The 57020-nt window shown below is 57.5% G+C and carries 56 protein-coding genes (2 of these 56 only partly in view); 34 read left to right on the forward strand and 22 right to left on the reverse strand.

Annotated features, from left to right (window positions below; genetic code table 11):
- The 3 genes in view from PVA19_RS03270 to PVA19_RS03280 are tightly spaced (at most 53 nt apart) and all read right to left on the reverse strand, a layout consistent with a single transcriptional unit that may run on beyond the window.
- Positions 1-861, reverse strand: the 5' portion of a protein-coding gene (locus PVA19_RS03270; RefSeq protein WP_274101150.1) for an AMP-binding protein. The gene continues 636 nt to the left of window position 1, outside the view; only the first 861 of its 1497 coding nucleotides appear in the window; the start codon lies at positions 859-861; the stop codon falls past the left edge of the window.
- Between the two features lie 31 nt (positions 862-892).
- Positions 893-1732 carry a p-hydroxycinnamoyl CoA hydratase/lyase gene (locus tag PVA19_RS03275; RefSeq protein ID WP_274101152.1) on the reverse strand — a complete coding sequence of 280 codons (840 nt, stop codon included), beginning with the start codon at positions 1730-1732 and terminating at the stop codon, positions 893-895.
- 53 nt (positions 1733-1785) lie between these two features.
- Positions 1786-3198 (reverse strand): aldehyde dehydrogenase, encoded by a 1413-nt coding sequence (locus PVA19_RS03280; protein WP_274101153.1) that lies wholly within the window; start codon positions 3196-3198, stop codon positions 1786-1788.
- 179 nt (positions 3199-3377) lie between these two features.
- On the opposite strand from PVA19_RS03280, the gene PVA19_RS03285 reads away from it, so the two are divergent.
- Both PVA19_RS03285 and PVA19_RS03290 read left to right on the forward strand, forming a co-directional pair.
- The gene (locus PVA19_RS03285; protein WP_162741887.1) at positions 3378-3785 is read left to right on the forward strand and encodes a MarR family winged helix-turn-helix transcriptional regulator; all 408 of its coding nucleotides are present in this window, start codon (positions 3378-3380) and stop codon (positions 3783-3785) included.
- 192 nt (positions 3786-3977) lie between these two features.
- Positions 3978-5210 carry an MFS transporter gene (locus tag PVA19_RS03290; protein ID WP_274101155.1) on the forward strand — a complete coding sequence of 411 codons (1233 nt, stop codon included), beginning with the start codon at positions 3978-3980 and terminating at the stop codon, positions 5208-5210.
- 246 nt (positions 5211-5456) lie between these two features.
- Here the strand turns inward: PVA19_RS03290 and PVA19_RS03295 are convergent, their stop codons facing one another.
- A complete protein-coding gene (locus PVA19_RS03295; RefSeq protein WP_274101824.1) occupies positions 5457-7358 on the reverse strand; it encodes a bifunctional sugar phosphate isomerase/epimerase/4-hydroxyphenylpyruvate dioxygenase family protein in 1902 nt (633 codons plus the stop codon).
- A 118-nt stretch (positions 7359-7476) separates the two neighbouring features.
- On the opposite strand from PVA19_RS03295, the gene PVA19_RS03300 reads away from it, so the two are divergent.
- Positions 7477-8172, forward strand: coding sequence for a TetR family transcriptional regulator (locus tag PVA19_RS03300; protein WP_274101156.1), 696 nt, complete (start codon positions 7477-7479; stop codon positions 8170-8172).
- Here the strand turns inward: PVA19_RS03300 and aroQ are convergent.
- The 10 genes from aroQ to pcaDC form a co-directional block, all read right to left on the reverse strand.
- The gene (aroQ, locus tag PVA19_RS03305) at positions 8150-8587 is read right to left on the reverse strand and encodes a type II 3-dehydroquinate dehydratase (RefSeq protein ID WP_062424474.1); all 438 of its coding nucleotides are present in this window, start codon (positions 8585-8587) and stop codon (positions 8150-8152) included. The two genes, PVA19_RS03300 and aroQ, sit on opposite strands and share 23 nt — an antisense overlap.
- Positions 8584-9453, reverse strand: coding sequence for a shikimate dehydrogenase (locus PVA19_RS03310; protein WP_274101157.1), 870 nt, complete (start codon positions 9451-9453; stop codon positions 8584-8586). The genes aroQ and PVA19_RS03310 overlap by 4 nt, the downstream gene beginning before the upstream one ends.
- A 56-nt stretch (positions 9454-9509) precedes the next feature.
- Complete coding sequence (locus PVA19_RS03315; RefSeq protein WP_112358073.1) at positions 9510-10268, reverse strand: amino acid ABC transporter ATP-binding protein; 759 nt, start codon at positions 10266-10268, stop codon at positions 9510-9512.
- Between the two features lie 11 nt (positions 10269-10279).
- Positions 10280-11119, reverse strand: a complete 840-nt coding sequence (locus PVA19_RS03320; RefSeq protein ID WP_274101158.1) for a transporter substrate-binding domain-containing protein — start codon at positions 11117-11119, stop codon at positions 10280-10282.
- Positions 11120-11232: 113 nt separating this feature from the next.
- Entirely contained in the window at positions 11233-11883 is a 651-nt protein-coding gene (locus PVA19_RS03325) for an amino acid ABC transporter permease (RefSeq protein WP_062424471.1), read from the reverse strand.
- A gap of 10 nt (positions 11884-11893) precedes the next feature.
- A complete protein-coding gene (locus tag PVA19_RS03330) occupies positions 11894-12562 on the reverse strand; it encodes an amino acid ABC transporter permease (RefSeq protein ID WP_274101159.1) in 669 nt (222 codons plus the stop codon).
- A 325-nt stretch (positions 12563-12887) separates the two neighbouring features.
- A complete protein-coding gene (locus PVA19_RS03335) occupies positions 12888-13970 on the reverse strand; it encodes a 3-carboxy-cis,cis-muconate cycloisomerase (protein WP_274101160.1) in 1083 nt (360 codons plus the stop codon).
- 5 nt (positions 13971-13975) lie between these two features.
- On the reverse strand, positions 13976-14596 hold the full coding sequence (pcaG, locus tag PVA19_RS03340; RefSeq protein WP_062424469.1) for a protocatechuate 3,4-dioxygenase subunit alpha: 621 nt from the start codon (positions 14594-14596) through the stop codon (positions 13976-13978).
- Position 14597: 1 nt separating this feature from the next.
- On the reverse strand, positions 14598-15338 hold the full coding sequence (gene pcaH / locus PVA19_RS03345; RefSeq protein WP_116493336.1) for a protocatechuate 3,4-dioxygenase subunit beta: 741 nt from the start codon (positions 15336-15338) through the stop codon (positions 14598-14600).
- A complete protein-coding gene (gene pcaDC, locus PVA19_RS03350) occupies positions 15335-16546 on the reverse strand; it encodes a bifunctional 3-oxoadipate enol-lactonase/4-carboxymuconolactone decarboxylase PcaDC (protein WP_274101161.1) in 1212 nt (403 codons plus the stop codon). Before pcaDC ends, pcaH begins: the two co-directional genes overlap by 4 nt.
- Positions 16547-16630: 84 nt before the next feature.
- On the opposite strand from pcaDC, the gene pcaQ reads away from it, so the two are divergent.
- From pcaQ to PVA19_RS03390, 8 genes are all read left to right on the forward strand, one after another.
- Positions 16631-17563, forward strand: a complete 933-nt coding sequence (gene pcaQ, locus PVA19_RS03355) for a pca operon transcription factor PcaQ (RefSeq protein WP_144620603.1) — start codon at positions 16631-16633, stop codon at positions 17561-17563.
- 592 nt (positions 17564-18155) lie between these two features.
- The gene (locus PVA19_RS03360; RefSeq protein ID WP_274101162.1) at positions 18156-19250 is read left to right on the forward strand and encodes a GGDEF domain-containing protein; all 1095 of its coding nucleotides are present in this window, start codon (positions 18156-18158) and stop codon (positions 19248-19250) included.
- 401 nt (positions 19251-19651) lie between these two features.
- Entirely contained in the window at positions 19652-20113 is a 462-nt protein-coding gene (locus tag PVA19_RS03365; protein WP_274101164.1) for a helix-turn-helix domain-containing protein, read from the forward strand.
- Between the two features lie 51 nt (positions 20114-20164).
- Positions 20165-22120 carry a hypothetical protein gene (locus tag PVA19_RS03370; RefSeq protein WP_274101165.1) on the forward strand — a complete coding sequence of 652 codons (1956 nt, stop codon included), beginning with the start codon at positions 20165-20167 and terminating at the stop codon, positions 22118-22120.
- Between the two features lie 30 nt (positions 22121-22150).
- Positions 22151-22369, forward strand: coding sequence for a hypothetical protein (locus tag PVA19_RS03375; protein WP_274101166.1), 219 nt, complete (start codon positions 22151-22153; stop codon positions 22367-22369).
- Positions 22370-22402: 33 nt separating this feature from the next.
- Positions 22403-23626, forward strand: a complete 1224-nt coding sequence (locus PVA19_RS03380) for a YcaO-like family protein (protein ID WP_274101168.1) — start codon at positions 22403-22405, stop codon at positions 23624-23626.
- On the forward strand, positions 23623-24327 hold the full coding sequence (locus PVA19_RS03385; protein ID WP_274101169.1) for a TfuA-like protein: 705 nt from the start codon (positions 23623-23625) through the stop codon (positions 24325-24327). The genes PVA19_RS03380 and PVA19_RS03385 overlap by 4 nt, the downstream gene beginning before the upstream one ends.
- A gap of 122 nt (positions 24328-24449) precedes the next feature.
- The gene (locus PVA19_RS03390; RefSeq protein ID WP_443111617.1) at positions 24450-24704 is read left to right on the forward strand and encodes a hypothetical protein; all 255 of its coding nucleotides are present in this window, start codon (positions 24450-24452) and stop codon (positions 24702-24704) included.
- Positions 24705-25895: 1191 nt separating this feature from the next.
- Here the strand turns inward: PVA19_RS03390 and PVA19_RS03395 are convergent.
- Positions 25896-27092 (reverse strand): ROK family transcriptional regulator, encoded by a 1197-nt coding sequence (locus PVA19_RS03395; RefSeq protein ID WP_274101170.1) that lies wholly within the window; start codon positions 27090-27092, stop codon positions 25896-25898.
- Between the two features lie 221 nt (positions 27093-27313).
- On the opposite strand from PVA19_RS03395, the gene PVA19_RS03400 reads away from it, so the two are divergent.
- The 6 genes from PVA19_RS03400 to PVA19_RS03425 all read left to right on the forward strand — a co-directional run bounded on the left by PVA19_RS03400 (position 27314) and on the right by PVA19_RS03425 (position 33375).
- Positions 27314-28552 carry an extracellular solute-binding protein gene (locus tag PVA19_RS03400; protein ID WP_274101171.1) on the forward strand — a complete coding sequence of 413 codons (1239 nt, stop codon included), beginning with the start codon at positions 27314-27316 and terminating at the stop codon, positions 28550-28552.
- 77 nt (positions 28553-28629) lie between these two features.
- Positions 28630-29514, forward strand: coding sequence for a carbohydrate ABC transporter permease (locus PVA19_RS03405; RefSeq protein ID WP_274101172.1), 885 nt, complete (start codon positions 28630-28632; stop codon positions 29512-29514).
- Positions 29514-30359 (forward strand): carbohydrate ABC transporter permease, encoded by an 846-nt coding sequence (locus PVA19_RS03410; RefSeq protein WP_274101173.1) that lies wholly within the window; start codon positions 29514-29516, stop codon positions 30357-30359. The genes PVA19_RS03405 and PVA19_RS03410 overlap by 1 nt, the downstream gene beginning before the upstream one ends.
- Positions 30356-31378 (forward strand): SIS domain-containing protein, encoded by a 1023-nt coding sequence (locus tag PVA19_RS03415; protein WP_274101174.1) that lies wholly within the window; start codon positions 30356-30358, stop codon positions 31376-31378. Before PVA19_RS03410 ends, PVA19_RS03415 begins: the two co-directional genes overlap by 4 nt.
- Positions 31379-32308: a PfkB family carbohydrate kinase gene (locus PVA19_RS03420; protein WP_113180441.1), complete on the forward strand. Its 930-nt coding sequence runs from the start codon at positions 31379-31381 to the stop codon at positions 32306-32308.
- A complete protein-coding gene (locus tag PVA19_RS03425; protein ID WP_274101176.1) occupies positions 32305-33375 on the forward strand; it encodes an ABC transporter ATP-binding protein in 1071 nt (356 codons plus the stop codon). The genes PVA19_RS03420 and PVA19_RS03425 overlap by 4 nt, the downstream gene beginning before the upstream one ends.
- 553 nt (positions 33376-33928) lie before the next feature.
- On the opposite strand, the gene PVA19_RS03430 is transcribed toward PVA19_RS03425, so the two are convergent.
- The 5 genes from PVA19_RS03430 to PVA19_RS03450 all read right to left on the reverse strand — a co-directional run bounded on the left by PVA19_RS03430 (position 33929) and on the right by PVA19_RS03450 (position 37665).
- Positions 33929-35248, reverse strand: coding sequence for an alpha/beta hydrolase family protein (locus PVA19_RS03430; RefSeq protein ID WP_274101178.1), 1320 nt, complete (start codon positions 35246-35248; stop codon positions 33929-33931).
- Positions 35249-35469: 221 nt separating this feature from the next.
- On the reverse strand, positions 35470-35838 hold the full coding sequence (locus tag PVA19_RS03435) for a DUF1330 domain-containing protein (RefSeq protein ID WP_274101179.1): 369 nt from the start codon (positions 35836-35838) through the stop codon (positions 35470-35472).
- A gap of 47 nt (positions 35839-35885) precedes the next feature.
- Positions 35886-36299, reverse strand: a complete 414-nt coding sequence (locus tag PVA19_RS03440) for a helix-turn-helix transcriptional regulator (RefSeq protein ID WP_274101180.1) — start codon at positions 36297-36299, stop codon at positions 35886-35888.
- 53 nt (positions 36300-36352) lie between these two features.
- Entirely contained in the window at positions 36353-36604 is a 252-nt protein-coding gene (locus tag PVA19_RS03445; RefSeq protein WP_337993143.1) for a helix-turn-helix transcriptional regulator, read from the reverse strand.
- A 95-nt stretch (positions 36605-36699) separates the two neighbouring features.
- Positions 36700-37665 carry an NmrA/HSCARG family protein gene (locus PVA19_RS03450; RefSeq protein ID WP_274101181.1) on the reverse strand — a complete coding sequence of 322 codons (966 nt, stop codon included), beginning with the start codon at positions 37663-37665 and terminating at the stop codon, positions 36700-36702.
- A gap of 101 nt (positions 37666-37766) precedes the next feature.
- Here PVA19_RS03450 and PVA19_RS03455 point away from each other — a divergent pair, with 101 nt between their 5' ends.
- Positions 37767-38135 (forward strand): winged helix-turn-helix transcriptional regulator, encoded by a 369-nt coding sequence (locus PVA19_RS03455; RefSeq protein ID WP_112519766.1) that lies wholly within the window; start codon positions 37767-37769, stop codon positions 38133-38135.
- 322 nt (positions 38136-38457) lie between these two features.
- Here the strand turns inward: PVA19_RS03455 and PVA19_RS03460 are convergent, their stop codons facing one another.
- Entirely contained in the window at positions 38458-39261 is an 804-nt protein-coding gene (locus PVA19_RS03460; RefSeq protein WP_274101182.1) for an inositol monophosphatase family protein, read from the reverse strand.
- Positions 39262-39576: 315 nt separating this feature from the next.
- Between PVA19_RS03460 and PVA19_RS03465 the strand changes: the two genes are divergently transcribed.
- The 9 genes from PVA19_RS03465 to PVA19_RS03505 all read left to right on the forward strand — a co-directional run bounded on the left by PVA19_RS03465 (position 39577) and on the right by PVA19_RS03505 (position 48895).
- The gene (locus PVA19_RS03465) at positions 39577-40926 is read left to right on the forward strand and encodes an ABC transporter substrate-binding protein (protein ID WP_062424446.1); all 1350 of its coding nucleotides are present in this window, start codon (positions 39577-39579) and stop codon (positions 40924-40926) included.
- A gap of 96 nt (positions 40927-41022) precedes the next feature.
- Positions 41023-41574 (forward strand): SIS domain-containing protein, encoded by a 552-nt coding sequence (locus PVA19_RS03470; RefSeq protein WP_274101183.1) that lies wholly within the window; start codon positions 41023-41025, stop codon positions 41572-41574.
- A 61-nt stretch (positions 41575-41635) separates the two neighbouring features.
- Positions 41636-42538 (forward strand): carbohydrate ABC transporter permease, encoded by a 903-nt coding sequence (locus PVA19_RS03475; RefSeq protein WP_153310419.1) that lies wholly within the window; start codon positions 41636-41638, stop codon positions 42536-42538.
- On the forward strand, positions 42538-43356 hold the full coding sequence (locus PVA19_RS03480; protein ID WP_062424443.1) for a carbohydrate ABC transporter permease: 819 nt from the start codon (positions 42538-42540) through the stop codon (positions 43354-43356). The genes PVA19_RS03475 and PVA19_RS03480 overlap by 1 nt, the downstream gene beginning before the upstream one ends.
- On the forward strand, positions 43353-44258 hold the full coding sequence (locus tag PVA19_RS03485) for a sugar phosphate isomerase/epimerase family protein (protein WP_274101184.1): 906 nt from the start codon (positions 43353-43355) through the stop codon (positions 44256-44258). The genes PVA19_RS03480 and PVA19_RS03485 overlap by 4 nt, the downstream gene beginning before the upstream one ends.
- 16 nt (positions 44259-44274) lie before the next feature.
- Positions 44275-45270, forward strand: coding sequence for a sugar-binding transcriptional regulator (locus PVA19_RS03490; protein ID WP_274101185.1), 996 nt, complete (start codon positions 44275-44277; stop codon positions 45268-45270).
- A gap of 58 nt (positions 45271-45328) precedes the next feature.
- Complete coding sequence (locus PVA19_RS03495; RefSeq protein WP_274101186.1) at positions 45329-46411, forward strand: ABC transporter ATP-binding protein; 1083 nt, start codon at positions 45329-45331, stop codon at positions 46409-46411.
- Positions 46412-46516: 105 nt separating this feature from the next.
- Positions 46517-47245, forward strand: a complete 729-nt coding sequence (locus PVA19_RS03500) for an SDR family oxidoreductase (protein WP_274101188.1) — start codon at positions 46517-46519, stop codon at positions 47243-47245.
- Positions 47246-47284: 39 nt separating this feature from the next.
- The gene (locus PVA19_RS03505; protein ID WP_274101189.1) at positions 47285-48895 is read left to right on the forward strand and encodes an FGGY-family carbohydrate kinase; all 1611 of its coding nucleotides are present in this window, start codon (positions 47285-47287) and stop codon (positions 48893-48895) included.
- A gap of 64 nt (positions 48896-48959) precedes the next feature.
- Here PVA19_RS03505 and PVA19_RS03510 read toward each other — a convergent pair whose 3' ends face one another.
- Complete coding sequence (locus tag PVA19_RS03510; RefSeq protein WP_274101190.1) at positions 48960-50027, reverse strand: LacI family DNA-binding transcriptional regulator; 1068 nt, start codon at positions 50025-50027, stop codon at positions 48960-48962.
- Positions 50028-50269: 242 nt separating this feature from the next.
- On the opposite strand from PVA19_RS03510, the gene PVA19_RS03515 reads away from it, so the two are divergent.
- The 7 genes from PVA19_RS03515 to PVA19_RS03545 all read left to right on the forward strand — a co-directional run.
- Positions 50270-51247, forward strand: a complete 978-nt coding sequence (locus PVA19_RS03515; protein ID WP_113176035.1) for a substrate-binding domain-containing protein — start codon at positions 50270-50272, stop codon at positions 51245-51247.
- Positions 51248-51409: 162 nt separating this feature from the next.
- The gene (locus tag PVA19_RS03520; RefSeq protein ID WP_274101191.1) at positions 51410-52900 is read left to right on the forward strand and encodes a sugar ABC transporter ATP-binding protein; all 1491 of its coding nucleotides are present in this window, start codon (positions 51410-51412) and stop codon (positions 52898-52900) included.
- Positions 52893-53906: an ABC transporter permease gene (locus tag PVA19_RS03525; RefSeq protein ID WP_274101192.1), complete on the forward strand. Its 1014-nt coding sequence runs from the start codon at positions 52893-52895 to the stop codon at positions 53904-53906. Before PVA19_RS03520 ends, PVA19_RS03525 begins: the two co-directional genes overlap by 8 nt.
- Entirely contained in the window at positions 53903-54898 is a 996-nt protein-coding gene (locus PVA19_RS03530; RefSeq protein ID WP_274101193.1) for an ABC transporter permease, read from the forward strand. Before PVA19_RS03525 ends, PVA19_RS03530 begins: the two co-directional genes overlap by 4 nt.
- Position 54899: 1 nt before the next feature.
- On the forward strand, positions 54900-55757 hold the full coding sequence (locus PVA19_RS03535; protein WP_274101194.1) for a sugar phosphate isomerase/epimerase family protein: 858 nt from the start codon (positions 54900-54902) through the stop codon (positions 55755-55757).
- Positions 55758-55802: 45 nt separating this feature from the next.
- A complete protein-coding gene (locus tag PVA19_RS03540) occupies positions 55803-56459 on the forward strand; it encodes a nucleoside triphosphate hydrolase (RefSeq protein WP_274101195.1) in 657 nt (218 codons plus the stop codon).
- 80 nt (positions 56460-56539) lie between these two features.
- A protein-coding gene (locus PVA19_RS03545; RefSeq protein WP_274101196.1) for a D-psicose 3-epimerase crosses the window boundary here: on the forward strand, positions 56540-57020 show its 5' portion. It continues 386 nt past the right edge of the window; the window shows 481 of its 867 coding nt (coding positions 1-481); the start codon lies at positions 56540-56542; its stop codon lies off the right edge, out of view.

Consider the following 57020-nt stretch of genomic DNA (forward strand, 5'->3'; position numbering starts at 1 on the left):
CTCCAGCCACCAACGGATATTGGCAGGCGGGTTCGGAGCGCCGCCGGTGAAAAGCGCAGCGAGCGACCATTTTTCCGGCTGGAAACCATCGGCATCCTTCAACGCCGTCGCCATCTGCGGGACGCAGAAGTAATGGGTAATGCCGAGCGCGCGGTCCGCAAGCCGGGAATTGGTAACGACTGGATCGAAGCCGGATGAGACCAGCACCGTACCGCCCTGAACCAATGGCGGCCAGACGGAGGTTACCAGGCCGATGACATGGAAGAAGGGCGATTCCGCGAGAAAGACAGACTGAGATGTCACCTGCCCCAGCACGCCGAAATTGACGCCGGTGAAGAACAGTGTCTGGGGGGTTAGAATGACGCCCTTCGGCACGCCGGACGTTCCGGAGGTGTAGAGAAGGACGCAAGGCCGGTTGGCATCATGCGGAGAGCCTCGTTCGCCTGCCGCCGCATTTTCGCAACGTGCAGTAAACGCTGCGATATCGAGCAGTCTAGCGCCGTCCGGCACCGCGAAACCTGCCGACGATCCGTCGACCAGGATCAGTGCGGGGGTACAGTCGATGAGAATAGAATCGATCTCGGCAGCCGCGAGCCGCCAGTTCAGTGGCGTGAAGATAAGGCCGGACCGCAGACAGGCCTGCTGCGCAATCACAAGATCGGCGGAGTTGCGTGCAATCGACGCGAGCCTGTCACCCGGCCCAAGGCCGAGCGTGTCGATTGCCGCTCTTGCCTGCTCGATCGCCCGGTCGAGGCCCCGATAGGTCCAGCGCCTTCCGGACGCCAGATCGACAAGTGCGAGTTTTTCCGGGCGCGCCTGCGCATGCAGGCCCACCGGATCGGGGGCTAGCCAGTTGTGCATGATGTTGGTCCTCCTCCCAGTAAAACCTCTATCAGCTATGGATTTTACTCTTGTCGTAAGAGCCGAGACCCGGTTTGTAGGTCTTCTCGTCGATGAACTGGCGGATGCCCTCCTTGCGACCTTCACTGTCGTAGGAATTGGCGGCTTCCTGGGCGCGCACAAGATAATCCTCAGCCTCGTCGTAGGTCATGACGCCAACGCGGCGCACCGCATCCTTGGTCGCCTTAAGGGCTACGGGGTTCTTGGCCAGCAGAACCTTGGCAACCTCGGTCACCCGGTCCTTTAGCGAGGCAAGCGGCAGGCTTTCGTTGACGAGGCCCCAGGCAGCGGCCTTTTGACCGTCGATCGGCTCACCAAGCATGGCGTGATACATGGCCTGACGGAAGGGCATCAGCTCTACTGCTACCTTCGTTGCGCCACCACCTGGCAGAATACCCCAGTTGATCTCGGAGAGACCAAACTTAGCCTCATCCGCTGCAAAGGCCAGATCGCAGGCGAAGAGCGGACCGTAACCGCCACCGAAGCACCATCCATTGACCATCGCAATAGTCGGCTTCTGGTACCAGCGCAGACGACGCCACCAGCCATAGCTCTCGCGCTGGCTCTGGCGCACGCCAGCCAGACCCTTGGCCTCAGTTTCACGGAAATATTCCTTGAGATCCATTCCAGCCGTCCAGGCTGTGCCTTCGCCGCTAAGGACAAGAACGCCGACATCCTCGCGGAACTCCAGCTCGTCCAGCACGTCCAGCATCCGGCGGTTTAGCTCGGGGCTCATCGCATTGCGCTTTTCCGGACGGTTGAAACGGACCCAGGCGATGCCTTCGGCAATATCGACGGCGACGACGTCCGCCTTGCTGCTATTCTCGGTCATGAAATTGGTTTCCTTTTAAATGATTTGAAGGCGAGCACAGGCTCGACGTAAGATCAGATCGGGAAGCGTCCGGCTTCGGTCTCGACCGTGATCCAGCGAAGCTCGGTGAATTCCGCAATACCGGCCTTACCGCCAAAGCGCCCGTAGCCCGAAGCCCCGACGCCGCCGAAAGGCATCTGCGCTTCGTCATGCACCGTGGGGCCATTAACATGGCAAATCCCGGAGCGAATCTGTCGGGCGACCTTCAGGCCGCGGGCCGCATCTCCTGTGAAGACGGCAGCCGAAAGACCGTATTCGCTGTCATTGGCAATGCGGATGGCGTCGGCCTCGTCCTTCGCTCGGATCACCGCGACGACAGGCCCGAAGCTCTCCTCGGAATAGAGGCGCATTCCAGCGCTGACATCCGCGACGACATGGGCAGGAACGAGCACACCGTTCGGCTCGCCCGCCGCAATCACCTTTGCACCCTTGGCGACGGCGTCGTCGATCAGGCCCTTAAGCTTATCGGCGGTCTTGATATCCACAACAGCGCCAAGCGGCGCCGCACCCTGGCACGGATCTCCAGCGGTGAGCATCCGCACTTTGGCGGCAAATTTTTCAAGGAAGGCATCCGCCACAGCATCGACGACGATAATCCGTTCCGTCGACATGCAGATCTGGCCCTGGTTGAAAAAAGCGCCAAAGGCAGCTGCCTTCACTGTCTCGTCGAGATCCGCATCGTCCAACACTACAAGCGGCGCTTTGCCGCCAAGTTCCAGAACACAGGGCTTGAGGTTTTGTGCCGCACGCATGGCGACTATGCGCCCGACGGCCGTAGAACCGGTAAAATTGACACGTCGGATAGCCGGATGATCGATCAAGGCACCGACGACGTCTGCCGCATCCTGCGGCGCATTGGTGACAAGCTGGACGAGACCCTCGGGCAATCCGGCCTCCGCCAGGGCCTCGACGATAAGGCCATGGGTTTTCGGGCACAGTTCACTTGCTTTGAACACCACTGCATTGCCGCAAGCCAGAGGAGTGGCCAACGCACGCACACCTAGGATGACCGGCGCATTCCACGGCGCGATGCCAAGCACGACGCCCGCTGGTTCGCGAATGGCCATGGCAAGACAGCCCGGCTTGTCGGAAGGGATAACTTCGCCAGCAACTTGAGTGGTGAGTGACGCGGCCTCGCGCAGCATCGACGCTGCAAGCATGACGTTGAAGCGCGCCCAGGCTTCGGTCGCACCGATCTCGGCCATCATCGCAGTCACAAAGGCGTCGCCCTTTGAACTGACGGCATCAGCCGCTTTCAGAAGCGCGGCGCGGCGCGCATTCGGCCCTTGTGCGGCCCAGGCCGGCATGGCGCGAGCGGCCGCATCGACTGCAGCTATCGCCTCATCAGGCGTTTGCGCAGGCGCTTCGCTCGCCACCTCGCCGCTGATCGGATTCACGCGTCGAAACAGGTTCGATGTCGATGTCATGGTTTCTCCTCCCTAGAGCGTCCGAGGCTCCCGACCTCAAACATTGCTATGTGAAATAGCGATTGACTGCTATATCACATAGCGATACAAAACTGACAAGGGTCAATTTTTACTATTTTTGAGAAGGGCGACGCGTGAAGGCGAGAATGCGGGACATTGAAGGGTTAAGAGCGCCTGTCATGGACGATCTGCTCGGTTACCATCTGCGTCGGGCCTCGATCCTCGATCTGGCGGGTTTTGCCGAGGCGCTCGGCGACGAGATCAAGCCCATTCCTTTCACGGTTCTCTGCCTGATCGATGAGACGCCTGGCATCACGGCCGCCGAGATCGGTCGACAGGCGCGGCTGCAACGGGCCAATCTCGCGCCAATCCTTGCGCATTTCGACAGCCAGGGATGGATCGAACGCCTTGCCGATGATGAAGACCAGCGCATTCAACATCTGCACTTGAGTGAAACGGGTGCTGAGGCCGTAGCCAAATGGCACGCGCGGGTCATGGCGCAGGAGGAACGCACATTCAGTGCGCTAACGCCAAGAGAACGTGAAGTGCTGCGCCGATTGTTGTCGCGCATCTGGAATGGCGCGTGACACCAGCCATACGCGCTGATGGCACGGTCGCAATTTCATCCATCGCCTGCGGGCGGCGGCTTTGAAAAGAGGAAGCCCTTACTCGCAGAGGCGGGCTTGGGAGGACTGCGGGATACATTGCTGAGGCAGCGTGAGACGCAGGCCAAATGAAAGCATGATTGCCGCTGAGGCGGCCTTTGGGAGGAGAATATCATGACAAATGCCACGCATCTTCATGCGGGGACGGGAACGCGCGCGCTCGTGCTTGTTTTTCTCGCCGCGATTATCGAGGGTTTCGACCTTCAGGCGGCGGGTGTCGCCGTGCCAAAACTTGTTTCCGCTTTTGGACTTTCACCGTCACAGTTGGGCGTTTTCCTCTCATCCGCAACCTTCGGGCTGGTGCTTGGCGCGCTTTGCGGGGGCGTGATCGCCGACCGGTTCGGACGGCGCAACGGTCTCGCCCTATCGTTGGTCGTGTTCGGCCTGTTTTCGATCGGCACAGCTTTTTCCGACACGTTCGAACATCTCGTTGCGATGCGCTTTTTGACCGGCGTCGGCCTTGGGGGCGCGCTGCCTAATCTCATCGCAATTGCCGCTGAATCCGTTGCGCCTGAGCGGCGCGGCAGGGCAGTTGCGATCATGTATGCCGGCGTGCCGCTTGGTGGCGCACTCGCCAGCCTTATCGCCCTGCTTGGCCTGCATGACGACTGGGGCTCGATATTCCTGGTAGGCGGCATCTTGCCATTGCTGCTGGCCCTGCCGCTCCAACTCATGATGGGACCGTTCCGCGTGACACGCGATGCAAGGGCACCTGCCCGTCGCCGCGACGTGCTGATGGCGCCGGGTGCACTGCCACAGACGCTGCTGCTCTGGGCCGCCTTCTTCTTCGGCCTCATCGTCGTATATCTGCTTCTCAACTGGCTGCCGCAGATTCTCGTGTCACTGGGCTTTGCGCGTGAAACGGCGTCGACCGTGCAGATCGTTTTCAATATCGGCGGCGCAGCTGGCGCCATCCTTGGCGGGCGGCTGCTGGACGGCAACAGGCCTGCCTTTTCCGCAGCGCTCTGCTTTATCGGGCTGATGCTGGCAATCACATCTCTTGCCATGTTGCCCGCGGGCAATGTTGCGGCGGCGCTGGCGGCTGGCACTTTTGTCGGCGCGACGGTCATCGGCGTACAGGCGCTGCTCTATGGTATTGCCCCACAATGCTATCCAAGCGAGGTGCGCGGCACCGGCGTCGGCATTGCCGTTTCTGTCGGTCGGCTTGGTTCAATCGTCGGACCTCTCGTCGCTGGCTGGCTCCTGGCAAGCGGCATGGGTCCGCAGCAACTTCTCTACACGCTGCTGCCCATCGCGGCCATCTGCGGCACCACCACCGTGATCCTCATCCTGCACCGTAGCGGGAAGACACGGGAGGAAATGTCGAGACGCCTGGGCCAAGCTTGATCGGATCGCAAACCCTGCCGCGTAGAGGTGGGCGTCCTTAGGCAAACAAAAATATCTTGCCTTGATGAGGAGCGTGATCTCGCGAGAGATGTGCTCCTCATTGGCATTTGCCGCATAGCATGCTCGATAGCACTGCAACGTCCGGGCATTGTTCCAAGTTGCGATGCCGTTCTCTACCACCGGTGCCATACCCCCGTCTGAGCCACCGCTAGCAACACGGTGTCCGTGTGTTGCAACAAAGAACGACTATAGCTTCGGTAGGCCCTCCGGTCGCAGTAGGCGACGCTGGGCGGCAATGCGGAAGGGCGCGTTCATGGCGCCATAGCCGTTATAGGCGCCGCGTCGCTCGATGATTTCGAAGAAGAACCCTTCACCGAAAGTGCGGCTATAGATCTGGAAATATTCGCCGTGTTCGTCGCGGTCGTAAAGGATACTGGCAGCACGCAGCGCATCGGAGAAATCCGGTTCAAGACCGAAGCGCGCCTCGAGGTCATCATAATAGTTTCGCGAGATCGGCAGCGCCTGAAAGCCGGTGGCCTTCAACGCCTCGGCAGTCGCAAAGATGTCGTCGCTCGCAAATGCGATGTGCTGGATGCTGGTGCCGAAGCCTTCTGCCAGGAATTTGCCGGCAAAGGTCTTGCGATTTTCAGCACCGTTCATGGTGAGGCGGAAAAGCCGTTCCGGCTCGCTTTCGATGGCTTGGCTCCGGACCAGTCCGCCGGGATCAACGACATCGACCATCGGTGTGCGCCGGGTCGAGAAGATCGATGTGTAGAATAGAAGCCACGTCAGCATCTCGTCATAATGGGTTGTCTGGGCAAGATGGTCGATACGGGTAAGACGCGCTGTGGGCGACCCGCCCTCGTCGACCAAAGCCTCGAATTCGCTCTCCCAGATACTGCCAAGCGGCGCATTATCGTCGAGGAAGTAGATGACACCGTTGCCGACGCCCTGAATGCCGGGCACCGCGACTTCGCCGGGCTGCCGGGGCTCGGAAAAGACAGGCGCACCGAGTGCGCGCGCGCGGGCGAGCGCTTGCTCGGCATTATCGACCCTGAGGCCAAATGCATAGGCATTGGTGCCATGTACGGCATAGGAAGCGCCGGCAAAGCTATCGCCACTCTCATCCGTATTAATCAGGATACGGATATCGCCCTGGGTATAGAGATCGACGGCGCGGTTGCGGTGCCGGGCGGTGCGTCTAAAGCCCAGCGTTTGCAGAAGATCGATGAGGGTCTGTTGTTCGTCGGGTGCCGAGGTGAACTCGACGAACTCCACCCCTTTCGCCTCGATACGGTCCGGCATCTCCGGCATGGAAAGACGGATATCGGGCTCGTGGCGCCGGACGCGGTCCATCAGATTGACGAGCGAGCGATGTCCGTCCTCTGCCAAAGCCCTGGCTGATCCGCCACGGAACTGGTCGTTGAAGATTTCAAGGGAGAGCGGGCCGGTATAGCCGGTGGCTGCCACAGCACGCATGAAATCGACGACAGGCAGATCGCCCTCGCCCGGCATGTTGCGGAAATGGCGGCTCCAGTAGAGGAGGTCCATGTCGAAGAGTGGCGCATCGGCAAGCTGCACGATGAAGATCTTGTCGCCGGGAATGGAGCGGATCGAATTGGGATCGATCTTGCGGGACAAGGTGTGGAAACTGTCCAGGATGATGCCGACATTCGGGTGATCGGTCCGCCGCACGATTTCCCATGCATCGCGATGGTCGTTGATATGGCGTCCCCAGGCAAGAGCTTCATAACCGACACGCACGCCATGCCGGGCGGCCATCTCCCCGAGTTCGTGGAAATCAGCTGCCGCCCGGTCTATCCCGCCAAGAGAGATCGGCGATACGTTCGAGCAAATCAGCATGAGATCAGTGCCAAGCTCTTGCATGATTTCGAACTTGCGCTCCGCCCGCTCGAAGGCGCGGCTGCGGTGAGGCTCCGGCATGCCTTCGAAATCTCGAAACGGCTGGAAAAGCGTGATGTCCAGACCATGATCACGGACGATCTTTGCCACCTCGCGTGGTGAGGCATCGTAGGTTAGAAAGTCGTTCTCGAATATCTCGACGCCGTCAAAGCCAGCACGGGCAATCGCTGCCAGCTTTTCAGGAAACTCACCGCTGATCGACACTGTCGCCATCGACGTGCGCATCATCACGCTCTGCTTGTCTGTCTGGTACTGGGCCATATTGCCTTACCTTTTGTGTTTATGTACGAGTTGGTTAATATGGAACGTGGAAAAACGCGGATGCAAAGCATCCGGGGGAAACATGACGAGCACCGCGACGACTACTGAGGGTAAAAAGGCGCGTCCGGCAAAGCGCGATCCGGAAGGCGTGCGGCGCGACATACTGGCGGTCGCGATGGAGGAATTTTCCCAGAACGGTCTTTCTGGGGCGCGGATAGACGAAATCGCGGCACGGACGAAAACGTCCAAGCGCATGATCTATTATTATTTTGGCGACAAGGAAGGTCTGTACCAGCATGTTCTGGAAGAAGCCTACAGTAAGGTGCGCGGTGGCGAAAGCGATCTGGCACTGGACCATCTTGACCCGATGGCTGCGCTCGACACACTCTGTCGCTACACTTTCGAGCATCACCGCCGCAGTCCGGCCTTCATCCGCATGGTCATGATCGAAAATATCCATCACGGCCGGCATGTGCAGATGTCGAAGTCCATCCGAAGCCTCAACCGTCCCGCCATTGCCGCGCTCGAGGCGGTGCTGAAGCGCGGTCAGGATAGCGGTGTCTTTCGTGAAGGCATCGAGGCACTGGAGCTCCACTGGCAGATCAGTGCGCTCTCTTTCTTCAACGTCTCTAACGCTCCGACCTTCTCTTCCATCTTCGGCGAAGACCTTTTCACGCCGCAAGCGCAACAAACGCTGGCCCGCCACGTGGCTGTAATGGTCCTGCGCTATGTGGTGCGGCCCGAACATATCGACGCTATAGGGTCTGACGAGCGATAAGATGGCGAAGCGCCACGCAGTAGCCGTCGATACCGAGACCCGCGATAACGCCGTCGGCTCTCATCGATACATAGGAGTGGTGGCGAAAGACCTCCCGCTTGTGGATGTTGGAAATATGGACCTCGACCACTGGCGCCTCATATGCGTTCAACGCATCAAGGATGGCAATCGACGTGTGACTGAAAGCACCAGGATTGATGACGATGCCTGCGGCCTTGCCGCGTGCCTCGTGGATCCAGTCGATCAACTCGTATTCCCGATTGCTTTGGGCGAAGAAGAGCTCATGACCTGAGGCCATCGCTACCTCGCGACATGTTGCTTCGACATCGGCAAGAGTCTCGCGACCGTAGATTTCCGGCTGGCGCTGTCCGAGCAGGTTGAGGTTCGGTCCGTTCAGAACGAAAAATAGGCTCATGCGGCCGCCTCCGCTTGAAACATCTCCTCAAAGTGTGCGCTCATCCGCTCCGCATCCGGCTCACGTCCGCAGAATAGCCTGAATGCACCGACAGCCTGGAAAATCGCCATGCCGCCGCCCGGTAATGTCTGACAACCCTTCGCCGCAGCGGTCTCGATCAGCCTGGTGATGAGGGGCATGTAGACGATATCGGCAACCCAGTGGCGCGGACTAATCAGATCTGGAGCAACGGGAATACCGGGATGGGCGGGCATGCCAACGGGTGTTGCGTGGATGAGACCATCGACATCGCCCAGCACGGCTGCGGGCGTTTTGGCTGGCGTCGCCCGCCCCTCTCCAAAGCGGATGTTGAGTTCACGCGCAAGCCGTGCCGAACGGTCCGCGTCCTGGTCGAAAATATCCAGCCTGCCGATGCCGAGTTTCAATGCGGCATGGGCAACCGCGACACCGGCGCCACCTGCACCAATGAGAAGCGCCCGATCGCGCCAGGCATCGGGTAGACCGCGCTGAAAGCTTTCGTAAAAACCGTACCAGTCGGTATTGTGACCGATGCGCTTGCCATCTCGGAAGACGACCGTGTTGACGGCGCCCAGCATGCGGGCGTCCTCGGAAAGCTCGTCCAGATGGGAGATTACCGCCTGTTTGAATGGATGCGTAATATTGGTTCCGGCAAAGCCGCGGGCTTCCAATTCCGCGAGAAGGTCGGGCAGCGCGGTCTCCGGCACGTTGCGGACATTGATGTCCACGAGTTCGTAAGAATAGTCGAGTCCGTGTGCACGACCCTCGCGCATGTGGAGCGCCGGCGATTTCGAAAGCTGGATGTCGGCGCCAATAAGGCCGACCTGATAGGCGGTTCGTTCTGTCATGGATATGGACCGTTTATGCGGCGTGAAAGGCGCGGCGGGTCATCCCGCCGCTTGCTTCAGTGGTGCGCCAAGATTTCGCCGAGAAAGGTGCGCGTGCGCTGGTGTTTGGGATCGCGGAAGAATTCTTCCGGCGGCCCCTCCTCGATGATCTCGCCCGAGGCCATGAACACCACGCGATCCGCCACCTGACGAGCAAAGCCCATTTCGTGGGTCACGCAGATCATGGTCATCCCGTCGCGGGCAAGGCCGATCATCGTATCCAGCACTTCCTTGACCATTTCCGGGTCGAGTGCCGAGGTCGGCTCGTCGAAGAGCATCGCCTTCGGCTCCATGCACAGCGCCCTCGCGATTGCCGCACGCTGCTGTTGGCCGCCGGAGAGCTGGGCGGGATACTTGTCGGCCTGATCGAGGATGCGCACGCGAGCGAGATATTTGCGTGCGGTTTCCTCAGCATCCGCTTTGGACAGCCCTTTCACCCGCATCGGCGCAAGCGTACAGTTTTCCATGATGGTCTTGTGCGGGAAAAGGTTGAAGCTCTGAAACACCATGCCCACCTCCCGACGCACGGCATCGATGGCGCGGACGGAATCGGTGAGCTTGGTGCCTTCGACGGTGATCGTCCCCTCCTGGATTTCCTCCAGATGGTTGATGCAGCGGATCAGTGTCGATTTCCCAGAGCCGGACGGGCCGCAAAGAACGATCTTCTCGCCTTTGCGAACCGTCAGATTGATATCCCTAAGTGCATGGTAGGCTCCATACCACTTTCCGACGCCCTCGAGGGCAATCAGCGGAGCCTGGGCGGCGGATTGCGGCATGGAAACCTCCCTTACTTCACGGTGAAGGGGACGTCAGGCATGGATTCCGGGAACTTCGGAACCTCGCGCTTCATCCACTTGGTGTAAATCGCCTGCAACTCACCATCGGCCTTGATCTTTTCGAGGAAGGTGTTGATGGCCTGGTTCCAGTCCTTCTCTCCCGGACGGGTGCCCGCGCCATTGTAAAGGGTCGTCAGGTCGAACTTGGACTCATACTTGCCGGGGGCCGCAGCGTTCAGGCGATCACCATAAAACTGGTTGCCGCCTACGGCCTCGACCTGACCGGAGACGATCGCCTGAATATTGGCGGCATCGTCGTCGAAGCGCAGAATGCTTGCCTTGTCGCCTGCGCCCGCCGTGATGGCGGTGTCCATGGCACTCGACTTCGGTACCCCAACATTCAGTCCCTTCAGATCGTCAAAACCGGCAATCTTCTTGTCCTTGGGCCCATAGACCGACAGAACGTTGCCGGCATAGGGCTGCGAATACTGGATCGTCTTGGCGCGCTCCGGCGTCATGCCCATCGTTGCAAAAAGTACGTCCACCTTACCGGTCATGAGCGCCGGAATACGGTTGGCAACGGCGAGCGGTACGAACTCGGCTTCAAGACCGAGGCTTTTGGCGAAGGCTTTGCCAATATCCGCGTCGAGGCCGTCCTGGACCCCGCTAGAATTGACGAAGCCCCAAGGCGAGTTGTCGCCCTGAATGCCAATAATAACCTTGCCCTTGGCCTTCGCCTCCTCAAGCGTGCCGGCCGCGGCATCGACCGGGGCCATGAAGGGCAGAGCGGCAGCGGCAGCTATTAGCCCAAGTACGCTGCGGCGCCCGAAAGTCATGCTGGATTTCATCATATTATCCTCCTTGTAAACTGATGAATGCATGGTCACGAAAGTAGATCTCCTCCACCATCGTCCGGAAAATCGAAGCCGATTTTCGAAAAGCCGACGGGTCTTTCCACGACGCTCTATCGAGCGGCGGTCTGAAGGCGTTTCTCAACGCCGGCACCCCAAAGAGAGAGCGGCCAGCAGATCAGGAAATAGATGAGGCCAACGATGGCGAAAACGGTAAGCGGACGGAACGTCTGATTGGAGACGATCTGGCCGGCGCGCGACAATTCGACAAAGCCGACGATGGCAGCGAGCGACGTGCCTTTAATGAGCTGCACCAGGAAACCGATGGTGGCCGGCAACGAAATGCGCAATGCCTGCGGCAGGACAACATCCTTCATGATCGACCTGTAATGCAGGCCGAGCGCACGAGCCGCTTCCGTCTGCCCCTTCGGAACAGCCTGTATACCACCGCGCCAGATTTCACCAAGAAAGGCGCTGGCATGCAGTGTGAAAGCGATGGCGACAGCGATCCACGCATCTATGTTGAAGCCGAGCAGAGCCACGCCGTAATAAACCACGAAGAGCTGCATGAGGAGCGGTGTACCCTGAAAGACCGCGATATAGCCAGCCGTTGCGCGACGGATGGATGGGACTTCGGCAGTGCGGGCCAATGCCACGAGAAGGCCGAAGACACCACCACCAGCAAAGCCGATCAAGGTCAATGCGATGGTCCACTTCAGGCCTTGCATGAGGAAGAACAGTTCGTTGGGGCCTATGCTTGCCATGATCGTCTCCTCACTTGACCGGGTAGCTGAAAGAGATGCGCGAGATGAGACCAAAGACGCCCATCATCAGCGAGGAAATCACGAGGTAGAGCAGCGTGATGGAAAAATATACTTCGAAGGAGCGGAAGGTATCCGCCTCGATCTTCTGCGCCACCGAGGTGAGTTCGTAAGCGGCGATCGACGTGCAAACGGAGGTCGTCAGCGTCAGCATGATGAACTGGCTTGTGAGCGAGGGGTAGACTGCCCGCAGCGCAGGCTTGAGAATGATGTGGCGGAAGATTTGCGCGCGACCGAGGCCAAGCGCGAGCCCTGCTTCCACCTGCCCCTTTGGGACGGCATCCACACCCCCGCGAATGATTTCGATCGCATAGGCGCCACCATTAAGCGCCAGCGCGACGATAGCAGTCACTGTCGGATTAAGACGCAGACCGAGCTGCGGCAGCGCGAAGAAGATAAAAAATATCTGGACCAGAAAGGGCGTATTGCGGATCAGCTCTACGAAGCCGATGACAAAGCCGCGCAACGCCTTGAAGCGCGACCGACGTGCTACGACGCCCAGAATCCCGATGACGGTCGCCAGCGACATGCCGGCAAGCGCCAGGCCGATGGTGGCAAGACACGCGACGAGCAGCTCGGGAAGGCGATCAATGACCGCCGAGAAGTCGAGACTGTATGACATGGTTCCTCCGCAACCTTTCGGTTAAGGCATCAGCCCGCCGTTGGGTCGTCTCCCCGTTCTCCGCACTCAGGCTTCAAACGCTCCCTTGTTCTTGCCGGACTGTGTTCCAAGAAGAGCTCTCCTAAGCACCTCCATATCCGACCTCTGAATGTTTGTACCAGTTAGTTCATTTTAAAGTCAACGCTCAGGAGGGGTGAAAATGCAGCTTTTACGACTGATTTTCGGAGCGACTTTATTCCTATTTATCCAATTATTTCAACACATAAGGAAACATCACGCGGCAAGCAGCGATCATGTTTCAACACCCTCTCTCACAGGTCATTTCCTAAGTGTGATGACCGCCACATTCTTCAGGCTCTCGCCCGATCCGTCTGATGTCGCCTAGCAGTCGGCGCGCAGTCCGTAGTGCGGAGGCGGTCGCCAATACCGTGGGTGGCAGCGTCATCCACTCGAGCATCCAAGCGGCACCCGACCGTTCCTGCTCATGAACAAGCGACTGATGAAGCGCCGAAACCTGTGTTGCGTTGAAACGCGCCAGCGTGACCAGCAGTTCTGCTGCAACGGGGTTCTGCTTGTGCGGCATGGCGGAAGACCCGCCGCCACCTGCGAGGCTTATCTCGGCCCCTGCCTCGGCAAGTAAAGAGATGTCCTGGCCGATCTTTCCGAGGCTGCCGGTGACAAGCGAAAGCAGCCCCCCGAACTCCGTAATCATGTCACGCTGGCTGTGCCATTGGGCCTGATCGTGAAGACCGAGGCGACCGGCGAGTGCAGCCCGCAAAGCCGGACCATCATTTCCGAAGCGTTCGAGCGTTCCCGCCGCGCCACCGAACTGCAAGGCAAACCCGTCGACGGCAAAATGAGCGAGCCGGGACCGCGTCCGTTCCAGGGGTGATCGCCAGGCACCGATCCGGTCGGCAGCCTTGATCTCGATTGCAGCCTGCATCCGCGTATGCGCCATCAACAGCTTGTCGCCGTCGCGTTCCAGAAGTCCGTCGAGATCGCCGATCAGCGCATCCAACCGAGCCTGGATGATGTCGTTCGCTACTTTCAGTCTCAACACCAAGCTGGTATCTATTACATCCTGGCTAGTTGCGCCGAAATGCACCTTCTCCGCAGCCACCCCACCGACTGCCGCGCGCATCTGTCGAATGAACGCAGGAACGACGACGCCATCACGCGCCATTCCATCCGCAAGCCCGGCCATATCCGGCACGAAGGTGCCAAGCGCGGCGTCGATCGTTTCCGCAATATCGACGGCGAGTATACCGCAATCTGCCTCGGCCAGTGCCAGAGCCCTCTCGAAGCGGATCATAGCGGCAATATCGGCCTCTGCAGAAAACAGCGAGGCGATCTCGGCATCGCCGAAGAGCCCGGAGAGGAAAGGATGATCAAAGGGCGAGAGGGTCATCGCGGTCATATATCGAAGAAGACGGTTTCGCCATCGCCTTGCAGGCGGATGTCGAAGCGATAGGCATTCTCGCCATCCGGCTTTGCGATCAGCGTCGGAACGCGGTCCTTGTGTTCGATGCGGGCCAGCACCGGATCAGCCACGTTTGCCGCGTCCTCCTCCGGAAAATACATTCTCGTATGTAGACCGATATTGATGCCGCGCGCGACAATCCAGAAGGTGATGTGCGGCGCCATGAAGCGTCCATCCTTGAATGGAACGCGGCCGGGCTTGATCGTTTCGAAGAGGAACTCACCGGTATCCATATCGCCAGGCGACCGGCCCCAGCCGGCGAAATGGGGGTCGGGAGCGCCGGCCGTTTCGCTCGGGCTGTTATAGAGTCCTTGAGCATCGGCCTGCCAGATTTCCACCAGCGCATCCTTCAGCGCATAGCCGCCGCCGTCGAAGACGGTGCCACGAATGGTGATGCGGGTGCCGGTGGCCTGGTCGTCATAGAGTTTTCCCGCGCCGAGATCTTGCTTGAAGACGCCGTTGATGCCAACGAAGTTCGGTGTGCAGCCAATATGGACGTAGGGTCCCGCCGTCTGGGAGGCGCTTTCCTTCAGATAATCGAGCGGCTGTACCATGTCAGTTCCCCTCCGGGCGGTTCTCGAAGAAGGTGGAGCGGCGACCACGCAAAACGATGTCGAACTTGTAGGCGCGCATATCCATGGGAATGGTCGCATTCATGTCGAGCGGCGCGATCAATCGACGGATGGCTTCCTCGTCAGGGATCGTCTTGACGATCGGACACCGCCAGATGAGCGGATCGCCCTCGAAATACATCTGGGTAATCAACCGCTGCTGAAAACCATGACCGAAGACCGAGAAATGGATATGGGCCGGGCGCCAGTCATTCACGCCATTCGGCCATGGATAGGGACCGGGCTGAATGGTCTTGAACCAGTAATAGCCATTCTCGTCGGTGATGGTGCGACCGACACCGCCAAAATTTGGATCGACGGCGGCGAGATAGCTTTCCTTCTTGTGCCGATAGCGCCCGCCGGCATTGGCCTGCCAGAACTCTAAAAGCGCACCGGCGACACCCGCACCGCACTGATCGAGCACGCGGCCATGCACGAGAATGCGCGGCCCGATCGGCATTTCGCCGGGCTTGGCATAGTTGAGGATCAGGTCGTTATCGAGCGGGTTTAGCAACCCATGACCGAAAACCGGGCCGCTGATTTCGCTCTTGGTGCCCTCAAGCGAAATCAGCGCACGCTGTGGCGAGCGCAAAACGGAGGTCTTGTACCAGGGCGTGTAGGCCTGCGGCTGCATCTCCCGATCACGGGCAAAGAAGGGGCCGGTTTCCGGTGGATGATTGCTCACGTCGTTTGCTCCTCTAGCGGGGAGGATGCGTTTCGGTTTGCCAGCACCTGCTTGGCAATCTTGAAGCCATGATTGGCAGCAGGCACTCCGGCATAGATCGCCACATGCATCAGCGCCTCGCGAATATCGTCTTCACTGGAACCGGTATTGGCGGTCGCCCGGACATGCATCGCCATCTCCTCATATTGCCCAAGTGCTGCAAGAAGCGCGATGGTCACGTTTGAGCGCTCTCTCTTTGTCCAGCGATCGCTGGACCAGACCGTGCCCCAGGCACTTTCGGTGATCAATGTCTGAAACGGCTGATCGAAAGATGTCGCCTGCGCGCTCGCGCGGTCCACATGGGCATCGCCCAGCACCGCGCGGCGCGTGGCCATGCCGCGGCTGTGGCGGTCGACGGATAGTGGTTCGGCATCGCCTGGCGGAAGGGCCTTCAGGAAGTCCGCGACCGCAGCTGTGTAGGCGGTCGGCTGCTCCAGGGGCGGGATGTGTCCGTTGTTGCCGACCCTAACAAAGTAGCTGTTGGCAACGAGACCGGCCAGCGACTCTACGAGTTCAGGTGGAGTCGATCCATCCTGATCGCCAGCGACGCAAAGTGTTGGGACAACGAGCCGAGCAAGAGCATCGGTGTAATCGGCATCGCGGATCGCCGCGCAGGTGCCGCAGTAGCCCTCGGCCGACTGGCGAAGCAGCATGGCGCGAGCGCCCGCGTAAAGCGGATTGTCGTCGCGGCGAAATGCAGGGGTAAACCAACGCTCCATCACGGGATCGACAAGGCTCTCAAGCCCGTTTGCGCGGACGGCGTCGATACGCGCATTCCACATCTCGGCCGTGCCGATTTTCTGCGCTGTATTTGAAAGGACCAGGGCCGCAACGCGCTCGGGATGTGTTATCGCAACCGACTGCGCGATGAGGCCACCGACCGACAGCCCCCAGACGATGACCTCGCCGATCTTCAGATGATCGAGAAGGGCGATAAGATCGTCCGCATGAGTCTCTATCGTATAGGGCGGCGTTCCGACGCTGGAAAGGCCGTGGCCGCGCTTGTCGTGAAGCAGATAGGCATAAGCATCGCCAAGCTCGTCGATGACGGTATCCCATATACGGAAATCCGTGCCAAGCGAGTTGACGAACGCGATGACCGGTTTGCCAGCCGACAGACCCTTGGTCCGGTAGTGAATCGCGGCATCGCCGACCTGAAGAAAATTCATCTCTCACTCCTCTTGTGCGGAGATTGCAAGATCGCGCTGGTTAAGTAAAATGAGATTTTCGGCATTTCTCATAACTTGGTGGTTATGGCTTCTCTCATCGATCCACGTATCAAACTCCGGCATCTGCAAGCCTTTATCGAGGTGGCGCGACAAAAGAGCGTCATGCGAGCTGCCAACGTGCTGCATATCAGCCAGCCGGCAGTCACCAAAACGGTGCGAGAACTCGAGGATGTGTTAGGCGTCGCACTCTTCGAACGCGAAGGTCGCGGTATTCGTCCGACGCGCCTCGGCGATATCTTCCTGCGCCATGCGGGCGCCACGATGGCCGCCCTTCGCCAGGCGGTAGACGCTGTGTCACGGGAAGCGGCGCATACCGACCCGCCGGTGCGCATCGGCGCACTGCCGACGGTATCGGCGCGCATCATGCCCGAGGCCATGACGCACTTTCTCGCTGAAGCAGCGCAGGCTTCCATTAAGATTGTCACTGGAGAAAACGCCATCCTGCTTGAGCAATTGCGCCAGGGTGACCTTGATCTTGTAGTCGGCAGGCTTGCCACACCGGAGAAAATGACGGGCCTCAGCTTCGAGCACCTCTACTCGGAGCAGGTTGTCTTCGTCGTTCGTCCCGGCCATCGACTGCTGTCAGGCAAGGCCGATCTCTTCACCGAGCTTTCAAATTACCCAATTTTGATGCCGACCCGCAATTCGGTGATCCGCCCAATCGTCGAACAGTTTTTGATCGCACAAGGCGTGGCGATGCCGAAGACGCAGATCGAAACAGTCTCAGACTCGTTTGGACGCGCCTATGTCCGCATGAGCGAAGCCATCTGGATCATTTCAGAAGGTGTAGTCGTCGACGACGTCGCAGCGGGCGCACTTGCGATTCTGCCCTTTAACACCTCCGATACTAGCGGCCCCGTAGGGCTGACAATGCGGACGGATACTGCTGTGTTCACCTCGCTCGCCCTCATGATCGAGGCAATTCGCAGGGCTGCGACTATTGGGCGGATGGCGTGATCTGAACCAAGACCGCTTGCCTGGGATCAAACCGCTAAAGTGGGATTATTTATCGGATGAATAGTTGTTCACGGCACGTGCCGGCAACGATTGTTTAAGCACGTGTAAAGGTACCGCGAGCGCTTCGCGGGCAACGCCTTCCAGCTTCATGAAACATGCACAGATGGGGAGAACGTTCTCAACGTCTAGCTAAATCGACCCTATCGAGCGGCTTGGCATGGCAACCTAGCTACTTTGTTGGTGGAGCCGCGAAACATTGCGATATGGACCGTTGCGAGATCTGACTGACCATCTACTCTTGCCAGGCAGGCCCGTCGACGGCCGCATTCAATCAGCCGCCAAACCCTTCCGCCTGAACACATCCCTAGATTTAATTTTAGCACCCAGCACGCTTAACGTTACGCCAACCATATCCGCGATATAAGAGACGACGTAAGGAATCTTATAGAGACCACCCTGTAGGCTTTGACGTAAGGCAGGCAGAGCAATGCAGATCGATTTACAAACACTTTGGTACTTGACCGTCGGAACGCTGCTGGTGTCAGCCTCGCTTCTCCTTTGGGAAAGGCAGGCCCATCCAGGTCGCGCACGTGTGCTTGGTGTTCTGGCCGCGGCACTCTTCGCGTTCGTTCTCGGGTGCATGCTCGCCATGAACCGCAGCCACTTTCCAGTCGTGCTGGGTATGGCGGCGATCAACATCCTGATGATGTCAGGATACCTCTTGGTCCTTAACGCAGTCGCCGGGCTTGATGGTCAACGGCATTTCTGCTCGTCCGTCGCAGCGTTAAGCTTCCTAGCCATCGCTTGGGCAATCGCTGGCACGCACTTCCCGGCCGCATTCTGGAACCATGTCTCGTCTATCCCCATCGCTCTGACCTGCGGCCTAACAGCATGGTTGCTCCTGCGCAGCCGCACTGTGCAGCGATTGCGCTCCCGTCCGGTCGCAGCAACGATTTCGGCCTTCCATGCCCTGTTCTATTTTGCCCGAGCGTTCATTGCCCCTGTTCTCATTGAGCGCTACGGGCAAGATATGATCTCCATCATCGGGAAGGCGACGATGTACGAGGCTGTCTTGTACTCGGTGGCGATGCCAATGTCCTTTTTGATGATTATCCGAGAGGAGGAAAAGCTCAACCTGCTCCGTATGTCACAAACCGACCAACTGACTGGACTTGCGAACCGCCACGCCTTTTTCGAGCAGGCATCTCGGATGCTGCGGGAGCGGCATGGTGACCCCGTCTCACTGCTCGCCTTCGACCTCGACCACTTCAAGGCAATCAACGACCGTCATGGACATCCAACCGGAGATAAGGTTTTGCAACTGTTCGCCGACACTGCTCGCAAAGAAGCAGGCCCGGGCGCACTTCTTGTCCGTTTGGGCGGTGAGGAATTCGCTGCGCTTCTGCCATTGTGCGACCATTCCCAAGCTCTCAGTCGCGGCCAAGCAATCGCAAGCCGGTTCGCCGAAGAAGCCGCTCGGGCAGAGGGCTTGAAGACTCGCGCCACAGTCAGTATCGGCCTTGCGGCGCCGGACTGCAACGACCTCTCCGGGATGCTTGCAAGCGCCGATAGCGCGCTCTATCGCGCAAAAGCCCTTGGGCGGAACCGCGTTGAGACCGCAAGCCCAAACGAATTGCTGCTGCACCCCTCAGCCGATCCATTGCCTCATCAGTTGCGGGCAGTCTAGGACGAGAAGTCATTCCACAATGTAGCTCTTTGGGATGAGCACCTTGAACATGGACCAACTCCGTGCTCATCTTTAAGCGATCGCTTTCGAACCTGATCCCCAAGCTGAGTTACCGCCTCACAGAACTGCCACAACGGCGCCCGTTACCCTGAGTCTTCAATCCAAAAAATTTGGCGTGCACGCGGCCAACTACAGCAATCCATCACCTGCATTTTCATTCAGGGGCGTCAGAGCAGCGTTTGCTAGAGTTAAGTAATCTTGTTGAATTCTTAAATGTGTGCACACCAGAGATTGAAATTGTACTGAATTTCAATACAAGCTGTAGCATAAACGCGCGTTTCCCGAGCGACGCCGACGTCGTTTCTCGGAACTATAAAACTTTTCGTATTAGGAGTTCATCCATGGTCCACAAGAGAAGTCCCGATGCGATCGACGTGTTTGTGGGCGGTCGTATCCGCATGCGTCGTATGATGCTGAAGTTGAGCCAGACGCAGTTGGCGAATGAACTCGGAGTGACGTTTCAACAGGTCCAGAAATACGAGAAGGGCACGAACCGTGTTGGCGCAAGCCGTCTGCAAAAGATCGCAAATGTCCTCGGCGTCCCACCAAGCTTCTTCTTCTACCAAGAGAGTGAAGAACTGGTCACCACGGCAGGCATCGGAGATCTCACGACGATGAGCTACGTTTCGCAATTTCTTCAATCCCGCGAGGGCATGGCCCTAAACCAGTCGTTTTTAAAAATTCCCGATGCAAACGTCCGCCAAAAGATTGTGGCGCTCGTCAAGGCTATGGCCGAGATGGACGAGCTTCTTCCTATTGCCCCTGAAGGGCGTTCATCGGTGGAAGTTAGGTTGAACAGCTAGGTCGCAGATCTGGGCTTTTGGACAACCATGACGGAACTGTAGTGGGGATCAATGGCGTTCAGGTTGTTGACACTTGGGGAACTTCGGCTCGTTGATCCTTCGGGGAATGCTGTTGCCTTCTCCGAGAAGGGTTTGATCATCCTTGCCTACCTATTTGTCCACCCGCAACGTGCCCAATCGCGGACGGCGTTGTCGAAGCTGCTATGGGACGCGGTCGAGCCGGCGCAGGCATATACCAATATGCGCAAGTCATTGTCGAGGATCGACAGCCGCCAGCAGGAATTGGGTCATCAATTCGTTCAAATCACTGCTTCCGATGTAAAGCTCAACACTGAAGCTATCGACTGCGACATTGCGGGATTGGAAGCCCCGCCTGTTTCGGACGCACTGATTGATCTGCGCTCGTTAGTCGGACTTTTCAGTCATGCGTTTCTCGAAAACGTCGACAGCACAGGAGCCGCACTTTCAGCCTGGATTGGACAGCAAAGGGCACAACACCTATCCCGCCTACGGGAAGCCTTAATCACTGCGATACCGATCGCGAAATCTGCGCAAGATATCGCACTCGTCAAGGATGCGGCCCTGCGCATATTTCAGCACGACCCGGATGACGAGATGATCGTCAGCTTGCTTGCGGAGACCTATTCCACCGAGGGCAAGGTAGAGGCCTTCCGAAACATCTACGAAGGCCAAAAACAGAAGCTGTGGGGTAACCTGACGCTCGATCCCAATGTCCATGCCCTGAATGTCGTCAAAAAAGTCTTTGAGAAGCAGCGCACTCTCCTTGCCGTTTCGCAGCAAGGAATTGGGGACAAGTTGGGCGCTAAAGCAGACACAGGCCTCAAGCGCCCCATGCCGAGGCTTGTACTCCTGCCGCCAGTGGAGAGCATTGCCGGTCGCCAGCCTCTGCTCCCTTTTGCTGACGCACTTATTGAGGACGTCACCATCGCGCTATGTTCCTTGACCTCAGTGTCTGTGGTCGCTCCCTACACGGCCGCCCAGATCAGCCGGCAGTCGGATAAGGCCACCACAATCGCGCAGCATTCCATCTCCTACGTGCTCGATACCAGGCTTTCAGGCCAGGGTACTCAATGCAGCCTCTTCGTGCAGTTGGTTTACTTCGCAAACGATGAGGTCATCTGGGCGGACCGTTACGACATGGAAAAAGACAGTCTGGCCGTCCAGCGGCGTCAGATAGCTCGCCGAATTTCCATGGCGATCACCGGGGAAATAGAGCGCAACGAGCTGGCGCGGGAATATTTCGAGCAAAGCCCGACCGCATACCACCATTACCTCCTCGGACAGCGACATCTCAAGAACCTTGGTCTTCCAGATATTCGCCGTGCACGCAAAGAATTTCGAGCAGCGCTCAATCACTCTCCCTATTTCGCGCCAGCATTGAGCGGTATCGCTCGAACTTATTCAAGGGAATGGCTAATCACGGCACGTGGAGACGCTCAACTTCTGAAAGAAGCCGAGAAACATGCTAACAAAGCGATCGCGGCTGGCCAAGACATGGTCGGCGGCTACAGAGAACTCGGTGTTGCTAAGATGCTCTTAGGCGGCATTGATGAAAGCGTTGAGGCCTTGGAGTTGGCCGAGACGCTCAGCCCCCATTATGCCGATGTCACCGCGGACTACGCCGACACCCTTGTCCATGCATCGAAGCCCGGCCTAGCACTCGAGAAAATCGAAAAAGCCATCGAGCTCAACCCCTTGAGCCCCGATGTATACCTTTGGACAGCAGCCGGCGCGTCCTACTGCCTCGAAGAGTACGAGCAAGCCTTATCCTATATCGAGCGCATGGCCGACAGAGGGCTCGCTAACCGCCTCTCCGCCGCAAGCTGGGCGATGATTGGCGACCAAAAAAGGGCGAAGAGCTTCGTGCGCAAGGCTCGGGAAACCAATCCCGACTTCGATGTGGATACTTGGCTGACCGCCGTGCCGTTCAAGGAGCAATGGCAGAAAGATCACTACCGTGATGGCCTGCGAAGCGCAGGCTTTTGAAGCAAATGAGCCAAAAGAAGGATTTTTAGCATGGCAAGAATCGTCGTTATCGGAGCGCCAGGTGAGACTGGCCTATGGGTTGCAGATCTTGATGCAGGAACTGTTAAGCCCTTTCAGCCGCCGGCAGGAAGCGCGCTGGAGGCAGCGGGTAAACTCCGGGCTAGCGGAGCTACGATCATCAAAGGCGTGGATTTCTCTGTCTCCGTGAAATCGGCAGACGACGCCTTCTCCGGTCATCTCGACGGATAAGCTAGCCAACGATGCGGCCTCGGGAAGATAGTGATGTTGAACGATCAGATGCCGAACCTTCCTGAGGCCCGCTCTGCCACTTACTCGGCGCGTATCTGCACGCCAGAGGAGACGCTCAAGCGCGTCGCATCCTTCCTCCCACGCTACGGGATCACTCGCGTATCTCGATTGACTGGTCTCGACAATATCGGTGTTCCCGTCTGGAGCGCAGTTACTCCTAACGCTCGCTCGATCGTCATCCATCACGGCAAGGGTATCACTGATGCTGATGCTAAAGTGTCTGCAACGATGGAGGCGCTCGAGCGCGCCATCGCCGGCAGTCCATCGATCGACACAATCACTGCAACACAAGCGAGCCTCGAACTGGAAGGGCGGGTGGTCGATAGCCTCGTGGGTCTCATCGCCCAAGGTCAGAACGACATAGCCGACGACGAGATGCTAACATGGGTTCGGGCAAGAGATGTTTTATCCAAAGTTGAAACCTGGGTTCCCTATGAAGCTGTCATCCTGGATCGTACTCCAGAGGTGGTTAGGTTCTGGCAGTCTTCGGATGGCCTAGCATCTGGAAATACACTCTTGGAAGCGAGCTTCCATGGAGTCCTGGAACGTATCGAGCGCGATGCAGAAACTTTGTGGAATATAGCGAACGCAGATCAGCGCCTTAAGACCTGCCTCGACCCTCGCAGCCTTCTGGATCCAGTCATAGATGGGCTCGTCAGTAAAATTGAAACGGCAGGTCTAGAACTTCGGCTGTTCGATATTACGAGCGACATCGGCATCGCCTGTTTCGTAGCGTTTTTGGGGTCGGCCTCAATCACATCAGGAAGCAATTCGCGCTTCATCGACGTGACCAAGGGAAGCGGTGCGCATCTCGATCCCGCGCGAGCCGCAATCCGGGCAATTACGGAAGCGATTCAATCCCGCCTGACTTATATCGGCGGCGCAAGGGACGACATCTATCCAGAGACGTTCGAACGGCCCCTACCGCAGGAAGTTCGGAACTATTTCAACGCCGAGCCGAGACCCCTCCCTCCCCGTAAGACGGTAGGCCTTGGACCACTGGAAGACATGTTCGAAACCGTGCTCAAGCATCTTGAAACTGCATCTGTGGGCTCTGTCGTTGTCGCTCCGCTGACACCGCCGGATTTTCCATTCTCAGTCGCCAAAGTCTTGGTGCCTGACCTTGAAAATCCGCCAGGGGAGCGAAAAAGACGTTTTGGGGCCCGAGGTATATCGAAGGCGTTGTTTTCGCTATGAAGATTGTCTTCGTCGGCCCCACACTTCCGGAAGCAGAAGATCTGGTACCGCCGGATGTAGAAGTCCGCGGCCCGGCCAAGCACACAGATATCCTGGCTGCTGTCACTGACGGCGCGACGGTAATCGGCTTGATCGACGGGAATTTTGAAGATGTGGCCCCTATCTGGCACAAGGAAATCCTATTTTCTCTCTCACAGGGCGTTCGCGTCTATGGCTCAAGCAGTATGGGCGCTTTGAGGGCTGCTGAATGTGCCGCATTTGGAATGATCGGGATTGGCAAGATTTATAGCCGTTATGATAGTGGCGAACTCGTTGATGATTCCGATGTCGCGCAAATCCACGGCCCGAGGGAGATGAACTACGTGTCACTGTCCGAGCCCTTGGTGAACGTCTTGGCAACCCTCGACGACCTGTTGTTGCGGCGTGAACTTGACCACGCCGACTACGACAGCCTCCGGACAAGCGCCGAAATGATATTCTTTAAGGAGCGGACTTACCGGGCGATCGTCGCTAATGCCAATCTACCGGACCATTTATCGCGAGAAAGCCTGACAGTGTTGTTGCGGACAAATGCTATCAATCAGAAACGGCTTGACGCGCTGGAATTACTGAAAGCCATAGCGGCGGCTGACGACAGGCGAGTGCAAGTTCCTACGGACTGGACTTTCGCCTCGACAAGGCAGTGGCGAAAGATCCTCTAGTGACTCCGGTTGTAGCCCGACCCTGCACGGCACTCCAAGCTGTGTCACGCCTATGTCACGCGCAATTCCATAACTTCTAATTTATCCTTCGCCGTAGAAAACCGATTTGGAATGAAGGATTGATGATGGCACTAGACGCTCATGAGAAAGACACCGACCAGGACGGTGATATCGCACCCGAGCTGGTTTCGATTGCACGGCTTGTGACTTATGCGCGCAACAGCGCCAAGGATCTCGACCTCGAATTTTCGACATACTGCCTCGATTTGGCTTTAGGTTCGCTGGTGGAAGAGATCAGAAAACGCGGAGTGGATAAGACTGAAGCCAGCGATGAGGAGGAGTACACCGCAAGCGTCATCTCCGGGGCATCTCACTAACTACGCCGTCTAAATCGCCGATCAAGAATGGTCGCTACAGCAGCTCGTCGATGATGCACTCGAGTGGTACCCCGTCATCGACAATGCGGAAATGATTTCCCTCCCTTCGCGGCTCACCGATCGAGAAGGTACCTGCCGTATCGTGGCCGACGCGCAGCAGGGGACCAACGGCATTCTGAGGCGAGACCTCGAGCTGCTGGCCGATTCAGAGAGGTGGGTTTCCGACAGCAGGCTCGCGAGCCAAGGCATGACCCGGTCTGCCCCGGAGCCACCGGCGCGCATTGGCATCATCAGCGACTGGGGACGGCAGAGGCCCGCTTTTCCCACTCTGCGTCATACTAGCGGGTGACGCCACCCTGGTCCGATAAGCGCGACAGACCAACTTTTAGTAGATCGTCGTCAAGGTCGTATCCGACCAGTAAAAGTGCGGCAGGTAGTCGAGGTCATCGTCGTCCGTCAGAAGGGCGAATACGTTGCCGAATAAAGGTCGCCGCGGTTAAGTCCGACCGTTCGGGACGCGATCAGGGATTTCTCGAGCTGACAACTGGGTTTTCCATGCTCCAGATCGACGATGAAGCATTCCCCGGTACAGCAACGCTCGGCGAACTGAGTTTTCGTCTACCCCTACATTTTTTGGTATTCTCGGACATGCGCGCCAAAATCTGCCGTTAGCCAGATCGTGTTGAGCTCCCTTTAAATTCTTTCTTACCGTACAGGAAGAATCGGTGGGTAACGAAGCGCCGCTCATATTTAAGGCCAAGAGGAAGAAGCTCATCTCCCGCAGAATGAGCTGCGGCACATATCCCACCGACACCAGCGGTCATCCCTGGTTCGTCCAGTCTTCCACCCTTAAGCCGGGCACCCGTCGAACTCCCTGCGGTTCATCGTGACCATAATCGCCTCACCCGCGAGCGGGTGTGTCCCGCAAAGACTGCGTCATAGGATCCAATCGAAGTGCAGATACGAGCCAAATTTGCTAGCCACGCACCTGCATGCAGCAGTGATTGTGGGAAGCACCGAAAACGCCCTCCGCTTCCAATGCCACAAGCTCATGCATCCTTCGCCGCATACCGCAACACTGGTACCAGCCGAGGAAGGGGTTGAGCCTCAGCTTAGAGTGGCTAGCTTGGAGTCCTTGGGGGAATTGCGTCAGCACCGTTCGCTAATTAAGACATCCTGTCTCTAAATCGCTTACTTGAGAATGGCCGAAAACCTCGGGTCAAAGGCGCGACTGATCGGCTCGGCTGCAGCACCAAGCGCCACCGCCCACGGATCTGTTATCCCGAGTTGAAACCTCGGAACACGGCGCTCGGACCGCTGAGAAAGAGACGGAATGAGCGGTTCCATCGCCTCCATCAAGCGACGGGCAAGCACCTCCGGGGTGCCACCACAAAGGATCACAGTTTGTGGGTCGAAAATTGTTTCGATGAGGTGAATGCTCCAACGAAGATCTGTCACGGCTTCTTCTAACCAGAACTGGATCCTTCGGTCATCTGTCGCGGCGAGCTCATTCACCGCGGCGTAAACTCCGGGATCAGCCGGATCAATTTCGAGATGCTGATAAAGTGCAGCGAGCGAAGCACGATGTTCAAGAGGCGAAGCCCGACCGCCCGGCGACAACAGTGCCATACCGATTTCGCCTGCATTGCCATTTGCACCGCTGTAAAGCTCGCCACCAAGAATGAGACCGGCACCAATACCGTAGCCGAGATAGAGGCAGACAGCATGGTCGAGTCCGTGGGCGGCGCCCACCATTCGCTCCGCTTGAGCACAGGCTGCCGCGTCGTTCTGTAACCCGACTTCAAGCCCGGTGCCTGCCGCCAGCATTTCCAGCAGAGGAAAAGATTGCCATGCAGACATCATCCACGGATCGTCAACAGCGATTTCCAAACCGAAGGGTCCCGGCATTGCAGCGCCGAGACCAACTAAGCGACGCTCTGAATCACGGACCAGAAGGCGCAGATCTCGCCTCACGGTTTCAATAAGATCTAAGATAACCTTCACGCCGCCTTGAGGTCCATTAGCTGGAAGTGGCGCTTCTGCACGGGTGAGGATTGTACCCAACAGATCGACTGCGAGTGCGCGAGTAACGTGACGATCGATTTGAAGACCGATAGCGAAAGCACCTTCCGGCACCAGACTGTAGGGAGTCGACGGCTGCCCCCTGCCCCTTCGGATAACCCCCTGCGCACTCACCAGCCCATCTCGCTCAAGTTCGTCGACGATGTTGGATATCGTTTGCTTCGTCAACCTGGTGGCACGTGCAAGATCAGCGCGTGAAAGAGCGCCATTGAGGCGCAACGCGTCGACAATCACCCTTCGGTTGTGCGCACTTGTTCCTTCTTGGTTGGTCCCGCTTTTGGCACGGATCGGTCGTCTATCATGCATCTAGCAATTCCCCTTGACACCACTTGGATATTGAAGAAGATATAAAGTCAATGCAATTGACTTAATAAGGGACCGGAGAGTCCTTGGGGAATGCGAAGAGCCAAAAGCGGCTCCGCGGCGATCCGATATCGGTATCCAACAAAGGGTGCCTTAACGACTGGAGGCGACTTGAAGCCGCCCTCGGTAAACGCGTGAATGCAAAAAAACTGGAGGCTGGCTAAATGTCGAACTCATTGAAGAAGACCCTGCTTGGCGCTGCACTGCTCAGCGCATCTTTTGCACCGGGTGCCTTTGCCGAGACTAATATCAACGCACTTTTCATGGCGCAGGCCGCATACAGCGAAGCTGATGTTCGCGCGATGGCAGAGGCCTTCAGCAAGGCCAATCCTGACGTCAAGGTCAATCTGGAGTTTGTTCCTTATGAAGGCTTGCACGACAAGACAGTGCTGGCGCAGGGCTCTGGAAGCGGATACGACGTCGTTCTTTTTGACGTGATCTGGCCAGCTGAATATGCGTCCAACGACGTCCTCGTAGATGTCACTTCGCGCATCTCCGAAGACACGAAGAAGAGTGTGTTGCCGGGAGCTTGGACCACCGTTCAGAACGACGGAAAATATTACGGGATGCCATGGATCCTCGACACAAAGTACCTGTTTTACAATAAAGAGATTCTTGAAAAGGCTGGCATTAAAGCGCCGCCGAAGACCTGGGACGAGCTTAATGAGCAGGCCAAAATAATCAAAGACAAGGGCCTGCTGAATACCCCGATTGCATGGAGCTGGGCTCAGGCCGAAGCGGCTATCTGCGACTACACGACGCTGGTCAGCGCCTACAAAGGCGAGTTCCTAAAGGACGGGAAACCAGACTTCCAGACGGGCGGCGGTCTTGACGCCCTGAATTACATGGTTGCCAGCTACAAGTCCGGGCTAACTAATCCGAACTCAAAAGAATTTCTCGAAGAGGATGTCCGCAAGGTCTTTCAGAACGGCGATGCCGCGTTTGCGCTTAATTGGACCTACATGTACAACATGGCGAACGACCCCAAAGACAGCAAAGTTGCTGGCAAGGTCGGTGTCGTTGCAGCTCCGGGCGTTGCCGGGAAGAGTGAGGCGTCCGCAGTCAATGGCTCCATGGGCCTTGGCATCACTTCTGCCAGCAAGCATCCTGACGAAGCCTGGAAATTCATTACGTTCATGACCTCTCAGGCGACGCAGAACCAGTATTCCAAGCTCAGCCTGCCAATCTGGGCGTCCTCTTACGATGACCCTGCTGTCACCAAAGGCCAGGAAGAGCTGATCTCCGCCGCGAAAATTGGTCTCGCCGCAATGTATCCTCGGCCGACGACGCCGAAATATCAGGAGCTCTCGACCGCTCTTCAACAGGCGATCCAGGAGTCGCTTCTCGGACAGTCTTCCCCCGAGGACGCGCTGAAGACAGCAGCTGAAAACAGCGGCCTCTAAGCAATCTACAACTACCAGGCGGACGATACTGCCGCCTGGCTTGCCGTCGTCGTACCGATGAATGGAAAGGGCGCCCAATGTCCGGCACTTGGATGACCACCCGTGCGTGGCTTTTGATGCTGCCCCTGCTGATGATGATGATGGCCGTGATCGGATGGCCATTAATTGACACTGTTACCTTATCCTTCACTGATGCAAAGCTTGTCGGCACCGCAGGCAACTTTGTCGGTATCGACAATTACGTCAAAATGCTCTCCAGCTCGAATTTCCAGCGCACTCTCTCAACAACCGCGATTTTCGCTATCGTCTCGGTGACTGCGGAGATGGTGATCGGTGTCCTGGCTGCCCTGCTGCTGAACCAGGACTTTTACGGCCGCACGATACTACGTGCGCTGATGATCCTCCCTTGGGCGCTGCCCACGGTGGTTAATGCCACCCTTTGGCGGCTGATCTATAATCCCGAATATGGCGCTCTGAATGCGATGCTCACCCAGCTCGGATTGCTCGACACGTATCGCTCGTGGCTCGGCGAGCCCGGCTCTGCGCTTGCAGCCTTGATTGTCGCCGACTGCTGGAAGAATTTTCCACTCGTTGCGCTAATTGCTCTTGCCGCGCTGCAGGCCGTGCCGCGCGATATAACAGCTGCATCGTTAGTAGATGGTGCCGGACCGTTTTCGCGATTTCGGTTCGTGATCCTCCCGTACATTGCTGGCCCCTTGATCGTGGCTTTAGTCCTGCGCACGATCGAAGCTTTTAAAGTATTCGACATTATCTGGGTGATGACCCGTGGTGGTCCGGCGAATTCCACGCGCACGCTCTCAATCCTCGTCTACCAGGAGGCTTTCTCGTTTCAGCGAGCCGGGTCCGGTGCCTCTCTAGCACTGATCGTTACGCTGCTGGTGACTCTGCTCGCCGCCGCCTACGCAATGCTGGTTCGCAAGAGCGCAGGGAGCGCGAGCTGATGGAACGTCGCGGCCCTCTCTTCAATATCTTCATCTACATTTGCGCTCTGTTACTTGCAGCTGTTATTCTCGCGCCGGTCTTCTGGCTTTTTATCATGAGCATCTCGCCAGCTGCTGATCTCGCCGCAAAGCCGTTGCGGTGGTGGCCGCATACTCCAGACTTCTCCCGGTACCGTGTGTTGCTGTCAACGATCGAAAAAAGTGCTGGCGCGGCGTTCACGTCGTCGCTGATCAACAGTATTGAGGTCGCCGCAATGGCAACTATCGCCGCTATCGCGCTTGCCATTCCGGCCGGCTGGGCCGTCTCAAGAACGCCCACCGTAGCCTGGTCGCTGACAATGGTGATCGCCACCTACATGTTGCCGCCGGTCGCTCTGGCTGTGCCACTCTACATGGGGCTTGCCCGTCTCGGCATGCTCAACAACGTCTTCGGGCTTGCACTGGTCTACCTTACGATTCTCGCACCCTTCACAACTTGGCTGATGAAATCTGGGTTTGATTCCATCCCAAAGGAGATCGAGGCGGCGGCCATGATCGACGGTGCTGGCCTGTTTCAGACCCTGAAGATTATCACTCTACCTCTCGCTTTGCCCGTCGTGGCGACGTCTGCGCTATTTGCCTTCCTGCTGGCTTGGGACGAGTTCTTTTATGCGTTGCTGTTCACTTCCGACCAACGCGCCAAGACACTCACTGTTGCCATCGCCGATCTCGCGGGCGGCCGTGTCTCCGACTATGGACTGATTGCAACCGCTGGCGTGCTTGCTGCCCTGCCGCCAGTGCTAGTCGGTCTTGTCATGCAACGCGCCCTCATATCTGGGCTTACTAGCGGTGGCGTGAAAGGATGACAATGCCCAATCATATAAGCAGACCTACAGGACTTTTGGCTATCGATCGCGAAATGGCTCGACAGCATGCCGACACTCTGGCCTCATACGATGCCGCGAAGACCGGAGCCCGGACCATTGCCGCATCGCTGAGAAAGACAAAGAAACTGCTTTTGCTCGGCATGGGCGGATCGCACGCCGTCGGCCGTGCTGTCGAACCGCTTTATCGTGCACTCGGTATCGAAGCCATCGCGCTGCCCCTTTCAGAACAGCTGGGCCAGCCGCTTTCTCTCGAAGAGCGCACCGTTATTGTCGCCTCGCAGTCGGGCGAAAGCGCCGAGGTCGTTCGCTGGTTCAGGGAGACTGGCGGCAACACCGATACATTTGGGCTTACCTTGGAAGGGGCCTCGTTCCTAGCACGGACGGTGACATCGCTAATTGGAGTTGGTGGGACTGAACTCGCTTTTGCGGCAACCCGCAGTCTCATGGTCACCTTTGGCTTGCATCTCGCCATTTTGACGGCACTGGGTGCAGATCCAAGCGCTGCTCTCGCTGTGCTTGATGCTCCAGAGGCGCCTGATATCATCCCCGCGCTTGATGCTCTTACCACGGTGAACACCGTCGTTACTTCCGGCCGTCGCCTACAAGGTCTTGCCGAAGCGCTTGCACTCGGACTCACCGAACTGTCCCGTCTGCCGTGCTTCTCCCTTGAAGGCGGCCAGTTGCGGCACGGCCCCATGGAAATGCTAGGCCCCGATATTGGCGTTGTTCTTTTTCGTGGAAACGACAGCACTGCGCGCCTAGTCACAGCGATGGCCGTCTCTGCGGTCAATACGGGTGCTCCCGTCATCATATTTGACACGTCGGGCAATGAACCTGTCGCTGGCACCGTGTCCATCTCCTTTCGGCCCACCACAGGGCTAGCCGCCATATTCGCAATGCTTCCAACGGCACAGCGCTTTATGATCGATTTCGCCGAGGCACGTGTCGATGATGCCGGTACACCTGTACGCTCGAGCAAGATTACCAGGAGCGAATGAATGCGACCGCTTGCAGTCATCGGTAACGTCAACGTCGACCTCATTCTTGGTCCCGCGGCGCCGTGGCCAAAGGCCGGCACTGAAATCATCGTTGATCACGACGAACTTCGTGTCGGCGGCAGCGCTGGCAACAGTGCGTTGGCCTGGGCGGCAATGGGCGTGGAGTTTTCGATCGCTGCCAACGTCGGCAGTGACCAATACGGCAGTTGGTTGCGTGAAACCTTTGGGCATCGTGCTGCGAAATGGTCGGTACGCTCCGAGCGAACCACTCTATCTGTTGGTATCACTCATCCAGATGGCGAGCGGACCTTTTTTACAACACGCGGGCACCTGCCTCGGTTCGGCATCTCCGACGTAATGCAAACCATCGATGGTGGCGCGATGGCGGGCGGACTTGCATTGGTCTGCGGCTCGTTCCTGACAGACGACCTCGTTCGTGATTACTACACCCTCTTCGACTGGGCGGCGTCGCACGACATTACCATTGCACTCGACACGGGCTGGCCATTGGAAGGCTGGACCGAAGAGAACTGCACTGCCACTCTAGGCTGGCTGTCCCGCTGCGGGATTGCTTTGTTAAATGAAGTTGAAACGACGACGCTAGCTGGCCTTAATGATCCGATCGAGGCTGCTCGCAAGATCCGGTCGTCCATGCCCATTGATGGCATTGTCATCGTCAAGCGCGGCGCAGATGGTGCCATAGCTGTCGGCCCAGGAGGTTTGCTGACGACTATAGCAGCTCCGAGGGTTGAGGTCGTCGATACGATCGGCGCGGGAGATGTGTTCAACGCTGCATTTCTAGCCGCGCTTGCCAATTACAAATCGATTGAAGCCTGCTTAGTCACAGGTACCCAAGTCGCGTCCCGGGCGATTTCCACCCGTCCCCGCCACTATGGCGGCCCGCTTGCTTCCGAGGAGGCCGTTGCATGAGCTCGCTTCAAATCAACAATATCCGCAAGTCCTATGGAGAAATTGAGACCCTGAAAAGCGTAGATATCTCGCTTGAAAGCGGTGAGTTTCTCGTCCTTCTGGGTTCCTCTGGTTGCGGCAAGTCAACACTTCTAAACATCATTGCCGGCTTAGCCGAGGCGTCCAGTGGCGACATTCTGATTGGAGGATGCTCCGTTCTGGGCATGCATCCGAAAGATCGCGACATCGCAATGGTGTTCCAATCGTATGCGCTCTACCCAAATCTCACTGTGCGGCGGAATATTGGGTTTGGCCTCGAGATGCGTAAAGTTCCCGTCCACGAACGTGACAAGGCCGTCAACGAGGCTGCAAAATTGCTCCAAATCGAGCCTCTGCTAGATCGTAAACCAGCTCAGCTCTCCGGCGGCCAGCGTCAGCGCGTAGCAATCGGCCGTGCTCTGGTACGAAAGCCTGAGGTCTTTCTTTTCGACGAGCCACTATCCAACCTAGACGCCAAACTTCGCATGGAAATGCGCACCGAGCTGAAGCGCCTACATCAGGTTTTGAACACCACGGTGGTATACGTTACGCATGACCAGATCGAGGCGATGACGCTAGCCACGCGTATTGCTGTGATGAGAGATGGGCGCATCGAGCAACTAGGCACACCCGCAGAAATCTATAATCGGCCCGCCACCCTGTATGTTGCCACCTTCGTCGGCGTACCACCGATGAACCTACTACGGGTTACCGTCAAAAATGGGGCTCTGGCGGTGGATGGTGCAGACGCCCAAATGCCTCTGCCGATATCACTCAACAATGCATTTGGGGAGGGACAGAAGCTCATCCTTGGCATACGACCGGAGGCACTATCGCTTACCGGGAGCGGCAGCATGATTACCGCTCATTGTGATGTGTCCGAGTTAACCGGTCCTGAGCTAGTCGTCACCGCATCCGTTGGCACTCAAAATGTGACGGCGAGCCTGCCGCCAAGATCAGCTCTCGCCCGCGGAGACGAGGTCCGGCTGTTCTTCGATCAGGAGGCTGTTCACCTCTTCAATTCGGAAACCGGGTTGCGATATGGCTGAGCGTTCGCGTTGCTGCTCGATCCTGCCAGGGCGTCATCGCGGCAAGTGTTGCAGTTCGACAAGGACTCTGAACGCGTATCTTCTTCAAGCAGACGATAGTTACATGGATCAGAGCTGGTTCAATTTTAGCCCAGCGGCCATGAAGCAGCTTCCTTCGCGAGTCGCGAAATCGAGGTCGTTTGCTGCCGCGGTGGCTGCAATGTAACCATCTGCCGTGCCGATAGCTTTCTCTGACGCTCCAGTGCGTGCCGTCGGTTCTGAGTAGAAATTTGAAGAAGTCAAATCGAACGACAGGATACAAAAAGAGAAGAGGGTCAACACTCCGTCCAAGGTGGTCCCGGAGGATAACTGAACCATAAATTCGACGGCAGGAGCCTTGGACAGAGACGTTGGATGCGGATCCGCTGCATCGATTGAGCCGATTTGACTCCAGGCACGCTGTTAGCGGCGGTGTTGCCATCAAGCTTGCTTTGGCTGCCTCAGCCTTCGACCCGAAGATCACGCGGCAGCCGCTGACAGGCGACCGTCCGCGGTCCACACAGACAGGTAAAATTCACTCCGCGGGAAGTCTCGGCTCATAGTCCGGTAACAGCCTACATTCCTCATTATAGGTTTTGCGCTTTTCTTCGCACAGCGCAGCCACTGACTGCTTAGTCGGTTTTTTACCTTGTTCGATCCAAGTCAACATCGCGTTAAACAGCGCTGCGTACTGCGGAGTAGACAGTTTAGAGTGCTCAGCCTCGTCAGAGAAATTCTGGACCAGAAGGTCGCTGTTGCCTGCCGTCGCTACCGTCTGGCGATAGATTGCCTCATGATCGACGAACACCGTCGGATCGTTGACCGCGTGGAGCGTGATTGTTGGCAAAACGATCTGGCCGGTGAGATCGGCGTCGTAGGCCATGGCGCGACGCGCTTCTGGATCGGCTTCGAAACGTTCTACACCGCTGTTCAATGCGGTATCGTCGTCGGACCCCGCGTACGTGACCTTCGAGTTGTCGAAAGGATTTTTCCCATCCATCCGACGCCAGACGATGTCAGAAAAAAGTCCGGTCGCCCAAGAAAGATGAGACACAAGAGTTTTCTCCGGCACCTTGGTGACCGCAAGGATGTTTTTCAGGTTTCTAGACTGTTGTGCGGTGCGCTCATTCGCTGGAAGCCCCAAGCCTGTGCACTCATTGACGCGTTTTTCAAGTTCTTCGCGCTTCATCGTTGCCCCCTTTGGCAGGCCTTGCCAAACGCGATATTGCATTTCGTCTTCTCGCGGGTGGTTCTTACAATAATACTGGTAGACTGCGCGTAGATCGGCGCGGAAATCGTATCCACGGCTCCCTCCGGCTAGAAGTCCGCTGGTCAGAACGACGCCGTCGTAGTTTTTACGGCCCTGCCAGTCGAGCGCATAAAGCTCCGCGGTCTTCGCAGCAACATTGCCGCCCCATGACTGGCCGTGGAGCAGGACATGTTTCGGCTTGCCAAGCTGTTGAATGGCGATGCGCCTTACGCTGTCGGTATCCTCCACGGCCATGCGCACGCCGTAACCCTGCCGACGATAGTTAGATCCCGCCCAAGCGTAGCCTTCCTGAACCGTCACGGCAAAGCGCGTAAGATCTTCTACCGGGTCATCCGCTTGTGGCTTCGCAGTGCGCGGACCACCGTGGGCATGCACGACCAGAGTACCGTTCCAATTCTTTGGTTTTGCAATCCAATAATAGGCGCCATGCATATCCTGGCCTGCGAAACATTCTGTACCGGCTGGCAAGGCTGCAGGGCAGTCTGCCCTCTGTGGCTCTTCGCCGTCACCCTGTTGTGCAGTGGCGCTGCCGGTAGCGATCGCAATAAACGCAATCACCGGTAAAAGCGGTGTGCTGAAACGCATGAGATTTTCCTCCTCTCCCATCCCCACTGATATGCTACAGGAGTGGGGATGAGTGACAACGCTGAAGAAAAATCATTCGCTGCCTCAAGGGAATTCTTGTTCAGATTGGGTGGGATCATGCCCACTCGTAAAAAGGATGGGTGAGTTTTCACCCATGACGCGGTGGCAGCTTGCAACGCGTCCCACCGCGATGCATTGTCCGAGTCATCTCTGCGGCGCTTCTAGAAGTGTTCTGAGATCTTCAGCGGCTGCAGAACGATATCGGCAATGGCGGACTTCCCAACCTGAAAAGCGGCCTGATATTCCGTATCTTCCACCATCTCCTTGAAAGAAGTCCTTCGAGGATACTGAACCAGCAGGACCGCATCCCATCCCTGCACATCGCCTGTGGTCAGCACTTCGAGGCCATCGTCTCGGAACAGTATCCGGGCACCAAAACGACCCAGGATTGGTTCTGCCAGTCGCAAATACTCAAGATGTCGTTCGCGTCCTCCATCGGGCAAGAAGCGGATAAGATTCAACATCACGACGGGATCATCGTCTTCCTTGGCCAGGAACCTCGCGAAGACGTCAGGTGAAAAAGCAACCATATCATTATCCTTTCATCGAAGCGCTCTTAATGCGCGTGTTTGAAAGTCTAACCCGGTGCTCCGTCAGAAACTGTCAGGAACGAACGCCAGTCTCGATCCTGCTCCCGCCACCGCCTCATGAGTGAAGACCGCCTTTCTGGATACCGCTCATCGAGCACCTTCGCCATTCTAACGCGATCGACGCGGAAATGCCGAAAGGCTGATCGTCTCTCGCACCAGGCAGCAAGGACGCGAACCTCATCGAAATAGACAATTATGATCGGCCATACGACGCGCTCCGTAACAGAGCCATCACCGTCTTCATAGAAGATCGAGACCTTGCGTAGCAGGCGGATCGCCGCCCTCAGGGAGGCGACCTGCTCTGGGTCGGAGCGCTCGAAAATCGAAGCGGCTGCGAGGAGAGCAGGCGCGTCGGCGACGGCCGAAGATCGGTCCGTCCGGCTCGAAATAATCTTTGCCAATGCGCTTTCGCTGCTCTGGGCTAGAGAATGATCCGCTCTTTCCCGCACCCATCCTAGCCAGAGAACAAGGGCGTCCAGTTCTTCCGGCGAGAAGGCGAAATTTGGCAGGAAGAACCCCTCCTTAGGACGAACCCGACCCCAGCCTGGCCATCGAGAGGCGCTCCGAGCAGACGCAGCGTCTCGACGTCCCGGTAAACGCTTCTCTCCGAGACGCCGAGCTCTTCTGCCAGCTCGAGTGCCGTGACCGGTCTCCGACGCGCGCGCAGCATACCGAGCATTTCGAACAGGCGGCTTATTTTCGACATTCGGCAGTCTTCCAGTCATTGACCAAGCAGATATCTATGATCGAACAACACTGTGGCCAAGTAACAGGTAGCGCTTCATGTCGGATGCACAGAGTTTACCGCAGAGCGATTGCTGAGCTACTGGCGTTTTGTGCCGCTTCAAAAAGCGGTCTACCCGGGCCGTCAAGCCATTCATCGAAGCTCAGCAGGTGACCGAACTCTCTGCGGAGATCGCCGATATCTGCATGTCCCGCGAGCCGCCCGTCATCGAATAACGCAGTCAATCGCCGCAGAAACTCATTCTCGTTCAAGACAGCATCGGGAAACCTGCTGTATCCGATCGGTCGACCCGCAGCACGGCTGAGGCTTCGCTGCAGGCTTTCTCCCGTCAATTCATCCCCGGCAATCTCAATTGTTCGACCGGCGAAGCGGCCCGGGTTGGAGAAGATACCCGCAACGATCTTACCGATATCGCGTACCGCTATCACTTGCCCGATTTGCGTTGGTCGCAAAAAAGAGACATAGGCATCTTGATGCAGACCCAAACCCGGCAGCATAAGCAACTCCATAAAGCCCGCCGGACGGATGATGGTGCTGGAGATATCCAAAGACCTAATATGGGCCTCAATTTGCGACTTGCTGTCGAAGTGTCCCATGCCTGTCTTCTCCGGCCCCGCGGCATTTACCGAAGTGTAAACAAGATGACTGACGCCGACTTGTGCGGCGATATCAGCGATCATCGTGCCGTATCTGATCTCATCCTCGTCAGAAACGCCATAGGCCGCCCCCTGCCCCGAACTCGGCTGAACACTGAACACGCCGTAGACACCCGTCATCGCTGATCTGATCGAAGCTTCGTCGTTAAAGTCTCCCTGTACTACCTCTATATTAAGAGACGCTGTTTCCCGGGCCTTGGGAGCCTTCAGGTCGCGGACGAGAGCCCTGACGGACCAACCATCTGCCAGCAGAGCTGACGCGACGGCGCCGCCTTGCTGACCGGTTGCGCCGAATACGAGGATGACATTTTCCGAAGTCGTTTTGGATATTTCCGGACTGCTAGCGTGATCATTGCTGGATATCATTTGAGCCTCCTTGATGCGAGTAGGCAATATAGGTATACATATTATACGTGAGTACAATTACGCACCTGAATGCTACCACGTCTCCAGGAGTATCCCTGCCCATGGCCACCATGCCACCGGAAAGCCTCGAACTAAACAGGCTCGTACTTGAGGAAATCACGACGAAGTGGTCGTTGCTGGTGCTAGGATGCCTGTGCGGCGGGCCTATGCGTTTCAACGCGCTACGACGGGCCAATGATGGCATCACGCAGAAGGCTCTGACGCAATGTCTGCGCCGGCTTGAAGCCAACGGGTTCATAACCCGCTCGGTTGTCAGCACCGCGCCCGTTGCAGTCGTTTATGAAATATCTCGCTTGGGGCGTTCGCTCGAACCGCATCTGCAGGCAATCCTTAACTGGGCAGACCAACATCGCGATGAGGTTTTGGCCGCGCAACGACGGTTTTGGGGGACGCCTGAGCTTTCCCGCTGAGCTTAGATTGTAATCATTTAAAACAATATCTTGACTGAAGAAGAGGTAATACCGAGTAGCTGTCGTTGGCTACCATCACACTATTCAGTTATCTTGCCTCGCGAGAAAGAGTCCAACGATGGTACCGTCAACAAATGCCCCGGCATCGTCTCCGGAGCAATCAGTTTCGGCGAAGAGCGCGAGGGGACCACAATGCTTCATTGCATCTCTCTACCAGATCACTCCAGGATCATCACCGTCGCCTCGGCGCTGGAGAGCAGGACGCATAGACATGCGAGGACACTGCCGCGTCAATTCTCACAATTTTAGACTTTCTTTCCAGCTATTCCTCGCGAACTATGCTCAGCCGCTTAAGGTCAGCAAAAACGGTATGATTGCCTGCCCATATTGGCCCCGGGCTACTTAAATCGCCTGCGAACTCCGCTAGACCACCCGCTTCGCGTATGAGTGCCACTCCGGCGAGACAATCCCAGCAAAAGAGAGTTGGATCATAATAGCCCCCAAGGCGGTTGGCGGCGACATACGCCAGCATAAGCGCGCCCGAGCCTATGCGAAAAAGAACTCCACCTTCCTTGTAGAGCTGCGTCACAAAGGCACCAACTTCAACAGGATCGGCACGTTCGGTGCCCCCATAGCCTATGTTTGTTGATTGGACTGTCCAGTCGCTTCTCATGATCAATTTTCTCTCATTGAGTGTAGCGCCACAGGCAGCTTCGGCGACGTAGAGTTCGCGCATAACTGGTGCGTAAATGACGCCGATCACAGGTTCACAACTCCGAGTGACCGCGATTGACACCGACCAGTTCGGTTGCCCCACGAGGAAAGCCATTGTTCCGTCGATCGGATCAATCACCCAGGTGTAGCCTGAGTTTCCAAGCGTCGAACCCGCTTCTTCGCCAACGATGCCATCATCCGGGAAGTTTTTCTTGATCATTCTGCGCAGATAACTCTCGGTCACGCGGTCTGCGATGCTTACCAAATCTTGCGTGGATGATTTCAACTCTGCTTTCAGCCGTTCCGGTTTCGAAAGAAATCCTTTTGCTCTGGCTCCTGCGACTTTCGCAATGCGCTCTGCCAGCACCCTGCGGTGATGGATTTCGCCCTGTCCTGATCGAACGTCAGTCATTTTTTGCCTCTGCCCTAACCGACCTCAGTAAAATCATATTTCGCGAATGATTACTATTGCAAATTTAAATTTACATGTGTATCGATTGAGCATTCTCGCTGAGAGGACGGCGAGCCCAATCCATTGATATCGCTTCACGAAGGCGCGTCTTGCGCAGACTGCAAGCTGTGCCAAAAGCGAAGGTTCGAGGGGTAAGCGCATTTTTTGGAAGAGGCGGTGTCGAGCGACGAGCAGCGCTTTTCGGCAGACATTTTTTAAGTGACTAAAGACTGAAACAAGCTTGCGCGATCAGGCAGGCACCATAGGAGGAGTGGCATGAAACGTTTGTTGAGAGTGTGCGTCAGCGTTCTGGCGCTGGCTGCTGGAGCCGCTGGTGCGCCGATGTTGGCGCATGCCGATTGGCTGGAAGATGCGGCCAAGCCGCTAAAGGGTACGGAGATCAGCGGTATATTCCTCGATCGCCCAGGTTATCGGGCGATCATCAAGCTCCTTCCGGAGTTTGAAAAGAAGACCGGCATCAAGGTCAACTACGAAATTGTTCCTTATGAGAATACGCGCGAGAAGGAAGTGCTGAACTTCACCTCGCAAGGCGACCTCACGATGGCCCTGGTCGATCTCGTCTGGATCGGGGAATTTGCCGAAAACGGCTGGATCGACCCGATCGACAATTTCACCAAGGACAAGTCGATCACAGATCCAAACCTCAAGCTGGATGGGTTCTTCCCCCTTCTGCTCGATGCGTTCGGCTCCTGGGGTGGAAAAACATACGGCCTGCCCTTCGACAACTATTCGGGGCTGATGTTCTACAACTCCTGCAAGCTCAAGGATGCTGGCTTCGACAAGCCACCGGCAACCTGGGATGAATTGATGAAGGTCTACGCGCCAAAGCTGACCGACGCATCGAAGAACCAGTATGCATACGCCCTACAATCGCTGCGCGGAGAAACGCAGTCAGCCGACAGCTTCATGCGTATGCTTTGGCCCTTCGGTGGCTCGCTGCTCGACAAGCAGTTCAAGTCCAACCTGATGAGCAAGGAAAGCCAGGCTGGCCTCAACTTCCGTCAGGATCTGATGAAATATATGCCACCCGGCATCGTGTCCTTCGACCACGCAGAAGCTGTCAACTCCCTGGCCCAGGGTCAGGTCGCAATGATCACGGAATGGTCTGCCTTTTACGGCACGCTGGTCGATCCTGCGACCTCCAAGCTCGGGGACTGCCTCGCGGTAGCGCCAGAGCCCGCGGGCCCTGCTGGCCGTCTCCCTGCCCTTGGCGGCTTCTCTCTGGCGGTTGCCGCGCAGGCCACCGAAGAGCAGAAGAAGGCGACCTGGCTGTTCATTCAGTGGGCAACATCTGAGGACATCGCCAAGGCCTACGTGGAAGCTGGCGGCGTTTCCGGCCGGATGTCCGTCTACAACGACCCGGAGATCAAGGCGAAGTACAAGTTCGTCGAGCCGATGGTCGCCTCTTGGCAGAAGGGCGTTCCGGAATTCCGTCCACGTTTCCCGGCATGGCCAGCCATCTCCGAAGTCGTTGCCGAGTGGGGTTCCAAGATGATGCTCGGCGAGGTTTCGGTCGAAGCAGGATCGAAGGAAATCGGCACGCGCATGGAGGATATCCTGAAGAAGGAAGGCTACTACGACGGCAAGAAGCAGTTGTTGCAGTAACCCTCTAGCGTAAATCTCCAAGAGGTCATTGCACGGCAGGGGGTGGCGGCAACTGCTGTCACCACCCCCTGCCGATCCTTTAACCGGAACCGATCCATGCTGCATCTCTCAGACCAAGCCCTTGCCGAGATTGGCGTCTGCCTGCGCGACATCGCCACGGAGCAATTCGAAGCGACAGTTGCGGAAATCACAAAAGCCCGGCGGATCGCCCTTTATGGGGTCGGGCGCGAAGGTCTCCAGATCAAGGGACTGGCAATGCGCCTTTTCCATCTGGGACTGCATTGCGCCATGGTGGGCGACATGACCACGCCGCCCGTGGCTGAAGGCGATCTGTTGATCGTTTCAGCAGGTCCTGGCGATTTCTCAACCGTCTCGGCCCTGATCGGCGTTGCGCGCAACGCTGGTGCCCGCATTCTCGTCGTGACGGCACAACCTCAAGGCACGGCGGCAAGCCAGGCTGATTTTGTGTTGCATATACCGGCGCAAACCATGGCCGACGATCAGGGCGACACGCAATCGGTCCTGCCGATGGGATCGCTCTATGAGGGCGCGCTCTACGTTGCCTTCGAGCTTCTCGTTCTCGCCGTGCGTGACCGTCTGAACGTGACGCCCCAGGCGATGCGCGCCAATCACACGAACCTTGAATAAAGCCGAAAGCATTCCGGCGAAAGCAGTGCCGACGCCTGCTATGCATCGAGAGGAAAGACCGATGTCAGAACTCACCTCCAGACCGAACCGCGGCTATGGCCGGTGGACGCCGTTCTGGTTTCTGGCGCCCGCGGTATTGACGCTGTTCATCATCGGGATTTATCCGACGATATTTGCATTGGTGACATCGTTTCGTCGCTACAATATCGCGCGCCCGCGCGAAGGCTTCCCCTTTGTCGGGTTTGAAAATTACGCGTCCGTCCTGTCCGACAGCACATTTTGGGCGTCATTGTTCCTGACTGCCAAATTCTATGTCACCGTATTGCCGATCGAGATCGTGCTGGGTCTGATGATTGCGCTTCTGCTGCACAAGCCTGGCATGGGTTTTCTCAAATCGCTGGCACGAGTGACGCTCGTCGTGCCGCTTGCGACCACCTATGCCGTTGTGGGCCTTATCGGGCGATTGATCTTCAACGGTGATTTCGGCGTCGCCAACTGGTTTCTGGATGTCCTTGGAATCGGCGGGATCGACTGGCTTGGATCGCAAAGCGGCGCCTTCGCAGCCATCGCGATCATGGATATCTGGCAATGGACACCCTTCTGCGCCCTGATCTTCCTGGCCGGGCTTTCCATGGTGCCGGGTGAAATCGAGGAGGCTGCGCGGCTGGAAACCTCATCGAAGCTGTCCTTGTTGCGCTTTGTCCAACTTCCCTATCTGATGCCGGGACTGACCGCCCTTTTGATCCTGCGCTCGGCAGACGTTCTGAAGCTCTTCGACATGGTCTTCGTCATGACCCGTGGCGGCCCCGGATCGGCGACCGATCTCGTATCGATCTACATTCAACGTATCGGCTTTCGCGTGTTCGATCTTGGCACGGCGTCCGCCCAGGCGATCCTGCTGCTGATCATTACGATCCTTCTCAGCCGTCTCTATATCCGCGTTCTCTATAAGGAGGTGAACTGATGCGCCTGTCATCCGGCAAGGTTCTACACGCTCTAGGGCTCACCGCAGTCGTCCTCTTTACGCTGTTTCCCTTCTTCTGGATGGTTTCGGCAAGCTTTAAGTCGCAGTCTGACATTCTGGCCTCTCCGCCAGTCTGGCTCTTTACGCCGACGCTCGATCACTACCGTGAAATTTTCGCCGACTCCAAGGTGCTTGGAGGCGTCGGTAATTCTCTGATCATCGCCATTTGCACCACGGCACTCGCCGTTGCACTCGGGGCACCTGCGGCTTATGCCCTAGCCCGCTACGACTTTCGCGGCAAATCTGACCTGTGGTTCTGGTTCATCTCGAACCGCATGACGAGCCCGATCGTCCTCGCACTGCCCGTCTATATTCTAGCGTTGCAACTCAATATTCTCGACACGCATCTTGTCCTCATTCTGATCTACCTGACCTTCAACCTGCCGATCGTCGTGTGGATATGCACCGATCAGTTCAAGTCCATTCCGCCGGATCTGGAACAGGCGGCGCGACTGGATGGCGCGGATCAGTTCACGATCTTCCGCAAAATCTATCTGCCGCTTGGCGCCCCGGGAATTGCGGTGTCTGCAATCTTCTCGTTCATCTTCTCCTGGAACGAACTGCTTTACGCACTGGTATTGACGAGACGCAATGTCCAGACGGCGCCCGTCGCCGCCACCAGTTTCATGTCCGGCTATGAGCTGCCCTGGGGCAAGATCATGGCAACCGGCACAGTCATCGTTCTGCCGGTGACAATCTTCGCACTGATCGTTTCGCGACACATGGTTCGCGGCCTGACGATGGGAGCGACCAAATGAGCGCATCGAACCCACTTGGTATCAACCTTTCCTTCTGCGTGAAGCGGTGGATCACGCCGCAGCTTTGGGCACCTGTCGTGCGCGATACTCTTGGACTGGACAAGATCCAGTTTTCCTTCGATCTCGTCGACCCGATGTGGCCTTCGGCAGTCGTATCGCGGCATGCCAAAGATGTCCGCAATGCCGCCGCCGAATACGGTATCGTTATTCACAGTGCCTTCATCGGTTTGGCTCATTACACCTTCAACCAGTTGCTTCATCCGGACGAAGAGGTACGGGCCTACGCCGAACATTGGCTGGAGCGCGCCTATGATTTCGCCGCCGAAGCGGGCATTCCCGCAGTCGGCGGTCCTTTGGGCGCCGTTGCCTCAAGGCCGGATGGCACCGAGGCTGACGCCATCGACGAACGCGACTATGATAGCCTGCTCGAGAGAATGATGCGGCTCGGCCAAAAGGCAAAGGCCGCAGGCCTGTCTGCGCTTTATGTCGAGCCGACGCCCATGCGCCGGGAATGGCCGTGGACGATTGCGCAAGCGCGACGGATGATGACAGATGCGGCCGGCAGCGCCACACCCTGGACCTTCTGCGTCGACTGGGGCCACGGCACCATCTTACCGCTTTATGGCGAGCAGGCAGACACGATGGAGCCATGGCTTGCCGAGTTGCAGGACGTGATCTCCGCCGTTCATATCCAGCAGACAGACTTTATTCTTGACCGGCATTGGGACTTCACTGAAGCGGGACGTGTGAAGCCGCGCGAGGTCAAGGCTGAGCTCGCGCGGACAGGTCTTTCGGCCTGCCCCGTATTTCTTGAGGTCTTCTACCCGTTCGAACGCGACAGCGTCTCCATACTCGACGCATTGAAGAGCACCGTCAGCACCCTTAAGCAGGACTTTGCTTAAGCCAGGAGTGACAGTGATGGTGAACAAAGGAACGGATAATGGTGTGGCTGCGGATGATTTCAATGCGCAGCAGACCCGCGCCCGCGTAGCATGGCGCTATTTCATTGGAGGCATGACCCAACAGGAAATCGCCGATCAGTTGGGATTGACCCGGCTGCGGGTCAACAAGATCCTTGGACAGATCCGCACAGATGGCTCCGTCGTGGTCGATATTCGTCTGCCGATGGCCGATTGCATCGATCTTGAGCATAAGCTGAAAGAACGCTTTGGCCTGGAAGGCGCATGTGTGACCCCCACGCTGCCGGATGACGCCGAAAATCAACGCGTGATCGGCGAGGCCGCCGGTGCTTTGCTTGATGGAATGCTGCAGGACGGAATGGGGCTTGGCGTCGGCTGGGGGAAAACCCTGTCCGCCGGTCTCAAACGGCTGACGCCACGCGCCCTGCCCGAAAGCTGGGTCACGTCGATCATGGGCGGACTAACGCGCGGGTCAGGCTCGAGCACATTCGAGGTTGCGACAGGCTACGCTCGGGCGATCTCCGCCGAATGCTGGTATCTGACGGCGCCGCTTTATTTTCCAACAGCAGAAAGCCGGGAAGCGCTTCTGTCCCATCATGGCATTCGCGAGACGATGCGGCGCGCAACCTCGGTCGACATCGCGCTCGTTTCGTGCGGAGACATGACGCCCCGCTCGCTGCTGGTCCAGACGCCGACCGTATCGGAGAACATTACTTCGCTCCTGGACGCCGGGGCGATTGGAGACCTGCTCGGTGTCTTTCTCGACGAGGACGGCAACCCAATCGATCATCCGCTGGCAGAGCGCGTCCTTTCTCTGGCACTGAAGGATCTTAAAGCGGTGCGACATTCGATCCTGGCTTCGGGCGGCCTATACAAATTTAAAATTATCCGCGCGATCCTGCGTGCCGGTTACGTCAAACAACTGGTGACAGATCAGGCATCCGCGGAGGCGCTTCTGCGGGAAGCACCGCCGGACCGCAGCAAACGTCAATAGTCAAGCGGGCGTCGCACCGCTTGCGCGGTAACCGCTCACAGATTGGGAGTAACGAAGAATGACCTTCCTTCAGCTGGAAAACATCAAGAAACAGTTCGGCGAACTTGGCGTCATCAAGGGCGTCGATATATCAGCGTCCAAGGGGGAATTCGTCGTTTTCGTCGGCCCGTCTGGCTGCGGCAAGTCCACGCTGCTGCGCATGATTGCCGGATTGGAGGACGTGAGTTCGGGTAAGGTCCTGATCGATGAAAAGGATGTAACCTACGAAGAGCCCGCCAAGCGTGAAGTTTCGATGGTGTTCCAGTCTTATGCGCTCTATCCGCATATGAGCGTGTTCGACAACATGGCGTTCGGTCTGCGCATGGCGAAGCTGTCCGAAGAGGAGATCAAACGACGCGTCGGCGATGCCGCCCGCATCCTTCAGATCGAGCCGCTTCTCGAACGCAAACCACGCGCCTTGTCCGGTGGCCAGCGCCAACGCGTCGCCATTGGCCGCTCGATCGTACGCAATCCAAAAATCTTTCTATTCGACGAGCCGCTGTCCAACCTCGATGCGGAGTTGCGAAGCCAGATGCGCGTCGAAATTGCCAAGCTTCACCGCAATCTCGGTGCCACGATGGTCTATGTCACACACGACCAGGTAGAGGCGATGACTCTTGCAGACCGTATCGTTGTTCTGCGCGCCGGTCTGGTTGAGCAGATCGGTTCGCCGACAGAACTTTATGACCGTCCAGCCAATACCTTCGTCGCAGGCTTCATCGGCTCGCCGAAAATGAACTTCCTGGCCGCTAAAGTCGAGGGTGCGGATGCGACGAGCCTGCGTCTTTCGCATCCTGCATTTCAAGGGCAAAGCCTCGTGCTCAGCCATCCGCGAAGCAACACGCTCCGCCCCGGAGATATCGTCACGGTTGGCCTCAGGCCCGAGCATATCAGGATCGGCACCGGCCATTCCATGCTCAATCTCACTCTTGATTTCGCCGAAAATCTGGGGGGCTCTACCCAGGTCTACGCCCGTACGCCAGCAGAACAAGTCACCATTGTGGTGAACGGCCGGCCGGATGTGACGCAGGGCGAGACAATGAGCGCGGATATCGACCATGCGCACATTTATCTCTTCACTGCGGACGGCAAGGCGCTTTGAGACTGAGGCCGAAAAAGCGTCCATCACCGCTCAGGGACGCAAAACAAGAGATCGGACAGACGTTCGATTGACAAAGGCATAATGACTGTAGGGAGGAAGCCTCACATGACCGATAGCTTTGAAGGCAAGGTTGCAGCCATCACCGGTGCGGCATCCGGCATTGGCCTGGCTTGCGCACGCAAACTTCTCGATGAGGGTGCGACAGTTGTTCTGATCGATCGCGCCGGGGACCGTTTGCGGGCGCTCTGTTCAGAGCTTGGAGAGCGCTGCCGTATGCTTGTCGTCAACCTCCTGAACGGCCAAGGGGTTTCGGGGATGCTTCCGCGCATTCTGGCTGAAGCCGGACGGCTCGATATTTTCCATGCCAATGCGGGCGCCTATATCGGCGGTGCTGTCGCAGAAGGCGATCCCGACAGCTGGGACAGGATGCTCAATCTGAATATCAACGCTGCCTTCCGTAGCGTTCACGCCGTGCTTCCGCACATGATCGCTCAAAAGAGCGGCGACATTCTATTTACCAGCTCTGTCGCCGGTGTGGTTCCTGTCGTTTGGGAGCCGATTTACACCGCGTCCAAATTCGCCGTCCAGGCTTTCGTCCATTCCACTCGCCGCCAAGTTGCGCCCCATGGCGTGCGCGTCGGCGCAGTGTTGCCCGGCCCGGTTGTCACGGCTCTTCTGGATGACTGGCCGAAAGCAAAGATGGAGGAGGCGCTTGCCAATGGAAGCCTGATGCAGCCGCAAGAAGTCGCCGAAGCTGTCTATTTCATGCTGTCCCGCCCCCGCAATGTCGTGATACGAGATCTCGTGATCCTGCCCAACAGCGTCGATCTGTAGCCGGGATTGAGGTGGAGTTGTAATGCGGGAGAGTTTTCCATGAGCCGTTCCAGATATTTCATCGGCGTCGATGTCGGCACCGGCAGTGCGCGCGCCGGCATTTTTGATGAGGAAGGCGATTGCCTTGGAACGGCCAAGCACGACATCGACATCTATCGGGATGCCCACCACATGGTGGAGCAGTCGAGCGAGAATATCTGGCAGGCAGTCTCATATGCCGTGCGCACAGCGGTTTCACGCGCAGGCGTTTCGCCGGACGATATCGTGGGCATAGGCTTCGACGCCACCTGCTCGCTCGTGGTGCTGGGCGAAGGCGGGCGCTCTTTGCCGGTCGGCCCATCTGAAATCCCGGCCCGAGACATCATCGTCTGGATGGATCACCGTGCAGTAGAACAGGCAGAGCGCATCAATGCGCAAGGCCATGATGTTCTACGCTATGTCGGCGGACGCATATCACCTGAAATGCAGACGCCAAAGCTGTTATGGCTAAAGGAAAATCGGCCGGAGATCTTTGCACGGACATGGCAGTTCTTCGATCTCGCTGATTTTCTCACATGGAGAGCAACGGGAAGTCTCGCGCGTTCCACCTGCACGGTGGCATGCAAATGGACGTATATTGCCCATGAGCAGCGGTGGGACCCGAGCTATTTCCGCCAGATCGGTCTAGCGGAACTGGCTGACGAGAACTTTGCCCGTATTGGGCAGGAGATCGTCGAGCCCGGTACGCCGGTCGGTCAAGGGCTGACGGCCAAGTCTGCGGAAGATTTCGGCCTTTTACCGGGTACGCCTGTCGCTGCCGGCATGATCGATGCGCATGCAGGCGGCATCGGCACGGTCGGGATCGGTGGAACGCCCGAATCAAACCTCGCCTATGTCTTCGGCACGTCCTCCTGTACGCTGACCTCGACCGAGGAGCCGAAATTCGTTCCCGGTGTCTGGGGTCCTTACTACTCCGCCATGGTGCCTGGCCTGTGGTTGAATGAGGGCGGACAAAGTGCTGCCGGTGCGGCCATCGACCATCTGATCAGCCTTCATCCCGCATTTCCCGAGGCGCATGAAAAGGCGCGCGCTACCGGCGTTGCGCTTCCCGTCATGCTCGCCAACATGGCATCTGCCACAAGTACTTCCCCTTCTCAGGTCGTCACGCTGGCCCGAGGCCTTCATGTGGTCCCTGAATTCCTCGGAAACCGCGCACCGTTTGCCGATCCGGCTGCTCGCGCCGTCATTGCCGGGCTTGGGATGGAGCGCGATCTCGACAGCCTGGTCGCCCTCTATGTGGCCGGTTTGTGCGGGATCGGCTACGGGCTTCGACAGATCATCGAGGCACAGACGAAGGCTGGCGCAGAGATCGACCAGATCATTATCAGCGGCGGCGCCGGCCAGCATGATCTCATCCGCCAGCTTCTTGCCGATGCCAGCGGCAAGCCCGTTATCGCGCCGCAGACCGCAGAGCCTGTCCTCTTGGGAGCGGCCCTTCTTGGCGCAACCGCTGCGCAGGTCTTCACCGATCTCAAACAGGGAATGCAAAAGCTCAGCAAGCCCGGCAAGACATGCGTGCCCGCCTCTGGAACGCTCCAGCAACTGCATGATCGGCGTTACGACGCCTTTCGCACCCTTCAGGCAAGTATAAGATCGCTGCGGGATTTCTGATTATGGATTGGCCGAGGCCCGCCTTGCGAGTGACCTCGGCTTGATCATGCCTTCACGTTGTTCATTAAGTGCGCAGGGTTTCACTGACATCGTCGAGCGGGCCGGTCAGCGCAGTGCGCGGCGGTATCAGCTGTGGCTCGATAATGGTCACACACGGCTCGCCCGGCGACGAATCCAGAAGTTCGAAACCGACTTCCAGCATTTTCGAAATATCGGGTTTGATCATGTAGACCGGAAACGGCAGGAACGACGCGAAGGGATCGTAGTCGAAACAGCCGACCACGATGTTCGCGACCACCGCCGGATCATGCCGCCCCATAAAACGCAGAAGACCCTCGAAATTGATGGACGAATTGACGAAGAAGCAACGCGGCAAACGGCCGTGGCGCATGAAATAGTTTTCAAGGACAATATCCGTCATACGCGGTGAGTAGCCTGTCTTTTCCACCGCTACGCTGCTGCAGACCGTTCCGAAATAAGCATTCTTGGCTGCATCAAATCCTGCGATACGTTCCAGACTCGCATGGTCGTCATGTCCACCGAACAGCACCACGTCATCAGGCGAAAGCGCGCCGTCGCGTGACGCATGCTCCAATATCGCACGTGTCAGTATCTCCGCACCATGTCTGTTGTCGGAAATGACGGATGACGCAAGCTTGCCAGGAAGATCGAGATTGACGTGCGGCAAGGCTGCACCGGCACAAACCTGATGAACGCCATCGGGATTGGCGACACCCGCGATAAACAGCGCGTCGATCGAGTAAGCGATCAATGTCTCAACTGTCTTGCGCTCTGCCTCAGGATCACGCCGCCCGGAGACCACCATCGGCGAGAGACCCCGCTTGCGCGCTTCGGCCTCGAACGCCTGCGCCATGGAGGAAAAGAACCGGTTCTCATAAACCGGGACCAGCAATCCGACGAGACCCGATTTAGAGCTGCGCAACCCCCTCGCCTGAAGGTTGGCGGTATAGCGTTGGGCCTTTGCCAGCGAGAGAATTTTCCCGGCAGTTTCCTCCGAGATACGGCGCTTACGCCAGCTTCCATTCAGCACTGCGCTGACCGTCGAAGCCGAAGCCCCCGACAATACCGACAGATCGTAGATCGTGGCCTTCTTCGAGGTCAGGTCTGCCATTTCTCGTCCTCCTTGCGAAATCGATGTGTAGAGCAATCCGCCTCTTGACGGAAGTAAAAATCGCGCCTAACCTCCATGCACCATCGATTGTGCAACTTTGAAATATCGATTGTGCAAACGATGCGCGCTATGGGAGTAGCAGGAGGAAAATCTCGAATAGCCGAGATCGAAGTGATCGCACACAGAGTTTGAAAGCTGTGGCGAGACACCTGCTGTACACGTCTTTTGGAGGAGGAACATTCATGAAGAAAATCATTTCAGCCGCATTGGGTCTGTCTCTCGCCTTGCTCGCATCCACGGCTTTTGCTGAAGGACCCAAGGTGGGCGTCGTGGTCAAGATTGGCGGTATTCCGTGGTTCAATGCCATGGAGGCAGGCATCAAGGAGCAAAGCGCCAAGCTCGGCGTCAACGGCTTCATGGTCGGCCCAACCAGCGCCGACCCTGCCCTTCAGGTTCGCGCCATCGAAGACCTGATCGCACAGAAGGTCGATGTCATCGGCGTCGTTCCAAACGATGCGAAGGTGCTTGAGCCCGTGCTGAAAAAGGCACAGGAAGCCGGCATCAAGGTCATCACACATGAATCCCCGAAGCAGCAAGGCGCGGACTGGGATTTCGAACTGGCATCCGCCAAAGGCTTCGGCGAAGCGCATGGCAAGCTTCTCGGTGAAAAGATGGGCGGCAAGGGCTCCTATGCCGTCTTCGTCGGCTCGCTCACCGTTCCGCTGCACAACGCCTGGGCTGACGCAGCAATTGCCTACATCAAGGCGAATTATCCGGACATGAAGCTCGTTGGCGACCGTTATGGCGTTGCAGAAGATTTGGACAAGAGCCGTTCCACAGCGCTCGACCTCATGTCTGCAAACCAGGATCTCAAGGGCTTCCTGGCCTTCGGTTCGCAAGGCCCTATCGGCGCAGGACGCGCTGTGGAAGAACGCCGCAAGGATGGCAAGGTCTTTGTCATCGGTCCCTTTTCTCCCGGACAGGGCGCCAAGCTCATCAAGAGCGGCGCTCTGACCGGCGGCTTCATGTGGAACCCCAAGCAGGCCGGCGAAGTCTTCGTCACCCTGGCAGATCGTCTCTCCAAGGGTGAAACACCCAAGGCTGGCGACGATATCCCAGGTCTTGGGAAGATCAACCCCGAGGGTAACACGATCGTTGTTGATCAGCTGCTGAAGATCGACAAGGAAAGCATCGACAAGCTGGTCGGCATGGGTCTCTAAGCCGCTTCAGGCACAGCGATTGCACCCGTGACGCTTATGCATCACGGGTGGTCAATCGGATTATCGTCGCGTAGTCCAACCGTTTACGCGACGGTATCATCAACAAAAACAAGAAAATGAATAACGCCCTGCTCCAGCCGGGCGAAGGGAGATAATTGCGCCATGAGCGACAAACCGCTCTTGTCCTTGAAGAATATCAGCGTAACCTTCGGCGGCGTTAGAGCGCTCAAGAGCGTTGCTTTCGAGGTCAATCCTGGCGAGGTGCATTGTCTGGCCGGCGAAAACGGCTGCGGCAAGAGCACGCTCATCAAAGTCATCACCGGCGTCTACAAACCGGAAGCGGGCGCGGAACTGCTGTTCGACGGCAGGGCAGTCCCAGCCATGACGCCGGCGCTTGCTCAGTCTCTTGGCATTCAGGTGATCTGGCAGGATCTGGCGCTTTTCGATGAAATGACGGTCGCTGAGAATATTGGCTTCCAGCACGCCATGAAGGGCAAATTCGGGCTGGTCGATAAGACCGCAATCCGAAATGCCGCCGAACAGGCCTTGGCCCGGCTCGGGGTCGAGATCGATCTGGATCGTCCACTCAAGGAACTTCCCATTGCGCAGCGCCAGATCGTCGCCATCGCACGCGCTCTGGTCGGTGAGGCGCGTCTGGTGTTCATGGACGAGCCGACAGCCTCACTGACGCAATCTGAAACCGATTATCTGATCGACATCGTGCGCAATCTGTCAGCGTCGGGCGTGGCCGTCGTTTTCGTTTCCCATCGACTGGCCGAAGTGCTCGAAATATCGAACCGGATCACGGTGCTGCGCGACGGCTCGCTTGTCGGCGTCTATCCGGTCGATGGCATGACGCAGTCGCGCGTCACAGAACTCATGACTGGCCGCCTCTTCGATAGCGCCGTCATCGCTACCGACCATGACGATCAGCCTGTTGTACTCTCCGTTCGCGGACTGACGCGGCATGGCGAATTCGAAGATGTTTCCTTCGAACTGCGCCGGGGGGAAACGCTCGGCATTACTGGTCTGCTTGGCGCCGGCCGCACAGAACTCGCTTTGACGCTGTTTGGAATGCATCGTCCGCATGCCGGTGAAATTCGGCTCGAAGGCAAACCGGTGAAGTTCGGCTCGAACCGCGACGCCATTCGGGCAGGTATTGCCTATCTCTCCGAAGACCGTCTGTCACTCGGGCTCAACCAGCCGCAATCGATTGCCGACAATCTCATCATGGCTTCGCTCAATAAATTGCTTGTCGGCGGGCTGATTTCGCCGTCGAAAAAAGCCGCGGTCGTCAAGAACTGGATCGGCTCGCTCGGCGTCAAGATCGGCCAGCCGGAAGACCCGATCCGCACGCTGTCCGGCGGCAACCAGCAGCGTGTCGCCATTGCCAAATGGCTGGCGATCGGCCCGAAAATCCTCATACTCGATGCACCGACCGTTGGCGTCGATGTCGGCGCGCGCGCCGGTATTTTCGAGATCGTTCGCAAGCTTGCGGCTCAAGGCCTCTCCATCATCCTGATCTCCGATGAAGCACCGGAGGTCTATTTCAATTCAGACCGGATCGTTCACATGGTCGAAGGACGCTTCCACGCAACCTACGATCCACGTGCCATGTCTATGACCGAACTGGAGACTGCCATCTATGCGTAGGCTGATCCTGGGAAATACTACCGAATTCGCGCTGGTCGTCGTGACGATCCTGCTCTGCGCAGGCCTGTCGATCGGGACCGATCGCTTTTTGACCGTTTCGAACGCTTTCGACGTGCTGAATGTTTCCGCCGTCAACATCATCTTCGCAGTCGGCCTGCTGGTCGTTTTGATTTCAGGTGGCATCGACATCTCCTTCGCCGTCGCGGCGTCCGTCGTCCAATATGTGACTGTGCTTGCTCTTTCCGCGCTCGGCGGTGGCAACTGGGCAGAGGGCCTCATCATCGCCGGTGGTGTCGGTATCGGCCTTGGCGTCATCAATGCGTTTCTCGTCTGGCGGCTGAAGATCATCTCCATCGTCGCGACGATCTCCACCTTCAACATCTTCTTCGGTCTCTTGATGTTCTTCACCAAGGGGGTCTCGATCTACGATCTGCCGGAGTGGCTTTCCACCCGTGTCGTCTTCTACGAACACGAGATGAGCGACGGGTCCTGGATTGAATTGACGCTGCCGGTCGTCGTGATGATCCTCTGCTGCATCGCCACCTGGTTCATGATCTCGCGCACCACCATCGGTCGTCAGCTCTACGCATTCGGAGACAATCCGGAAGGCGCTCGACGCTTCGGCATCAACATCGGCGCGATGCATTATCTTTCGTTTGGCTGGCTCGGCCTCATGGCTGGAATTGCGGGACTGATGCAGGCGCATTATGCGCAGGAGGTTGTGCCAAACGCGCTTTATGGCCGCGAGCTCGATGTTCTCGCCGCAACCGTTCTCGGCGGTGCCCGGCTTGGCGGCGGCAAGGGGTCGGTCATCGGCTGCGTGCTTGGCGTTCTGCTTGTTTCAATAACTCAGAACGGTCTCAACCTGATGGGCGTATCGCCCTTCGCCTTCAAGATGGTCGTCGGCGCCATCATTCTCATCGCCATCACGCTCTCTTCGACCCGCTTCGATAAACTTCTGCCGTCCGCCATGAAGAGTTCAAAACAGGGAAGCGCGCGCCGATGACATCCTTCACACAAAAGTTCAACGCGACGTTCGGCGCGGACATGGCGGGACCCCTCGTTGCCTTTGTCGCAGTCATGGTCGTCTTCGGAACGCTGGCGGATAATTTTCTGTCGGCTGGGACCTTCGGTTCAGTGGCTTTCCAGCTTCCCGAACTCGGCCTTCTGACGCTCGCCATGCTGCTTCCGCTTTTGACCGGTGGGATTAACCTGTCGATCACATTCGCCGCCAACCTTTCGGGCCTTGCCGCAGCATGGGTGTTGCAGGCCCACGGCGGGGTAAACGCACCGCCGAGCGCCTTTCTTCTGGCGTGTCTTGCCGCGCTCCTCACCGGCGCAGCCGCTGGCGCGCTCACAGGTGCGGCCATTGCCTACACGCGGGCGCATCCCATCCTCGTCACCCTATCGATGATGATCTTCCTGCGCGGGCTTGGTGAATTCCTCACGCGCGGCGGCGATATTTCCGGCTTTCCTGATTACGTGTCCACAATCGGTCACGGTTCGGTTCTCGGCCTGCCCATCCCGCTCATCATTTTCATCGCTTGCGTCGGGCTATGGCATGTGTTGCTGACTAGGGCAAAGCTCGGCTTCGGGCTCTTGATGATCGGTTCCAATATCGAATCCGCCCGCTACTCAGGCCTTAATACCCGGCGTATCCTTATCCTTGTCTACACACTGTCGGGTGTAATGTGCGCGATTGCAGGTCTTATCATGCTGGCCCGCTTCAACTCCGTGCGTGTCGGACATGGTGAGTCCTACCTTCTGATCACGGTACTCGCCGCATTTCTGGGTGGCATCAATCCATTCGGCGGCTTCGGTCGTGTCTTGCCGGTCTTCGTTGCGCTGATCGTTCTCCAGCTTCTGTCCTCCGGTCTAAACCTCATGGGCGCGAACCAGCATCTTGCCACGGCGCTGTGGGGCGTGTTGATGATCGTCGTCATGGCGGCAAGGACGTTGGCGTCGAGATTCGCCACATCGCGCAGAAGGAAAGCATAAGATGCAAGGATTTGGTGTTCACGCAATGATGTGGACGAGCGTATGGGACCACGCAAGCGCCGAACGCGCCATTGCGGGAGCCGCGAACTACAATCAGGACTATATCGAAATACCGTTTTTCGACATTTCCTCGGTCGATGCAGCCCATAGCCGCGCGCTTCTCGAAAAGCATGAGCTGCGGGCAACATGTTCGCTGGTTTTGCCGGAACATGCCTGGGCCTCGGCTCGCCCTGACGCGGCAATCGATCACCTGACGGCTGCTCTCGACAAGGCTGCCGAGATCGGCGCCGAAGCACTCACCGGCGTCACCTTCGGTGGAACGACCGAACGTACGGGCTTTGCGCCAACGCAAGGCGAATATGACAATCTGACCCATGCCCTGGGTGCCGTCGCAAAACACGCAAAATCGCTCGGCCTGCAGTTTGGTATCGAAGCGGTCAATCGCTACGAAAACCATCTCCTCAATACCGCGCAACAAGTGGTTGATCTCGTCGAGCGCATCGGCATGGACAACGTCTTCGTCCATCTCGACACGTTCCACATGAACCTTGAGGAAAAGGGTTTGGCGAGCGGAATTGTCGCTGCGCGTGATCACCTGAAATACATGCACATGTCGGAAAGCGACCGCGGCACTCCCGGTTTTGGCAACATCGCCTGGGACGAACTTTTCGGTGCGCTTGCGGCCATTGATTTCGACGGACTTCTGGTTCTGGAAAGCTTCGGCGGATTGCCTGATTTCATGGCAGGCCCAACCTCGACCTGGCGAGCGGTCGCCCCCGGTGCAGAGGATGTACTGGACAAGGGAATTCCGTTCCTGCGCGACAAGGCCGCTCAATACGGCGTCTTTGCCAGCCGCTAACGGTCCGAGAAAGCCCTCTTAAAAATCATTATGCGAGCCAAAGCCTTGACTATCATTAAAGACAACGCCCGTGAAATCGCCAGCCTCGCCATGAAGCGTTTCTCCGACAATCAGCGGCAGAGGCTCATGATCGCGATTGCCGGTGCGCCCGGATCGGGCAAATCCACCATCGCCGAACGTGTCGTGGACCTTATTATCAGCGAAAGCGGTATCGCTGCAGCGCTATTTCCCATGGACGGCTATCACTACGACGACGCGGTTTTGGAGGCTATGGGTCGACGCGCCTTCAAGGGTGCGATCGATACCTTCGACGTTCATGGCCTGCGGCACATGCTGGAGCGTCTTAAGGCCAACGAAGACGACGTTATCGCCGTTCCTGTCTTCGATCGGTCCATCGAGATCGCGCGCGCCGGCGGCCGGCTCATTCCGCAATCGGTGGAAATCATCGTCTGCGAGGGCAATTATCTGCTGGCAAAGCAGTCTCCGTGGGACAGGCTGAAACCGATCTTTGATTTCACGGTCTTCGTCGACGTCGAGGAAGATGACCTTCGTGAGCGGCTACGAGCGCGTTGGCGCGGTTTCGGTCTCGATGCGGCCGAGATTGATCGCAAGGTCGAGGAAAACGATCTGCCAAACGGAATCTTCATCATGAAAACCGCCGCCGAGCCCGATCTCAGGCTGAAGAATCCAGGGAGCGAGTGAAACGCTGCCACATCCTGCTCGGCCCGAACACCACTTTTGCAATCAAGACAGACATCAAACGACAACAGCGAGAGCCTGCTATGAAACACGGAATCTATTACTCTTACTGGGAACATGAGTGGAGCGCCAAGTTCGGCCCCTATGTAGAGAAGGTCGCCAAGCTCGGCTTCGACGTGATCGAAGTTGCCGCTCATCATATCAATGACTATAGCGATGCCGAACTTGCGACCATCAAGCAAAGCGCCCGCGACAACGGCATCATTCTGACGGCTGGTATCGGTCCATCCAAGTCGAAGAACCTGTCCTCGCCCGATAAAGCTGTACGGGAGGCAGGCAAGGCGTTCTTCGAGAAGACGCTGAGTAATGTCGCCAAGCTCGATATTCACACGATCGGTGGCGCGCTGCATTCTTATTGGCCGATCGACTATTCGCAGCCGGTGGACAAGGAAGGCGACCGTGCACGTGGCGTGGAAGGTATTCACGGCATTGCGGATTTCGCCAACGATCTCGGAATCAATCTGTGTATCGAAGTCCTGAACCGCTTCGAGAACCACGTTCTCA

Origin of the sequence: Agrobacterium sp. CNPSo 3708 (genome assembly GCF_028674915.1) — a bacterium.
GTDB classification, from domain to species: Bacteria; Pseudomonadota; Alphaproteobacteria; order Rhizobiales; family Rhizobiaceae; genus Agrobacterium; species Agrobacterium cavarae.

Excerpts from the sequence above, each read along its gene's own strand:
- PVA19_RS03325 (WP_062424471.1), bottom strand. The coding sequence starts at position 11,883 with ATGGCAAGCATAGGCCCCAACGAACTGTTCTTCCTCATGCAAGGCCTG.
- PVA19_RS03310 (WP_274101157.1), bottom strand. The coding sequence starts at position 9,453 with ATGACAGAACGAACCGCCTATCAGGTCGGCCTTATTGGCGCCGACATC.
- PVA19_RS03480 (WP_062424443.1), top strand. The coding sequence starts at position 42,538 with ATGCGCCTGTCATCCGGCAAGGTTCTACACGCTCTAGGGCTCACCGCA.
- PVA19_RS03395 (WP_274101170.1), bottom strand. The coding sequence starts at position 27,092 with ATGCATGATAGACGACCGATCCGTGCCAAAAGCGGGACCAACCAAGAA.
- PVA19_RS03450 (WP_274101181.1), bottom strand. The coding sequence starts at position 37,665 with ATGATATCCAGCAATGATCACGCTAGCAGTCCGGAAATATCCAAAACG.
- PVA19_RS03280 (WP_274101153.1), bottom strand. The coding sequence starts at position 3,198 with ATGACATCGACATCGAACCTGTTTCGACGCGTGAATCCGATCAGCGGC.
- PVA19_RS03475 (WP_153310419.1), top strand. The coding sequence starts at position 41,636 with ATGTCAGAACTCACCTCCAGACCGAACCGCGGCTATGGCCGGTGGACG.
- PVA19_RS03500 (WP_274101188.1), top strand. The coding sequence starts at position 46,517 with ATGACCGATAGCTTTGAAGGCAAGGTTGCAGCCATCACCGGTGCGGCA.
- PVA19_RS03490 (WP_274101185.1), top strand. The coding sequence starts at position 44,275 with ATGGTGAACAAAGGAACGGATAATGGTGTGGCTGCGGATGATTTCAAT.
- PVA19_RS03320 (WP_274101158.1), bottom strand. The coding sequence starts at position 11,119 with ATGATGAAATCCAGCATGACTTTCGGGCGCCGCAGCGTACTTGGGCTA.
- PVA19_RS03335 (WP_274101160.1), bottom strand. The coding sequence starts at position 13,970 with ATGACCCTCTCGCCCTTTGATCATCCTTTCCTCTCCGGGCTCTTCGGC.
- PVA19_RS03485 (WP_274101184.1), top strand. The coding sequence starts at position 43,353 with ATGAGCGCATCGAACCCACTTGGTATCAACCTTTCCTTCTGCGTGAAG.
- PVA19_RS03505 (WP_274101189.1), top strand. The coding sequence starts at position 47,285 with ATGAGCCGTTCCAGATATTTCATCGGCGTCGATGTCGGCACCGGCAGT.
- PVA19_RS03290 (WP_274101155.1), top strand. The coding sequence starts at position 3,978 with ATGACAAATGCCACGCATCTTCATGCGGGGACGGGAACGCGCGCGCTC.
- PVA19_RS03390 (WP_443111617.1), top strand. The coding sequence starts at position 24,450 with ATGATGGCACTAGACGCTCATGAGAAAGACACCGACCAGGACGGTGAT.
- PVA19_RS03445 (WP_337993143.1), bottom strand. The coding sequence starts at position 36,604 with ATGTCGAAAATAAGCCGCCTGTTCGAAATGCTCGGTATGCTGCGCGCG.
- PVA19_RS03330 (WP_274101159.1), bottom strand. The coding sequence starts at position 12,562 with ATGTCATACAGTCTCGACTTCTCGGCGGTCATTGATCGCCTTCCCGAG.
- pcaG (WP_062424469.1), bottom strand. The coding sequence starts at position 14,596 with ATGGTACAGCCGCTCGATTATCTGAAGGAAAGCGCCTCCCAGACGGCG.
- PVA19_RS03535 (WP_274101194.1), top strand. The coding sequence starts at position 54,900 with ATGCAAGGATTTGGTGTTCACGCAATGATGTGGACGAGCGTATGGGAC.
- PVA19_RS03495 (WP_274101186.1), top strand. The coding sequence starts at position 45,329 with ATGACCTTCCTTCAGCTGGAAAACATCAAGAAACAGTTCGGCGAACTT.
- pcaDC (WP_274101161.1), bottom strand. The coding sequence starts at position 16,546 with ATGAATTTTCTTCAGGTCGGCGATGCCGCGATTCACTACCGGACCAAG.
- PVA19_RS03460 (WP_274101182.1), bottom strand. The coding sequence starts at position 39,261 with ATGACTGACGTTCGATCAGGACAGGGCGAAATCCATCACCGCAGGGTG.
- PVA19_RS03465 (WP_062424446.1), top strand. The coding sequence starts at position 39,577 with ATGAAACGTTTGTTGAGAGTGTGCGTCAGCGTTCTGGCGCTGGCTGCT.
- PVA19_RS03435 (WP_274101179.1), bottom strand. The coding sequence starts at position 35,838 with ATGGTTGCTTTTTCACCTGACGTCTTCGCGAGGTTCCTGGCCAAGGAA.
- PVA19_RS03410 (WP_274101173.1), top strand. The coding sequence starts at position 29,514 with ATGGAACGTCGCGGCCCTCTCTTCAATATCTTCATCTACATTTGCGCT.
- pcaQ (WP_144620603.1), top strand. The coding sequence starts at position 16,631 with ATGGCTTCTCTCATCGATCCACGTATCAAACTCCGGCATCTGCAAGCC.
- PVA19_RS03530 (WP_274101193.1), top strand. The coding sequence starts at position 53,903 with ATGACATCCTTCACACAAAAGTTCAACGCGACGTTCGGCGCGGACATG.
- PVA19_RS03285 (WP_162741887.1), top strand. The coding sequence starts at position 3,378 with ATGGACGATCTGCTCGGTTACCATCTGCGTCGGGCCTCGATCCTCGAT.
- PVA19_RS03380 (WP_274101168.1), top strand. The coding sequence starts at position 22,403 with ATGTTGAACGATCAGATGCCGAACCTTCCTGAGGCCCGCTCTGCCACT.
- PVA19_RS03515 (WP_113176035.1), top strand. The coding sequence starts at position 50,270 with ATGAAGAAAATCATTTCAGCCGCATTGGGTCTGTCTCTCGCCTTGCTC.
- PVA19_RS03375 (WP_274101166.1), top strand. The coding sequence starts at position 22,151 with ATGGCAAGAATCGTCGTTATCGGAGCGCCAGGTGAGACTGGCCTATGG.
- PVA19_RS03405 (WP_274101172.1), top strand. The coding sequence starts at position 28,630 with ATGTCCGGCACTTGGATGACCACCCGTGCGTGGCTTTTGATGCTGCCC.
- PVA19_RS03385 (WP_274101169.1), top strand. The coding sequence starts at position 23,623 with ATGAAGATTGTCTTCGTCGGCCCCACACTTCCGGAAGCAGAAGATCTG.
- PVA19_RS03275 (WP_274101152.1), bottom strand. The coding sequence starts at position 1,732 with ATGACCGAGAATAGCAGCAAGGCGGACGTCGTCGCCGTCGATATTGCC.
- PVA19_RS03420 (WP_113180441.1), top strand. The coding sequence starts at position 31,379 with ATGCGACCGCTTGCAGTCATCGGTAACGTCAACGTCGACCTCATTCTT.
- PVA19_RS03415 (WP_274101174.1), top strand. The coding sequence starts at position 30,356 with ATGACAATGCCCAATCATATAAGCAGACCTACAGGACTTTTGGCTATC.
- PVA19_RS03425 (WP_274101176.1), top strand. The coding sequence starts at position 32,305 with ATGAGCTCGCTTCAAATCAACAATATCCGCAAGTCCTATGGAGAAATT.
- PVA19_RS03455 (WP_112519766.1), top strand. The coding sequence starts at position 37,767 with ATGGCCACCATGCCACCGGAAAGCCTCGAACTAAACAGGCTCGTACTT.
- PVA19_RS03470 (WP_274101183.1), top strand. The coding sequence starts at position 41,023 with ATGCTGCATCTCTCAGACCAAGCCCTTGCCGAGATTGGCGTCTGCCTG.
- PVA19_RS03400 (WP_274101171.1), top strand. The coding sequence starts at position 27,314 with ATGTCGAACTCATTGAAGAAGACCCTGCTTGGCGCTGCACTGCTCAGC.
- PVA19_RS03430 (WP_274101178.1), bottom strand. The coding sequence starts at position 35,248 with ATGCGTTTCAGCACACCGCTTTTACCGGTGATTGCGTTTATTGCGATC.
- PVA19_RS03525 (WP_274101192.1), top strand. The coding sequence starts at position 52,893 with ATGCGTAGGCTGATCCTGGGAAATACTACCGAATTCGCGCTGGTCGTC.
- PVA19_RS03520 (WP_274101191.1), top strand. The coding sequence starts at position 51,410 with ATGAGCGACAAACCGCTCTTGTCCTTGAAGAATATCAGCGTAACCTTC.
- PVA19_RS03510 (WP_274101190.1), bottom strand. The coding sequence starts at position 50,027 with ATGGCAGACCTGACCTCGAAGAAGGCCACGATCTACGATCTGTCGGTA.
- PVA19_RS03365 (WP_274101164.1), top strand. The coding sequence starts at position 19,652 with ATGGTCCACAAGAGAAGTCCCGATGCGATCGACGTGTTTGTGGGCGGT.
- PVA19_RS03295 (WP_274101824.1), bottom strand. The coding sequence starts at position 7,358 with ATGCGCACGTCGATGGCGACAGTGTCGATCAGCGGTGAGTTTCCTGAA.
- PVA19_RS03315 (WP_112358073.1), bottom strand. The coding sequence starts at position 10,268 with ATGCCGCAATCCGCCGCCCAGGCTCCGCTGATTGCCCTCGAGGGCGTC.
- aroQ (WP_062424474.1), bottom strand. The coding sequence starts at position 8,587 with ATGAGCCTATTTTTCGTTCTGAACGGACCGAACCTCAACCTGCTCGGA.
- PVA19_RS03370 (WP_274101165.1), top strand. The coding sequence starts at position 20,165 with ATGGCGTTCAGGTTGTTGACACTTGGGGAACTTCGGCTCGTTGATCCT.
- PVA19_RS03300 (WP_274101156.1), top strand. The coding sequence starts at position 7,477 with ATGACGAGCACCGCGACGACTACTGAGGGTAAAAAGGCGCGTCCGGCA.